Below are 57,195 nucleotides of genomic sequence, written 5' to 3'. Positions count from 1 at the left end.
CCACCGTCTGTGACCAGCCCGGCGACCCCTACTCCGGCTGGGGGCAACAGCTTCCCCAGTACCTCACCGACCGGCTGACCGTCGCCAACTACGCCGACTCCGGGGAAGGTTCACAGTCCTTCCGCGACAACCCGGTGCTCTTCCCCGCCCTGCAGTCCCGGATCAAGCACGGTGACCTCGTCCTGATCCAGCTCGCCCACAACGACAAGCAGACCGACCGCGAGACCTACCGCGCCAACCTCACCGCGATGATCGAGGGGGTACGGGCGAAGGGCGGGAAGCCGGTCCTCGTCACGCCGATCGTCCGCCGCTGGTTCAACGGCGACGGCACCCTCGACAACGGCACCGCGCTCATCGTCAACGGCCTGGGAGTGGACCTGCCCGCCGAGATGCGCGCGCTCGCCACCGAGCACCGCACCCCGCTCGTCGACCTCACCGCCCTGACCAAGGCGCGGGTGGAGGAGCTCGGCCCCGAGGGCTCCAAGGCCCTCTACCTGTACAACGAGCGGCGCGACAACACCCACACGTCCACGCGCGGGGCCACCGAGTACGCCGCACTCGTCCTGGGTGAACTCCGCGACCAGGGGCTCGTTGCCCAGCGCACGATCCGCTGATGAAACCCGGGGTCCGGTGAGGGCCCGTAGACCCCGTGAACGACGAATCACCGGTGAGCCTGGAGGCTCAACCGGTGATTCGTGCTTGCTGGTGTCCGAGGGGGGACTTGAACCCCCACGCCCGATAAAGGGCACTAGCACCTCAAGCTAGCGCGTCTGCCATTCCGCCACCCGGACAAGGTGTCTGTCTCGCGGGCCCGGCCCGTTCCGACGTGGAAAACCATAGCAAACATTCGGGGGTGCTCGATCACGCCAGGGATGGTGTGAAGGGTGGATGACAGGGGGCGGGCGCCCTTGGGTGCACGGCGCGGGCGCGGGAGGATGAGGGGGAGCACCACAGCGACAGTGGAAGGAAGCAGCGTGAGCGAGACCAACACGGCGCGGACCGTCTCCGGCGAGGACGAGGTCGTGGACCTCTGCCGTGACCTGATCCGGATCGACACCAGCAACTACGGGGACCACTCGGGACCGGGGGAGCGGCTCGCCGCCGAGTACGTCGCGGAGAAGCTCGCCGAGGTCGGGCTCGAACCGCAGATCTTCGAATCCCACAAGGGCCGTGCCTCCACCGTGGCCCGGATCGCAGGTGAGGACCGGTCCAGGCCCGCGCTGCTCATCCACGGGCACACCGATGTGGTCCCGGCCAACGCGGCCGACTGGACCCACGACCCGTTCTCGGGCGAGATCGCGGACGGCTGCGTGTGGGGCCGCGGCGCGGTCGACATGAAGGACATGGACGCGATGACCCTCGCGGTCATCCGCGACCGCATGCGCAGCGGCCGCAAGCCGCCGCGCGACATCGTGCTGGCCTTCCTGGCGGACGAGGAGGCGGGCGGCACCTACGGGGCCCGGTACCTCGTCGACAAGCACCCCGGACTGTTCGAGGGCGTCACCGAGGCCATCAGCGAGGTCGGCGGGTTCTCCTTCACCGTCAACGAGAATCTGCGGCTCTACCTCGTGGAGACGGCCCAGAAGGGCATGCACTGGATGAAGCTGACCGTGGACGGCACCGCCGGTCACGGTTCGATGATCCACAAGGACAACGCGATCACGGAGCTCTGCGAGGCCGTCGGACGCCTCGGCCGGCACAAGTTCCCCGTGCGGGTGACCAAGACCCTGCGGCACTTCCTGGACGAGCTCTCGGACGCCCTGGGCACCGAGCTCGACCCCGAGAACATGGACGAGACGCTCGCCAAGCTGGGCGGCATCTCCAAGCTCATCGGCGCCTCGCTCCAGAACACCGCCAACCCGACCCAGCTCGGTGCGGGCTACAAGGTCAACGTCATTCCGGGACAGGCGACCGCCCACGTCGACGGACGGTTCCTGCCGGGGTACGAGGAGGAGTTCCTGGCCGACCTGGACCGGATTCTCGGCCCCAACGTGAAGCGCGAGGACGTGCACGCGGACAAGGCGCTGGAGACCACCTTCGACGGCGCCCTCGTCGACGCGATGCAGACGGCGCTGGTGGCCGAGGACCCGATCGCGCGCGCCGTGCCGTACATGCTCTCGGCGGGCACCGACGCGAAGTCCTTCGACGATCTGGGCATCCGTGGCTTCGGGTTCGCTCCGCTGAAGCTGCCGCCCGAGCTCGACTTCGCGGGCATGTTCCACGGCGTGGACGAGCGTGTGCCGGTCGACGGTCTGAAGTTCGGCGTGCGCGTGCTCGACCGCTTCATCGACAACTCCTGAAGACATGGCCGGGATATTCGCCAGGGTGTGCGTACATGACCAGAAAGAGTGAAAGCGGGCAGGCGCTCGTAGCCCCACCACCCACTCCTCGTTACAAGTGATGCGGTCCGCGGCTGGGACCGCATTGCCAACTAGGAGGAATAATGATCAAGAAGGTTGCCGCCATCGCGGCCGCTACTGGTGGTCTCGTGCTCGCGGGTGCGGGTATGGCCATCGCTGACTCGGGCGCCCAGGGTGCTGCCGTCGGCAGCCCCGGCGTGCTTTCGGGCAACGCCGTTCAGGTCCCCGTCCACGTCCCGGTGAACGCGTGTGGAAACACCGCCTCCGTGATCGGGCTGCTGAACCCCGCCTTCGGTAACCCCTGCGTCAACGCGTGACGTTGATCGTCAACCCGTAAGGGTTTGAGCTCGCTCGGCCCCGGAGTGCGCGCCATGCACTCCGGGGCCGCTGGGCATTCGGCCCTCGCGCGGTCGCGTCCGGGGGTATTTCGGAAGGCAGAAGGCAGGAAACGAACCTATGCGACAGGTCACACGTAAGGGCCTGATCACCATGGCAGCGGCGGGCGGAGTGCTCGCGCTGAGTGGTGGTTACGCGCACGCCGACGCGGGAGCGGCCGGCTCCGCGTCGAATTCCCCGGGGGTGCTGTCAGGGAATTCCATCCAGGTCCCGATCGACGTACCGGTCAATGTGTGCGGTAACTCGGTCAGCGTCGTCGGACTGCTCAACCCGGCAACCGGAAACGACTGCGGCAACGGATCGGCGGACACCGGCCCCGCGCAAGACGCCACCGCCGGCGGGGCCGACGAGGGTATGTCGAGCGCCCCGGGGACCGGTCGGCACCGCGCCCCCGCGGCCACGGCCGGGGGGGAGGCCACGGGCTCGCCGGGCATCGGCTCCGGCAACCACGTCGAGGTCCCGATCGACATTCCGGTGAACGTCTGCGGCAACAGCGTCACCATCGGTGGACTGCTCAACCCGGTCTTCGGCAACGACTGCGGCAACGACGCGGAGGTGAGCCCGCCGACCGAGTACCCGGAGACGCCCGCCACTCCGGGCACGCCGGCCGACCCGGCCCACCCGCCCGTGAACGGGCCCTCCGAGCCGAACGCTCTGGAGCCCCAGCTCCTCCCGGACGAGCAGCTCGCACAGACCGGGGCGGGCGGGCTCGACCTGCTGATCCCGGCGAGCGCGGGCCTGCTGCTCGCCGGCGCGGGCACGGTGCTCTACCGCCGCTCCCGCAGCGCCGCGTAACGGCACGGCGACACCGGCGTACGAGCGTGGGATGGAGCGGGCCGTGCGACTCCGCGCGGCCCGCTCCGCTTCACCAGGTAGCCCGTAGCTGGCGGATGATCCGTCGCCGCAACCGCACTCTGCGGCTGCCGTCCCGGCGCAGCGTCAGTCGGTCCAACTCCCAGTGTCCGTACTCGGCATGGTCGGTGAGCAGTCGGGTCGCTTCCTTGCGGGACACCCCGCGCGGCACGTACACGTCGACAAATTCGTATTCCGGCATCGCATCTATTGTGCGGGCAGAGCCCGTGTACGGATAGCGTCTGCACTATGTCTGATGCTGCGCAGCCCACCGCTGCCGAGGTACGCGCCGCCGCCGAAGCGGTCAAAGCCGCGCTCGACCGTCACCTCGACGCGGTCGAACGCCGTACCGGGGACGACGATCCCGCCGTCTACGAGGCGTTCAACGCACTGGCCGCTGCGGCCGAGGTCTACGACGAGCTGCTCTACGAACGTCATGACGAGGTCACTCCTTTTGAGATCCCTGGTGCGGACGACTCGTTGCCGCCGTACGCCGGACCGGAGGAGCCCCATGCGCTGAGTGTGCTGATCCGGCGGGACTACGCCGTGGTGGAGCCCCCGAGGCTGCTCGCCCAGGCGCAGCGGCTCGCCGACGTCGATCCGGACGAGCGCGGCGGCGAGGCCGCCGCGGTGGTCGGTACGAGTGTGCATGCCGCGCTCGGTGTGATCTTCGGGGAGTACGAGGCGGACGAGATCGCCTCGCGGCACAAGGAGTTCGGTCTGGAGGAGGGTGACTCCACGCTCTGGGTCGCCGCCGCCGACGAGCTTCCGGAGCCGGGGGAGTGGCTGGGCGCCCCCTTCGACCAGGCCGATCCGCAGTTGGTGGTCTGCCGGTTCGACGTCAGTTCGGTCTTCGACGAGGACGAGCTGGACGAGGACCTGGAGGACCTGACGGCCGACAGCTCCTGACCATCGCCCGGCGCAGCGTGAGCGATGCCTGTGGCCCCGGTGCGACGCACCGGGGCCACAGGGCTGTCCGGACCGAGGCCCGGGTCTTGTTGAGCTAGGAGGCGGCGTCCGGGGTCGGCAGGGCCTCCAGGAGGGGCCGCAGCCGGGTCGTGCGCTCCTGGGCGGGGATCTCGGCCACCGCGCGCGGGAGGGCCTGGTCCACACCGTGGACGACCGACAGATGGCGCTCACCGCGGCTGAAGGCGGTGTACACCCACGGCCTGCTCAGCCCTTGTGCGGCGTCGCCGGGCAGGACGACGACGACGGCGGGCCAGCGCATGCCGGCCGCCTGGTGGGCACTGAGCGCCCAGCTGTGCCGTACGGACGACTCGACCCGGTCCTGGGGTACGACGACGGGGGTGCCCGAGCAGTCCAGGTGAAGGCCGTCGGCGTCGGCCGAGACGACCGACCCGGGCACGGCGCGGCCGGGCGCGGGGACATGGACGACGCGGTCGCCCGGGTCGAAGCCGCCGAACCGGCCGGGGCCCGGGTTGAGCCGCTGCTTGAGCGCCGTGTTCAGCGCTCTGGTGCCCGCCGAGCCGCCGTGGCCCACGGTGATCACCTGGGTGTCGGACGAGGGCACGCCGATGGCCCGGGGTACGGAATCGGCGACCAGCTGCACGGTGCGGTGGACCGCCTCGCCCGCGTCGCGCACGGGAACGATCACCACTTCCTTGCCGGGCGCCTCGACCTGGCTCAGCTCACCGATGCCGATGCCGGAGACCAGCTCGCCGATCGGACCGGGATCGGGGGTGCGGGACACCACCTGCGGGCACGCCCGGGAGGCCAGTACATCCGCGAACACCCGGCCCGCGCCGGCGGAACCGAGCACTCCGGGATCGCCGCTCAGCACCAGCCGGGTGCCGTCGGCGAGGGATTCCACCAGGATCGCAGCGGTCTCCACGTCCAGCTGCGGAGCATCGAGCACCACCAGCAGATCGAGCGCCAGCGCCCCCTCCTCGTCCCGGCCGGGGCCCTCCGTGCCGGAGAGCAGCCCGGAGAGCATGACCGCCGCCAGAGGGTCACCCACCGCCGTGGCGAGCCGCTGCCGGCCGTCCACGCTGTGGGTGGCTCCCACGGCCCGGAGTCCCAGGCCGTTCGCCGCCGCGATCAGCGCCGCGGGTTCGGCCCGCGCCGCCTCGCCGCCCGAGTGGACGACCAGGCCGCCGGTGGCGACCGTACGGATGAGCTCGGCAGCCGAGGGGGACGGGGCGGCGGACGCGGCCTGCGACCAGTCGGTCCCCTTCTCGCAGGCGTTCAGCAGCCGTGCCAGGCCGTCGGCGAGGCTCTCCTCGGCCAGGGCGTAACGGTCGAGTCCCAGCAGCACCTGCACCGGCTGCTGCTCGTCACCGGTGTCCTCCCCGGCGCTTTCGCCGGGCTGGTCGTCCTGCTCGTCCTGGTGATCCTGCTCGTCCTGCTCGTCCGGGGCGGCGGACGCGGTGGGGTCCAGGCCTTCCTGGAAGACGAGGACCACGCCCTCGGCGACGGCGTGGTCCACGGCCGCGTCCGGTTCGGTCACCGCACGTTCGGCCAGCGCCGCGCGTACCGCCGACGCGTCCAGCGCGGTGTGGCCCTGGAGCGCTGCCCGCTCCAGCAGCCAGCCGACGAGCGCAGCGGTGCGCCGCTCGTCGTCCGGTCCGCACTCCGCGCCCAGCAGGGCGCGGGCGAATCCGTCGGCCTGCTCGGGGCGGACCCCGGGCACGGCCAGCAGCTGCCAGGGATCGGCGCGCAGGGCGTCCGCGGCCTGTTCACCGAGGGTCTCGGCCGCCGGGCGCGCCAGTGCCTCGGGTGCTCCGCCCTCGGCGAGCACCGCCTGCGCCGCCGCCGTGGCTTCGGGCGACACGCCCTGCGCGGAGCGGGACGGTTCCGGCACCCGGGGCCGTGCGGGCGCGGGGGCGGCCGACTGGACGGCGCGACGGGGCGCGGGGGGCGATGCGGGGGAGTCGTAGAAGGCCGCGCCGGTCTTCTCGCCGCTCTCGACGGCCCGTACGGCCGCCAGGAGATCCGCCGCGGTGCCGCTCAGCTTCGTACCGGCCGGGATGGGGCCTTCCTTCTCGGCCTTGCGCTGCTCGATGCGCTCGCGCAGTTCCCGCTGGGCGGCGAGCTCGGCCTCGGCCTCGGAGAGTGCGGGCGTCACCGCCTCACCGGCTCCCTCGGTAGCGGCAGCGGCCTCATCGGTTTCACCGGCCTCCTCGGTGCCCTCGGTGGGCGGGTCGTCCTCGCCGGAGACATCGGTGGAGGAGACGTCCGTGGAGACATCGGTGGAGACCTCGGCGGCCGAGGTGTCGGCGGCGGCGAGGTCGCCGTCCTCGGTGTCTTCGGCCGAGGGGCCTGGGGTTTCCCCCCGGGGAAGCGCAGTCACAGCGTGCTCCAGTCCTGGTCGGGATAGCGGTGCACGGGCGCCGACACATCGTCGAGCGCCTGGCAGATCTCGTCAGGAAGACTAAGCGCCTCCACTGACAAAGCCTCCGTGAGCTGCTGCGCGTTGCGCGCGCCGATGATCGGGGCCACCACCCCGGGGCGGTCCCGCACCCAGGCCAGCGCCACATGAAGGGCCGTGGTCGAGAGGCCTTCGGCGGCCGTGGCCACCGCGTCCACGATGCGGCTCGCCGGGTCGTCCAGATACGGCTCGACGAACGGAGCCAGGTGCTCCGAGGCACCCCGCGAGCCGGAAGGCGTACCCAGCCGGTACTTCCCCGTCAGTACGCCGCGCCCCAGCGGGGACGAGGGCAGCAGCCCCATCCCCAGGTCGAGCGCGGCCGGCAGCACCTCCCGTTCGACGCCCCGCTGCAACAGCGAGTACTCCATCTGCGTACTCGCCAGCCGGCTGCGCACGCCGGGCGCCGCGAGCTGCCAGGTGGCCGCCTTGGCGAGCTGCCAGCCGCAGAAGTTCGACACTCCCGCGTACCGGACACGACCGGAGGACACCGCAAGGTCCACCGCCTGAAGCGTCTCTTCCAGGGGGGTCACCGGATCGAAGGCGTGGATCTGCCACAGGTCGACGTAGTCCGTGCCGAGCCGGTCGAGCGAGGCGTCGAGCGCGGCGAGCAGATGGCCGCGCGATCCGTCGAAGCGGCGGTACGGATCGGGCACGCTGCCCGCCTTCGTGGCGATGACGAGATCCCGCCGTGGCACCAGGCTGTCGACGAATCGCCCGAGCAGATATTCGGCCTCCCCGCCGCCGTACACATCGGCCGTGTCGACCAGCGTCCCGCCCTCGTCCCAGAAGGCTTTGAGCTGGTCGGCGGCGTCGTGTTCGTCGGTGTCCCGGCCCCAGGTGAGAGTGCCGAGCCCGATCCGTGACACGCGAAGGCCGGTACGGCCGAGATGCCTCTGCTCCATGGGCGCTGAGATTACTGGCCATCACCCCATGGAGTGGAAGCCTGTGGACAACGTGACGGCGGCCGAGCCCTGCCGGATCGGGTGCCCGCGCGCTAGAGTCCGGACCACAGGGACGTTACTGATCAGTATGGGAGCGGTTTATGCGGCTCGGTATCAATCTCGGTTACTGGGGAGCGGGCATGGACGGCGACAACCTCGCCGTCGCCCAGGAGGCCGACCGGCTCGGCTATGACGTCTGCTGGGCGGCCGAGGCGTACGGCTCCGACGCCCCCACCGTGCTGACCTGGGTCGCCGCCCAGACCGAGTCCATCGACGTCGGCTCGGCGATCATGCAGATCCCGGCCAGGCAGCCCGCGATGACCGCGATGACCGCGGCCACCCTGGACTCGCTCTCCGGAGGCCGCTTCCGGCTCGGCCTCGGTGTCTCGGGCCCACAGGTCTCCGAGGGCTGGTACGGCGTCAAGTTCGACAAGCCGCTGGCCCGCACACGGGAGTACGTCGAGATCGTCCGCAGGGCCATGTCGCGCGAGCGCCTCTCGTACGAGGGGGAGCACTGGACGCTCCCGCTCCCCGACGGCCCGGGCAAGCCCATCAAGCTCACCGTGCACCCGAAGCGCGAGCACATCCCGCTCTACATCGCCGCCATCGGCCCGAAGAACCTGGAGCAGACCGGCGAGATCGCGGACGGGGCGCTGCTGATCTTCCCGTCCGCCGACCACCTCGAGGACACGGCCGTGAAGTACCTGCGGGCCGGTCGTGAGAAGGCCGGGAAGACCATGGAGGGCTTCGACGTCTGCCCGACGCTGCCGCTCGCCGTCGGCGACGACATCAAGGGCCTCGCCGACATGTTCCGTCCGTACACCGCGCTGTACGTCGGCGGCATGGGCAGCCGCAAGCAGAACTTCTACAACCAGCTCGCCCAGCGCATGGGGTACGAGAAGGAAGCCGCCGAGATCCAGGACAAGTACCTGGCCGGCGACAAGAGCGGCGCTGCCGCCGCCGTACCGCACCAGCTCATCGACCAGACCACGCTGCTCGGTTCGGTGGAGCGGATCGCCGAGCGGATGCAGGCGTACGCGGCCGCGGGTGTCACCACGCTGACCCTCGCCCCGGCGGGCTTCACGCTCGACGAGCGGATCACGGCCCTGCGCGCCGGCACGGACGCCCTTGAGCGCTCCGGCCTCTCGTAGGAGGCGCGCCGCTGCCCGAACGGTTCAGGGGCAGCACAACGGCCGTGGTGGGGGCTCGGGGGTCTTCCCCGCCACGGCCGTACCCGGAGAACGCGCCGATGGCTCTTCGGTTACGCGCCGGACGCTCCTCGTCCGCACGGCGGCCCTCGTGTTGCCGACTCACCCGTACCGCATTTGACTTTGCCTCTGCGGACATCGGTACGGAGGTGGCAGTGATGCTTTCGGCACAGAGCCTGTTCCAGGAGATCCTCGACGACGACGCGTCGTTCCGGCTGTTCTGTTCCATCGCAGCCAGCGGCGAGTCCCAGGGCGGCTGGGAGAACGGCCGTATCGCGGCGCTCGTGCCCGCGAGTCAACGGGATCTGGCTCCCAAGATCGCCCGGCACGGCGCCGACGAGGACAAGCACGGCCGGATCTTCAACGCGCTCCTGAAGAAGCGCGGACTGCGTCCTGCGGATGTCCCGTCCGACACCGACTACACGATGCTTCTGGAACAGCGGGGCATCGGGCTCGCCCACGAACAGCTCAAGCGCGACGAACCGCTGTCGGAGCAGGACGTCATCACCTACTTGGCACACAGCAGGGTGACCGAGCAGCGCGCCTCCGAGCAGATGCGCCTGCTGCTCAGGCACTTCGCCGACCACCCCGAGCTCGGCCGCGCGGTGAAGATGATCTCGAACGACGAGGACAACCACCTCGCGTACTGCCACGAGGAACTGCTCCGCTTCGCCCGCGCCGGACAGGGCCGCATGATCCAGCGCACCCTGCGGGAGTGCGCCCACAGCGAGATCCGGGTCTACCGGGACGTCAGCCTCGCCGTGATGGCGCACATGGGGGCGCTCCTGCAGTGGTCCCGGGCCAAGTCGGCGCTGCTGGCCGTGGGCATCCACGTCGTGTACGCCTACGAGCGGCTGATCGGATGGCGCCGCATGGTGACCCTGGAACCGCCTGCGCGACGGGACGCGCTGGGCGGCGCCGCCATGGTCGAGCCCGACTTCGCCTGAGACCGCACGCGAGCGTGGTCAGAGCCAGCCGCGACGCTTGAACAGACGGTGCAGTCCGAACACCGCACAGCCCATCAGCGCGACCACCGCCGGATAGGTCCACACCCAGTGCAGCTCCGGCATGTGGTCGAAGTTCATGCCGTAGACGCCCGCCACCATGGTCGGGACAGCGGCCATGGCGGCCCACGCGGAGATCTTCCGCATGTCGTCGTTCTGGCGCACCCCCATCTGCGCCAGATGGGCCGAAAGGATGTCCGACAGCAGCCGGTCCAGTCCCTCCACCTGTTCGTTGACGCGCGTCAGGTGGTCGCTCACGTCCCGGAAGAACGGCTGCGCGTGCTCGTGGACGAACGGCACCCCCGCGCTCGCGAGACGCGTCATCGGAGAGGACAGCGGACCGGTCGCCCGGCGGAATTCGAGCACCTGGCGCTTGAACGTGTAGATGCGGGCGGCGGAGTTGGTGGAGTCACCCGTGCCGCTCGGCGCGAACACCTGGGTCTCCAGCTCCTCCAGGTCGACCTGGAGCTCGGCGCCCACGTCGACGTAGTGGTCCACGATCGCGTCGCTGACCGCGTACAGCACTGCTGTGGGGCCGTGCTTGAGGACCTCGGGCTCGGCCTCCAGCCGGCGGCGTACGGCCGCGAGCGGCGCACTCTCGCCGTGTCTGACCGTCACGACGAACGAATCACCGATGAAGACCATCAGCTCGTCGGTGCTGACCGTGTCGCTCGCCGGCTCGTACACGACCGGCTTGATGACGACGAACAGCGAATCGTCGTACACCTCCAGCTTGGGCCGCTGGTGCGCGCGCAGCGCGTCCTCCACCGCCAGCGGGTGCAGCCCGAACTCGCTGCTGACGCTGGAGAACTCCTTCTCCGTCGGCTCGTGCAGTCCGACCCAGAGGAACGCGTCCCCGGTGGCCCGTGCCTCGTCCAGGGCGTCGGAGAGATCGGCGGGGCCTTCGGTACGGCGCCCGTCCCGGTAGATGGCACTGTCGACAATCACGCGCGCATTCTTCCCTGCCGCCGACCGCTCCGCACCTTTGCCCGGCCCTTTAGGCTGGCTCGTATGCCCACGCTGATCCTCGTACGCCACGGCCGGTCCACCGCCAACACCGCGGGAGTGCTCGCCGGCCGGACCCCCGGTGTCTCCCTGGACGAACGCGGCGCCGAGCAGGCGGCCGCGCTGCCCGGGCGGCTGGCCGCTCTCTCGCTCGTCGCCGCCGTCAGCAGCCCCCTGGAGCGCTGCCGCGAAACGCTCCAGCCGCTGCTCGACGCCCGCCCCGGCCTCCCGTTCCACACCGAGGACCGCATCAGCGAGTGCGACTACGGGGACTGGTCGGGGCGAAAGCTGGCGGAACTGGCCGACGAGCCGCTGATGGCCGTCGTCCAGCAGCACCCCTCGGCCGCCGCGTTCCCCGGTGGCGAGTCCATGCGGGCGATGCAGGCCAGGGCGGTCGACGCCGTACGGGACTGGAACGCCCGCATCGAGGCCGAGCACGGCGACGACGCGACGTACGTGATGTGCTCGCACGGCGACATCATCAAGTCCCTCGTCGCCGACGCGCTCGGCATGCATCTGGACCTCTTCCAGCGGGTCCACGCCGATCCGTGCTCGGTCACCGCGATCCGCTACACCCGGCTGCGGCCCTTCCTTCTCCGGCTGGGCGACACCGGGGACTTCGCCTCCCTCGCCCCGCGCGAACAGGCCGTCGGCGCGGACGCCGCGGGCGGCAACGCGACGGACGCGGCGGTCGGGGGCGGCGCTGGGGCACCGTGATCGCTCCGCGCAGTAGGGTGGACGCGCCGTAGGGGCCGTTCCGGGGGCATCCCTCCGGACTCCGGCCGCCCCCATTTTCCGTCAAATCTCAAGGGAGACAGGACGTGTCCCGTCAGGTGTTCCTCTACGACCCCCCGGACCGTTTCGTGGCCGGTACGGTCGGGCTGCCTGGCCGCCGTACGTTTTTCCTGCAGGCATCCTCCAGGGGGCGCGTCACCAGCGTGGCCCTGGAGAAGACTCAGGTTGCCGCGCTGGCCGAACGGATCGACGAACTGCTCGACGAGGTCGTGAGACGGACCGGCGGCAATTCTCCGGTGCCGGCCGTGGCCCCCATGGATGTCACCGACACCGCACCGCTCGACGCGCCCGTCGAGGAGGAGTTCAGGGTCGGCACGATGGCTCTCGCCTGGGACGGTGAGGAGCAGCGGATGATCGTCGAGGCACAGGCGCTCGTCGAGCTGGACGCCGATTCGGAGGACGACCTCGCGGAGGCCGAGGAAAGGCTCCTGCAGGACGAGGAGAACGGCCCGCCGATGCTGCGCGTGCGGCTGAGCGGCGCTCAGGCCCGGGCGTTCGCCAAGCGCGCCCTGGACGTCGTGAACGCCGGCCGCCCGCCGTGCCCGCTGTGCAGCCTTCCGCTCGATCCGGAAGGACACGTATGCCCGCGCCAGAACGGATACCGTCGCGGAGCATGACCGGGACCGGGCTGCTGGCCCTGCTCGCGCAGGGGGAGCTCACGGTCCTCGGCCAGGTCCGGGGCGCCTCCAACGCGGTGCTCTACTGCTCGGTCGCGTACGAGGGCGAGGAGCGGACCTGCGTGTACAAGCCGGTCGCCGGGGAACAGCCGCTGTGGGACTTCCCCGACGGGACCCTCGCGCAGCGCGAGGTGGCGGCGTACGAGATCTCCGAGGCGACCGGGTGGGGGCTCGTGCCGCCGACGGTGCTGCGGGACGGGCCGTACGGGGAGGGCATGTGCCAGCTCTGGATCGAGGCGGCTCCGGACGGCTCCACCGAAGGCTCCACCGACGGTTCCGCTGACGGGAGCGCGACTTCGCTGCTCGCCCTCGTCGAGGACGAGGAGCCGGGGGACGGCTGGAAGGCCGTGGGCTTCGCGGAGGTCGGGGAGGGGAAGACGGCCCTGCTGGTGCATGCGGACGATCCCCGGCTGCGGCGCCTCGCGGTGCTCGACGCGGTGATCAACAACGGCGACCGGAAGGGCGGCCATCTGCTGCCCGCTCCGGGCGGCCGGCTGTACGGCATCGACCACGGGGTCACGTTCAACGCCGACGACAAGCTGCGCACGCTGCTGTGGGGCTGGGCGGGCGAACCGCTGACGGACGAGGCCGTCGAGGTGCTGGGCCGGCTGGACGCGGAACTGGCTCCGGGGGCGGGGCTCGCCACCCGGTTGGGCGAGCTGATCACCGCGACGGAGCTGGACGCTTTGAGGGGGCGTGTGGGGGGCCTGCTGACGACGGGGCGGCATCCGCAGCCGAGCGGGGAGTGGCCGGCCATTCCGTGGCCGCCGGTCTGACGGGCGGGGCTTTTTCGCATGCGTGGCGGCCGCGGACCCCGGTCCGCGGGGCATGGCCTTCGGCCGCTTGTCCTCAATTGCCGGACGGGCTTGATCTGGCCACCTGAGCCCTTGAGGACCGGGTACGGGGCGGAGCCCCGGGCGCGATTAAGGGAAACCCCTCCCGCCGTCAAGACGGCCTCCTCGGCCACGATTCCCGGTCCGGTTCGTATCCGGAAGCATCGTCCGGTTACGCTCATGACATGTATGCCTGGCCCGCTTCTGAGGTCCCCGCCCTGCCTGGCAAGGGCCGCGACCTTCGGATCCACGACACCGCGACCGGCGGACGGATCACCCTTGACCCCGGTCCCGTCGCCCGCATCTATGTCTGCGGCATCACGCCGTACGACGCGACCCACATGGGTCATGCGGCGACCTACAACGCGTTCGACCTCGTTCAGCGCGTGTGGCTCGACACCAAGCGGCAGGTTCACTATGTCCAGAACGTGACCGACGTGGATGATCCGCTGCTGGAGCGGGCCGTACGCGACGGTCAGGACTGGACCGAGCTCGCCGAGCGCGAGACGGCCCTCTTCCGGGAGGACATGACCGCCCTGCGGATGCTCCCGCCGCAGCACTACATCGGCGCGGTGGAGGCGATACCCGGGATCGTCCCGCTCGTCGAACGGCTCCGGGACGCGGGTGCCGCCTACGAGCTCGACGGCGACGTGTACTTCTCCGTCGAGGCCGACCCGCACTTCGGCCAGGTCTCCCACCTGGACGCCGAAGCCATGCGGCTGCTCTCCGCCGAGCGCGGTGGCGACCCCGAGCGCCCCGGCAAGAAGAACCCCCTCGACCCCATGCTGTGGATGGCCGCCCGCGAGGGCGAGCCCAGCTGGGACGGTGGCACGCTCGGACTCGGCCGCCCCGGCTGGCACATCGAGTGCGTCGCCATCGCCCTTGACCACCTCGGCATGGGCTTCGACGTCCAGGGAGGCGGCTCCGACCTCGTCTTCCCGCACCACGAGATGGGCGCCTCGCACGCCCAGGCGCTGACCGGCGAGCACCCGTTCGCCCAGGCGTACGTGCACGCCGGCATGGTCGCCCTGAACGGCGAGAAGATGTCGAAGTCCAAGGGCAACCTGGTCTTCGTGTCGGCGCTGCGCCGTGACGGCGTGGACCCGGCAGCGATCCGGCTGTCCCTGCTCTCGCACCACTACCGGTCCGACTGGGAGTGGACCGACCAGGTGCTGGCCGACGCCGTCGAGCGGCTGGCCCGGTGGCGCGCCGCCGTTTCCCGCCCCGACGGACGGTCCGCCGACGCCCTGGTCGAAGAGGTCCGCGAGGCCCTCGCCGACGATCTGGACACCCCGGCCGCACTTGCCGCCGTGGACCGCTGGGCGGCTCTGCAGAGCGCGGACGGCGGCACGGACGAGGGCGCACCCGGCCTCGTCTCGCGCACCGTGGACGCGCTGCTCGGCGTGGCGCTGTAGCAGCCGGGCGGTGTGATCACCGCGCGATCCATACCCAAGGACCGGTCTCGGACTTCTTTACGAAGTTCGGGGCCGGTTCCCTTTTGTCCGTAGTCAATTGCTCGAAGTTGCGCTAAAAGCGCTCTATGCAATCATCAACGCGCATCAGAGTGGCGGCAGTCGCCGGCCTGCTCGGACTGCTCGCGGCGCTCACGGGACCGGGCAGCGCCCAGGCCGAGCCGTCCGCACCGGCCGGCACGACCGTCGGTGACGTCACCGGATTCTCCGCCGACGGGCCCGTCTATCACCTGACAGCCGGCAAGGCCGAGGCCCGTGTCAGCTTCGTCTCCGCCAAGACCTTCCGTATCGAACTGGCCCCGGACGGAAAATTCGCCGACCCGACCGGCGACGACATCGTCCTGCCGCAGGGCACCCCGCCCCGGACCAGCTGGACGGACCGGGGCGACCGTTACGAGCTCTCCGCGAGCGGCGGCGTCACCCTGCGGGCGTACAAGTCGCCCCTGCGGTTCGCGCTGTACCGGGCCGACGGCAGCCAGGTCTGGTCCGAGGCCAAGGGGCTGAGCTGGGACGGCGAGAAGACCACCCAGACCCTTTCCCGGGGCGCCGAAGAGCAGTTCTACGGTGCAGGGATGCAGAACGGCCGCGGCAACACCTCGCACCGCGGCAAGACCGTCGAGGTCGGCGTCGACTACAACTGGAACGACGGCGGCCACCCCAACTCGGTCCCGTTCTACCTCTCCTCGGCCGGATACGGCGTCTACCGCAATACCTACGCCCCCAACACCTATGCCTTCAGCGACCCGGTGACGACGAGTGCGCGGGAACAGCGCTTCGACGCCTACTACTTCGCGGGTGACGCCAAGAACGTCATCGGGCAGTACACGAAGCTCACCGGCAAGCCCTTCCTGCCGCCGGTGTACGGCATGGAGATCGGCGACGCCGACTGCTATCTGCACAACGCCAACCGTGGCGAGCGCCGCACCCTGGACGCCCTGAAGGTCGCCGACGGCTACGTCGAGAACGACATGCCGAACGGCTGGATGCTCGTCAACGACGGCTACGGCTGTGGTTACGAGGACCTCGCCGAGACCGCAAAGGGCCTCCAGGACCGCAATATGCAGCTCGGTCTGTGGACCGAGGACGGCATCGACAAGCTCGCCGACCAGGTGAAGGCGGGCCAGCGCGTCGCCAAGCTCGATGTGGCCTGGGTCGGTGAGGGCTACAAGTTCGCCCTCGACGGCTGCAAGGACGCGTACAAGGGCATCGAGGAGAACAGCGACGCCCGCGGCTACACCTGGGCACCGGAGAGCTGGTCGGGCGCCCAGCGCTGCGGGGTCCAGTGGTCCGGCGACCAGTCGGGCAGCTGGGAGTACATCCGCTGGCAGATCCCGACCTACGCGGGCGCCACGATGTCGGGGCTCGCTTACACCACGGGCGACGTCGACGGGATCTTCGGCGGCAGCGCCAAGACGTACACCCGGGACCTCCAGTGGAAGATGTTCCTTGGCACGACGATGACCATGGACGGCTGGGCCGCGAACGACAAGCAGCCCTTCCGGTACGGCGAGCCGTACACCTCCGTCAACCGCGACTACCTGAAGCTGAAGGAGTCGCTGCTGCCCTACCAGTACTCGTACGCGCACGAGGCGACGAAGACCGGCGTCGGCATGGTCCGCCCGCTCGTCCTGGAGTACCCGGACGACCCGAAGGCGGCGTCGGACGCGGCGAAGTACGAGTTCATGTCCGGTGAGCACTTCCTGGTCGCGCCCGTCTACCAGGACGCCACCGAGCGCAGTTCCATCTATCTGCCGAAGGGCACCTGGACCGACTACTGGAGCGGCCGGACCTACCAGGGGCCGACCACCGTCGACCACTACAGCGCTCCGCTCGACACCCTCCCGCTCTTCGTGAAGGCGGGCGCCGCCGTGCCGATGTGGCCCGGCATCCGCTCGTACAAGGACCGCACGGCGGACTCACCGCTGGCCTGGGACGTGTATCCGCAGGGGACTTCGTCGTTCACGATGTACGAGGACGACGGTGTGACCCGGCAGCACCGCGAGGGCAGGTACGCCACGCAGCGGGCCGTCGTCGAAGCGCCGAAGAGCGGCGCGGGTGACGTCACCGTACGCATCGGCGAGAGCAAGGGGAGCTTCGCGGGCAAACAGAGCAGCCGTCCCTACGAGTTCGCCGTGCACACCGGCTCCGCGCCCACTGCCGTCAAGCTCGCCGGCAAGCTGCCGCAGGTGCGGTCGGCGGCGGCCTTCGAGGCCGCGACGCAGGGCTGGTGGTACGACCAGGACGACCGCGGTGGTGTGGTGAAGATCAAGACCGAGCCGCTGAGCACGGCCCGGGAGTTCACGGTCACGCTGGCGAACGCCAGCGCCGTCGGAGGGAAGCGGCCCGGCGCGACGGCCGTCGTCTCAGCGCCGGACGCCCAGGAGATGGGCGCCGGAGTGGTCGGCACCGTCTCCGTCGACGTCGCCGCGGGCTCCGCGGACCTGACGGGCACCACTGTCACCCTGGACGTCCCGGAGGGCTGGCAGGTCACCCCGTCGGCCACCGTGGCCCGGATACCGGCGGGCACCACCCGGCGGGTCGAGGTGGCGGTCACCCCGGCGCGGGACGCCACGGCGGGGGAGGCCCGGATCACCGCGCTCGCCCGCTACGGAGCGGCGGGCGAGTCCCGCACCACCGCGCAGCGGCTGGCCGTCGGTGTGATGCCACCGCCCCCGAGCGGAGCGGCCTGGGCGAGCGACCTGGTCTGGCTGAAGTCGGCCAACGGCTACGGGCCCGCGGAGCGCGACCGCTCCAACGGCGAGTCCGGGGCGAGCGACGGGCGCACGCTGACGCTGGCCGGGAAGACGTACGAGAAGGGGATCGGCACCCACGCCGACTCCGACATCGAGGTCTATCTCGGCGGCCGGTGCACCGCGTTCACCGCGGACGTCGGCGTCGACGACGAGATCAACGGCTACGGCGAGGTGGCGTTCTCCGTGGAGGCCGACGGCAAGGTGCTGTGGACCTCGCCGAAGGTGACCGGCGCCTCGGCGACGGTGCCCGTCGATGTGAGCCTCGACGGCGCGCGGCATGTGCATCTGAAGGTCACGGACACCAATGGTTCCAAGACCGGTGACCACGGCGACTGGGCGGGGGCGCGGTTCAGCTGCGCCTGACCACATGCCCGGACAGGGCGAGGGGCGCCGGGCGGGGTTCGTACCCGCCCGGCGCCCCTAGGGCCTGTCCGGCTGCTGCCTGCGCCCGGTCGGTCAGTCCTCCGAGGTGTCCCCGTCGTCCCCGGACGTGTCCGTGTCCGGGTCCTCCGAGGAATCCCCGGACGCCTTCCCGGCGTCGGCGGCTCCGCTCTCGGCCCCGGGCTCCGGACGCGCCGGCTTGGGCGGTCTGGTGCGGCCGCCCGACGTGTCCCGCAGATAGGGGACGTCGCCGCTCTCCGTCGCGTGCCCGCCGGGCCCCTGGCCCGGACCGCCGTCCCGGCGCCGCAGATAACGCTCGAACTCCCGGGCGATGGCCTCGCCGGTCGCCTCGGGCAGCTCCGCGGTGTCGCGGGCCTCCTCCAGCGTCTGTACGTACTCGGCGACCTCGCTGTCCTCGGCGGCCAGTTGGTCGACGCCGAGCTGCCAGGCGCGGGCGTCCTCGGGCAGTTCGCCCAGCGGAATCCGCAGTCCGAGCAGGTCCTCCAGGCGATTCAGCAGAGCCAGCGTCGCCTTCGGGTTGGGCGGCTGCGACACATAGTGCGGCACCGCCGCCCACAGGCTCACCGCGGGCACGCCCGCGTGTGTGCAGGCCTCCTGGAGGATGCCGACGATGCCCGTCGGGCCCTCGTACCGGGTCTCTTCCAGATCCATCGTCCTGGCCAGATCCGGATCGGACGTCACACCGCTGACCGGCACCGGCCGGGTGTGCGGGGTGTCGCCGAGCAGTGCCCCGAGGATGACGACCATCTCGACGCCCAACTCATGGGCGAATCCCAGGATCTCGTTGCAGAACGAACGCCAGCGCATCGACGGTTCGATGCCGCGGACGAGGACCAGATCGCGGGGCTTGTCCCCGCCGACGCGGACCACGGAGAGGCGGGTGGTGGGCCAGGTGATCTTGCGCACCCCGCCGTCCAGCCACACCGTGGGCCGGTTGACCTGGAAGTCGTAGTAGTCCTCGGCGTCGAGCGCCGCGAACACCTCGCCCTTCCATTCCCGGTCCAGATGTCCGACAGCTGTGGAGGCGGCGTCACCGGCGTCGTTCCAGCCCTCGAACGCGGCCACCATGACCGGGTCGACCAGCTCGGGTACCCCCTCGAGCTCGATCACCCAGACCCCCTTCCGAAGTTCCCTTGTGTACGCACCAACCTTACGGCTTCCGGGATGTCCGGCCGCAGTCCCCGGGCACGGGCGGGTGAACTGTGCGCGTGTACGTGTATCAGCGGTCGAAACAGGGCATCAGCTCCGCGATTCATCCGAGCTGTGCTACCCGAATTCCGCGCGAACCCTGGACGTCTGGTCGAGAGAGGCGCTATACATCGGATGACACGCAAGAGGTCCGATGTTATTCCCCTGGGGGCGCACATGAGTCAGACCGTCACGGCTTTCGAGGTTCACGACATCCGGTTTCCCACCTCGGAACAGTTGGACGGCTCGGACGCCATGAACCCCGATCCCGACTACTCCGCCGCTTATGTCGTCCTGCGCACCGGCCACCCCGGTGCCCGGACCGAGGGCCATGGCTTCTGCTTCACTATCGGGCGCGGCAACGAGATCATGGCGGCCGCCATCGAGGCGCTGCGCCCGTACGTGGTGGGGCGCCCGGCGCCGCGTACCGCTGCCGACCTCGGTGAGCTGTACCGAGAGCTGACGCACGACTCCCAACTTCGCTGGCTCGGGCCGGAGAAGGGCGTGATGCACATGGCGGTCGGAGCGGTCGTCAACGCTGCCTGGGACCTGGCGGCGGCCGGCGCGGGCAAGCCCGTCTGGCAGTTCCTCGCCGGGATGACGCCGGAGGAGCTCGTCTCCCTCGTCGACTTCCGCTACCTCACCGACGCGCTCACGCCCGAGGAGGCTCTCGCCATCCTGCGGGCCGCCGAACCGGGCCGCGCCGAGCGCACGGAACTCCTCCTCGCCCAGGGCTATCCCGCGTACACGACCTCGCCCGGCTGGCTGGGGTACGACGACGACAAGCTGGTACGGCTGTCCAAGGAGGCCGTGGCCGACGGCTTCGGCCAGATCAAGCTGAAGGTCGGCGCCGATCTCGGCGACGACATACGCAGGATGTCGCTCGCCCGTGAGGCGGTCGGCCCCGACATCCGGATCGCGGTCGACGCCAACCAGCGCTGGGACGTGGCCGACGCGGTGGAGTGGATGAACGCCCTCGCGCCGTACGACCCGCACTGGATCGAGGAACCCACCAGCCCCGACGACGTACTCGGTCACGCCGCCGTGCGCGCCGGACAGCCCGTCAAGGTCGCCACCGGCGAACACGTCGCCAACCGGGTCGTGTTCAAGCAACTGCTCCAGGCCGGCGCCGTCGACTTCGTACAGATCGACGCCGCACGCGTCGCGGGTGTCAACGAGAACCTGGCGATCCTGCTGCTCGCCGCGAAGTACGGCGTTCCGGTCTGCCCGCACGCCGGAGGTGTCGGGCTCTGCGAACTGGTGCAGCATCTCTCGATGTTCGACTATGTGGCGGTCTCCGGGACCTGGGAGGACCGTGTGATCGAGTACGTCGACCATCTCCATGAGCACTTCGCCACCCCCACCGTGATCGAGAACGGCAGATACAGGGCGCCGCTCGCGCCGGGGTTCTCCGCACGGATGCTCCCCGAGTCCATGGCCCGACACCGCTATCCCGAGGGCCCCGTCTGGCAGGCCCGCCGCACGTCCGAGGAGAACGCCCGATGACCGGTGCACTGGAATTCGACGGCATGTCCGCCCTGGTGACGGGCGGTGCGTCCGGGATCGGGGCCGCCGTGGCCACCCTGCTCCTGGAACGCGGCGCGACCGTCGCCGTACTCGACCGGGAGACCGCGGGCGCGCCGAAGGGCGTGCTCGCGTTCAAGGCCGATGTGACCGACGACGCGGCCGTAAGAGAAGCGGTCGACCGGGCCGCCGCCGAGATGGGCGGCCTGCACACCCTCGTCTCCAACGCCGGCATCGGCTCCATCGGCACCGTCGAGGACAACACGGACGAGGAGTGGACGAAGGTCCTGGACATCAACGTCCTCGGCATGGTCCGCACCGCCCGTCACGCCCTGCCACACCTGCGCCGTGCCGCGGCGGCCCGCCCCGGAGCCGTCTCGATCACCCACACCTGCTCGATCGCGGCCACGGCGGGCCTGCCGCAGCGCGCGCTCTACAGCGCGAGCAAGGGGGCGGTGCTCTCGCTGACCCTCGCCATGGCCGCCGACCACGTCCGCGAGGGCATCCGGGTCAACTGCGTCAACCCCGGCACCGCGGACACCCCGTGGATCGGCAGACTCCTCGACCGGGCCGAAGACCCGGCCGCCGAACGCGCCGCCCTCAACGCCCGCCAGCCCCTGGGACGGCTGGTATCGGCGGATGAGGTCGCCGCGGCGATCGTCTACCTCGCCGGCCCCGGCGCCGCCTCCGTCACCGGCACCTCACTCGCCGTCGACGGCGGCATGCAGGGCCTGCGACTGCGCCCCGCGACCGACTGAAACGTGACCATCCCCAGCTGAGCCGCAGCACACACCACGCCGGGCCGCCAGAACGACGAGCCGGTACTCCACAAAGGAACGGGACCCCTCATGAGAGTGCGTACGACGAGTGCGGCGGCCTGCGCCGTACTGCTGGCAGTGACCGCCCTCGCGGGCTGCAACCGCGAGTCCAGCGACAGCGGCGACGGCGGTGGCAAGGTCGGCATCGACCTGCCGCGCAGCGACAGCGACTTCTGGAACTCCTACCAGCAGTACGTCGAGAAGGGCGTCAAGGACGGGGAGGTCGAGGCGCTGCCCCTGACCAACTCGCAGAACGACATCGGCAAGCTCGTCGCCAACGTCCAGACCTTCACCGACCAGGGTGCCAAGGCCGTCGTGATGGCTCCGCAGGACACCGGCGCGATAGCCGAGTCGCTGAACACGCTGAACGAGAAGAAGATCCCGGCCATCAGCGTCGACACCCGCCCCGACAAGGGCAACGTCTACATGGTCGTACGGGCCGACAACAAGGCGTACGGCACCAACGCCTGCAAGTACCTCGGTGAGCAGCTGAAGGGCAAGGGCAAGGTCGTCGAATTCCAGGGCGACCTGTCCTCGATCAACGGCCGGGACCGCTCCGTGGCGTTCAAGGAGTGCATGGACAAGGACTTCCCCGACATCGAGGTCTTCGAGCTGGCCACCGACTGGAAGGGCGATGTGGCCTCCGCGAAGCTCCAGTCGACGCTGGCCGCGCACCCCGACATCAACGGCATCTACATGCAGGCCGGTGGTGTGTTCCTCCAGCCCACCCTCGCGCTGCTGGAGCAGAAGAAGCTGCTGAAGCCGGTCGGCGCCCCCGGGCACATCACGATCATCTCCAACGACGGCATCCCGGAGGAGTTCGACGCGATCAGGTCCGGGAAGATCGACGCGACGATCTCCCAGCCCGCCGACCTCTACGCCAAGTATGCGCTGTTCTACGCCAAGGCGGCGCTGGCCGGAAAGACCTTCAAGGAGGGTCCGACCGACCACGACTCCACGATCATCAAGATCCCGGGCGGTCTCGAGGACCAGCTGCCCGCGCCCCTGGTGACCAAGGAGAACGTGGACGACCCGAAGCTTTGGGCCAATCAGCTCGAGAAGAAGAGCTAGTCGTGACTCCTCCCTCTCGTTGCCGAGAGGGCTTCCCTCCCGGCAACGAAGAGCCGAGACGCGGCCAAGCCCTGACCGCCGCCCGAGGGCAGGGCATCGACATCACTACAGCGCTTCGCTGAGAAGGGGCCTGATGGACAAGGCACTACCTGCCGTACAGGCGGCAGGAATCGTCAAACGCTTCGGGCCCACCGTGGCGCTCGACGGCGTGGAGCTCACCGTGCAGCCCGGTGAGTCGCACGCGCTCGTCGGCCGCAACGGCGCCGGCAAGTCCACGCTGGTCAGCGTGCTCACCGGACTCCACAAGGCGGACGCGGGCACGGTCCGGTTCGGCGGAGAGGCCGCGCCCGCTTTCGGGGACACCATGGCCTGGCAGTCCAAGGTCGCCTGCGTCTACCAGAAATCGATGGTCGTCCCCGATCTGACCGTCGCCGAGAACCTCTTCCTCAACCGCTTCGACGAGGATGCCCGCTGGATCAGCTGGGGCAAGCTCCGCAAGCGCGCGGCGCAGCTCCTCGCCGAGTACGGGGTGCAGGTCGACCCCGACACGCGGGCCAGGGATCTCGCCGTCGAACAGCGGCAGTTCGTCGAGATCGCCCGGGCCCTGTCCTTCGGTGCCCGGCTGATCATCCTCGACGAGCCGACCGCGCAGCTCGACGCCCGGGGCATCGGCCGGCTCTTCGGCAAACTGCGCGAACTGCAGAGCCAGGGAGTGGCGTTCCTGTTCATCTCCCACCATCTGCAGGAGGTGTACGAACTCTGCACCGCCGTCACCGTCTACCGCGACGCCCGTCATGTCATGACCGCCCCGGTCGAAGGCATCGGCAAGGCGGAACTGGTGGCGGCGATGACCGGTGAGCAGGGTGCTGGCGCGTCCGCCTGGCACGCCGCCGGGGCCGAGCGGGTACGGGACGAGTCGGCCGCACCCGTTCTGCGTACCGAACAGCTCGCGCTGGAGGGCCAGTTCGAGCCGCTGGACCTCCAGGTGCGGCCCGGTGAGGTCCTCGGCCTCGCCGGATCGGCCGCCAGCGGCAACACCGCGCTCGGCGAGACACTGGCCGGGATGCGCAAGGCGAGCGGAGGCACCATCTCCGTACACGGAAGGACCGTTCGGCCCGGAAGTGTCCCGCACGCCCTGGACGCCGGCATCGGGTACATCCCCGAGGACCGGCACGAACAGGGCCTGGTGCTGGACCGGAGCGTGGCGGAGAACGCCACGCTCACGGTCACCGACCAGCTGGGGCCGTGGGGGACCGTACTGCCCTCCCGGACCCGCCGGTTCGCCCAGTCGATGATCGCCTCGCTCGACATCAAGACGCAGGGACCCGAGCAGCCCGTCTCCGGGCTGTCCGGCGGCAATCAGCAGAAGGTGGTCGTCGCCCGCGCGCTGGCCCGCAGTCCCAGCGCGCTGATCGCGGTCCGGCCCACCGCGGGCGTGGACGTCAAGTCCAAGGACTCGCTGCTCGGAGTGGTACGGCGGGTCGCCGACGAAGGAAACGCCGCAGTGATCATCTCGGACGAACTGGACGATCTGCGGGTCTGCGACCGGGTGCTCGCCCTGTTCCACGGGCGGGTCGTCGCAACATTCGCAAGCGGGTGGACCGACGGGGAACTCGTCGCCGCCATGGAAGGTGTGGGGGAAAGGGAATGACCGGGACCATACGGCCGGCCACGGCCGAGGACGTCATGAGCGGGACGAAGGAAGGGAGCCCGCGCAGCAGGCTCCAGCTGATCCGGTGGAGCGACTTCTCGCTGGTGCCGGTGATCCTGGTCCTGATGGTGATCGGCTTCATCGTGTCGCCGGTCTTCCTCACCTCCAACAACCTGATCAGCGTCGTCCAGCAGTCCTCCGAACTCAGCCTGCTGGTGCTCGCCCAGGCGCTGATCCTCATCTGCGGCCGGATGGACCTGTCCCTGGAGTCGACGATCGGCATCGCGCCGGTCGTCGCCATGTGGCTGGTCCTGCCCACCGACGGCGGCCGGTTCGCGGGCCTCGAAATCTTCCCGGCCTGGTCGGCGATCCCGCTCTGTCTGCTCGTCGGACTGCTCGTCGGCGTGATCAACGGCTTCCTGATGCTGAAGCTGCGGGTCAACGGCTTCATCGCCACCCTCGGCATGCTCACCATGCTGCGCGGCCTCCACATCGGCATCACCGAGGGCAAGTCGATCACCGACGTCCCGGAGTCCTTCCGCTACCTGGGCAAGAGCGAGTGGCTCGGCGCCCCGGCCGCGGTCTGGATCTGCCTGGCGCTGTTCGCGATCGGCGGCGCGGCGCTGGCCTGGCTGCGGCACGGACGCTCGCTGTACGCCATCGGGGGCAACCCGGAGGCGGCACGGGCCGCCGGAATCCGGGTCGACCGGATCACCTGGATCGTGCTGGGCATCGGCGGTGTGCTGGCAGCCTTCGCGGGTATCCTCTACACCGGCCACTACGGGTCGGTCGCGGCCACCCAGGGCAACGGCTGGATCTTCCAGGTGTTCGCCGCAGCGGTCATCGGCGGGATCAGCCTCAAGGGCGGCCGCGGCACGCTGTTCGGCGCGCTGACCGGCGTACTGACGCTCCAGCTGGTGGTCAATGTGATGACCCTCGGCGGTGTCCCGGCGCTCTGGAACCAGTTCCTCAACGGCGCGATCATCATCCTCGCCCTGGTCATCTCGCGCTTCGCGAGCGGGGAGAAGCAGGACTGAGCGGGCACCGTACGGGCCGGGGGGCGGTACGTCGCCCCCCGGCCCGTACGTATGTCACAGGGTCGAGCGCAGCCACTGCTCCACGCTCGCCACATGGACGGTCGCCCAGGCCCGCGCGGCCTCCGCGTCCCTGTCCCGCAGCGCGGAGAGGATCGCCCGGTGCTCGTGGAGGGTGCGGCTGACGGCGTCCTCCTGGGTCAGGCCGCGCCAGACCCTCGCCCTCGTGGTCGGTCCGGAGAGCCCGTCGAGCAGTGAGCAGAGCACCGAATTGCCGGACGACTGCACGATGCCGCGGTGGAACTCCAGGTCGGCGGCGACCAGTTGCTCCACCGAGGGCTTCTCGCCCAGTGCGTCTAGCTGTGAGCCGAGCAGATCCAGCTGCGCGTCGCTGATCTGTCCCGCGGCCATCGCCGTGGCGGCCGGTTCGAGAATCCGGCGCACCGCGAGGAATTCCAGCACGGTGTCGTCGCGGTGGAAGTCCACCACGAAACTCAACGCTTCCAGGAGCAGTTGGGGGTCCAGGCTGGTGACGTACGTGCCGTCGCCCTGCCGTACATCGAGGATGCGGATCAGCGACAGGGCGCGTACCGCCTCCCGGAGGGAGTTGCGGGACAGTCCGAGCTCCGCGGCGAGTTCGCTCTCCTTGGGGAGCCGGTCACCGGGCCTCAGAGCACCCGAGACGATCATTTCCTTGATCTTCTCGATCGCCTCGTCGGTGACAGCCATGACGGTCCTCCTGGATTTCGGACTGGAATCAGACATCCGATGTCTTCGTCCATTATGAGGGTCCGCGCACCCGAACGAGCAGCCCCTGCCGCAGCTTGTGCCACGGACCACAGGGGGAGTCCGACAGATACGAACATGCGGACATGCGAACGGGGGCGGCCTCCCCCCCGGAAGCCGCCCCCGCGCACGCGTCTATCAGTCCCTGTCGGCGAGCAGACCCTCGACCTGGGTCCTGATGCCGTCCGTCGCCAGCCCACGGATCGTCAGCGTCGTGCGGCGACGCAGCACGTCGTCCGCCGTCTCGGCCCACTCGCGGTCCCGGGCGTAGACGACCTGCGCCCAGATCTCCGGGGCGTCCGGGTGGATGCGCTGGGCCAGGTCCGGGTTCTCGTTGGCGAGCCGCGCGATGTCGAAGGACAGCGAGCCGTAATGGGTGGCGAGGTGCCTGGCCGTGTCGGCCGCCATCCGCGGACCGGGCGTACCGCCGTCGATCAGCAGCCGGTGCGCGACCGCCTGCGGGTTGGCGATGCCGGGCAGCGGGAGCTTCTTCGGCAGCCGGGCCATCGGCTCCATGTCGTCCGCGAGCGGGTGACCCGGGAGCGCGGCCAGCTTGTTCATCACCGTACGGCCGATGTGACGGAACGTCGTCCACTTGCCGCCCGCGACCGAGAGCATCCCGCCCCGGCCCTCCGTCACGACGGTCTCGCGCTTGGCCTTGGACGTGCTGCCGGGACCGCCGGGCAGCACCCGCAGACCCGCGAAGGAGTACGTGATCAGATCACGCGACAGCTGCTGGTCGCGGACGGAGAACGCCGCCTCGTCCAGGATCTGCGCCGTGTCCTTCTCGGTCACCGTGACATCCGCCGGATCGCCCTCGTACTCCTCGTCGGTCGTGCCGAGCAGCAGCATGTCCTCCCACGGCAGCGCGAAGGTGATCCGGTACTTGTCGATCGGGGTGGCGAGGGCGGCCTTCCACGGGCGGGTGCGCTTCAGCACCAGGTGCGCGCCCTTGGAGAGCCGTATCGAAGGAGCCGCGTTCGGGTCCTCCATCTTGCGGAGGTGGTCGACCCACGGACCGGTGGCGTTCAGTACGAGGCGGGCGTTCACGCCGAACTCCGTACCGTCCGCGCTGTCCCGCAGATCGGCGCCCGTCACCCGGCCCCGGGTGAACCGCAGTCCGGTGACCGCGGCGTGGTTGAGGACGGTCGCGCCCGCGTCGACCGCCGCGCGTACGGTCATCAGCGCCATCCGGGCGTCGTTCATCTGGTCGTCGCCGTAGACCGCGACGGCCTTCAGATTGTCCGTACGCAGCTCCGGCACATCGCGCTGCGCCTTCGCCGGGCTGATCACATGGCCGACACCGTCACCGAACGCGGACAGCGCGGAGTAGGCGAAGACGCCCGCACCGAGCTTGGCCGCGCCGTGCGGGCCGCCCTTGTAGACCGGCAGGTAGAAGGTGAGCGGATTGGCCAGGTGCGGCGCGACCTGGCGGGAGATGGCGCGCCGCTCGAAGTGGTTCTCCGCCACCAGCTTCACCGCGCCGGTCTGCAGGTAGCGCAGACCGCCGTGGAGGAGCTTGGAGGAGGCGGAGGAGGTGGCGCCGGCGAAGTCGCCGGCGTCCACCAGCGCCACCCGCAGTCCGGACTGCGCGGCGTGCCAGGCGGTGGAGATGCCCAGGATGCCGCCGCCGATCACCAGGAGGTCGTACGTCGCCTTGGACAGCTGCTCCCGGGTCTCGGCGCGGCTCGGAAGGGAGCCGGAGGCCGGATGCGTCCCGAGGGCGGGGACGCTCTGCAGGGTGGTCATATCGCTTACTCCTCGACAGTGTCTTCGTCGTCGAGCCAGCCCATGGAACGTTCGACGGCCTTGAGCCAGCTCTTGTACTCGCGGTCACGGGTGGCCGCGTCCATACGGGGTGTCCACTCGGCGGCCCGGCGCCAGTTGGCGCGCAGCGCGTCGGTGTCCGGCCAGAAGCCGACGGCGAGACCGGCGGCGTAGGCGGCGCCGAGGCAGGTGGTCTCGGCGACCATGGGGCGCACCACGGGCGCGTCCAGGAAGTCGGAGAGGGTCTGCATCAGCAGGTTGTTGGAGGTCATACCGCCGTCGACCTTGAGTGCGGTCAGCTCGACGCCGGAGTCCTTGGTCATGGCGTCGCTGATCTCGCGGGTCTGCCAGGCGGTGGCCTCGAGTACGGCACGGGCGATGTGCGCCTTGGTGACGTAGCGGGTCAGACCGGCGATGACGCCTCGGGCGTCGGGGCGCCAGTAGGGGGCGAAGAGCCCGGAGAAGGCGGGCACGAAGTACGCGCCGCCGTTGTCCTCGACCGACGAGGCCAGGGTCTCGATCTCGGCCGCGGACTTGATCAGACCCATCTGGTCGCGCATCCACTGCACCAGCGAGCCGGTGACGGCGATGGAACCTTCGAGCGCGTAGACCGGCTTCTGGTCGCCGATGCGGTATCCGACGGTCGTGAGCAGCCCGTTGTACGAGTTGACGGGCGTGTGGCCGGTGTTCATCAGCATGAAGGTGCCGGTGCCGTACGTGGACTTGGCCTCGCCCTGGGCGAAACAGGTCTGGCCGAACAGCGCGGCCTGCTGGTCACCGAGCGCGGACGCCACCGGGATGCCGTCCAGGACGCCGCCCTTGGCGTGCCCGTACACCTCGGCCGAGGAGCGGATCTCCGGCAGCACGGCGGCCGGGATGTCCATCGACTGGAGGATCTTGTCGTCCCACTGCATCGAGTGCAGGTTCATCAGGAGGGTGCGCGAGGCGTTCGTGACGTCCGTGACGTGGACGCCGCCATCGGTGCCTCCGGTCAGGTTCCAGATGACCCAGGAGTCCATGGTCCCGAAGAGGATGTCGCCCCGCTCGGCGCGCTCGCGCAGGCCCTCCACGTTGTCGAGGAGCCAGCGGACCTTGGGTCCGGCGAAGTACGAGGCGAGCGGCAGGCCGGTCTCGCGGCGGAAACGGTCCTGGCCGACGTTGCGGCCGAGCTCCTTGCAGAGCGCGTCGGTGCGGGTGTCCTGCCAGACGAGGGCGTTGTGGACGGGCTCACCGGTGTTCTTGTCCCAGAGCAGCGTCGTCTCGCGCTGGTTGGTGATCCCGATCGCCTTGACGTCGGCCGAGGTGATGCCCGCCTTGGAGACGGCGCCGGCGACGACCTCCTGGACGTTCGTCCAGATCTCGGCCGCGTCGTGCTCGACCCAGCCCGGCTTCGGGAAGATCTGCTCGTGCTCCTTCTGGTCGACGGAGACGATCCGGCCGTCCGTGTCGAAGACGATGCAGCGGCTGGAGGTGGTGCCCTGGTCGATGGCCGCGATGAACGGCCCGGTGCCGTGGCTCCCGGTGGTGTGTGTATCGGTCACGGTGCGCTCCCGGAGGTCTCTGTGGTTCTGAGGGGTACGGCTCTGAGCTCTGCGGCTCACGCGAAGGCGACGTTGTAGAGCCCGCCGGCGATCGCGCCGCCGATGAGCGGTCCCACAATCGGTACCCAGGCGTAGCCCCAGTCGGAACCGCCCTTGTTCGGCAGCGGCAGCAGCGCGTGCACGATACGCGGACCGAGGTCGCGAACCGGGTTGATCGCGTAGCCGGTCGGCCCGCCGAGCGAGAGACCGATTCCGACGACGACCAGAGAGGTGATCAGGGCGCCGAGGGTGCCGAGGCCGTTGCCCTCGTTGTTGAGACCCTGGGTCAGGATCGCCAGGACGAGCACGACCGTGGCGATGACCTCCGTGACGACGTTCTGCACGGCGTTCCGGATCTCCGGTCCCGTGGAGAAGATGCCCAGTACGGGGCCGGCCTTCGGGGCGGCCGACTGGTCGACCATGCCCTCGACGGTGGGCTGCGCGCCCACGATCTCGGGGTCGGTGAGGTGGGCGTGGAACTGCCCGTAGTACACCGCCCAGACCAGCACCGCGCCGATCATCGCGCCGAGCAGCTGGGAGGCGAGGTACAGCGGTACGTCGCCCCATTCGGTGCCGCCCTCGATGGCGAGGCCGAGCGTCACCGCCGGGTTGAGATGCGCGCCGGACACGCCGCCGGCCAGATAGGCGGCGGTCAGAACGGCGAAGCCCCACCCGAAGGTGATGGCGAGCCATCCGGCGTTCTGCGCCTTGGAGCGCTTGAGCGTGACGGCGGCACAGACTCCGCCGCCGAGGAGGATGAGAACGGCGGTACCGATGGTCTCGCCGATGAAGATGTCGGAGCTGGACACCAGCGACTCCTTTGTCCTTCGTCCAGGGGGGAAGGCGAACACCGGGTCCCTCCGGTGGTTCGCGCCCGAGGTTGGTATCCGCGCTGTGCGGGTACTCACCTGTGTGGGCCGACCGGTCCTTGGCGCTGCCATACCCTAACGCGTATTGCCGTTAGGCGTTCGACAATGCCGACCGGTGAACGGCAATGTTTCTCCCCGGTGAATGCAACGTCAAGGGTTGTGGCGCATACGACTCGGTGCGGAGCCCGATCGTTACCGACGGGTCGTCCGGCCGACGGGGGAACTCAGAAGCGCCCGGCGCCCAGATCCCGGGAGACGGCACGGGCGCAGTCCCGTACGGCGGCGATCAGCTCGGGGCGCAGTTCGCCGCCCGGACAGACGCGCTCCACCGCGCCGGTGACGGCCACGGCGCCGACCGGCATCCGGCCCCGGTCGTGAATGGGCGCCGCGACGGCGGCCACGCCTTCCCAGGTCTCCTCCACATCGGCGGCCCAGCCCTGCGCCCGGATGAGATCGAGCAGCGTCTCGAAGTCCTCCGCACCGGTCACGGTGCGGGGGGTGAAGGCATGCCGCTCGGCCTCGACGGCCTCGCTGTGCGCCACCGGGTCGTAGGCGGAGAGCACCTTGCCCAGGGCCGTGGAGTGCAGCGGCTGCATGGCGCCCACCTCCAGCACCTGGCGGCTGTCGTCGGGCCGGAAGACGTGGTGGACGATGAGTATGCCGTGCTGGTGCAGGACGCCCAGGTGGACGCTCTCGCCGCTGGAGCGCGCCAGGTCGTCGGTCCATACCAGGGCGCGGGCCCGCAGCTCGTGGACGTCCAGATAGCTGTTGCCCAGGCGCAGCAGCTCCGCGCCGAGCTGGTAGCGGCCGGACGCCGCGTCCTGCTCGACGAAGCCCTCGTGCTGGAGCGTGCGCAGGATGCCGTGAGCGGTGCCCTTGGCCAGTCCCAGTGAGGAAGAGATGTCGGACAGTCCGAGCCGGCGCTCGCCGCCCGCCAGCAGCCGCAGCATCGCTGCCGCCCGCTCCAGCGACTGGATGTTCTTGGCCATCGCGCCGTACTCCTCCATTGTGGTTCGACAATGCTGAACACTATCGGTCGATGTCGACCCATGTCCGGTAGCCCGTAAAGCCTGAGCCCCCCGCGCGGGCCGAGCTGCCCCCGCACAGCATGCAGTCCGCCCCGTGGGACGCCGTGACGGGCCGTGGTGTCTCCCGGCTACGCTGGCGGGGTGCGCCCTCCACAGAAGGCCGCAAAGCCGACAGCCGTCGCATCCCTGGGAGAACATCCATGGCCTCGTTGCCGACCCCTTCCGCTGACAGCCGGAACCGAGCCGAAGCCCTCCGCGAGGCGCTCGCCACGCGTGTGGTGGTAGCAGACGGTGCCATGGGCACGATGCTCCAGGCACAGGACCCCACCCTTGAGGACTTCGAGAACCTCGAAGGCTGCAACGAGATCCTCAACGTCACCCGCCCGGACATTGTCCGCTCCGTGCACGAGGAGTATTTCGCGGTCGGCGTGGACTGCGTCGAGACGAACACCTTCGGTGCGAATCACTCGGCGGCGAACGAGTACGAGATCGCCGACCGGATCGTCGAGCTGTCCGAGGCGGGCGCCCGGATCGCACGCGAGGTCGCGGACGAGTTCACCGCCAGGGACGGCCGCCGACGCTGGGTCCTCGGCTCCGTGGGCCCGGGCACCAAGCTGCCCACGCTCGGCCACATCGCGTACGACGTGCTGCGCGACGGCTACCAGCAGAACGCGGAAGGTCTGCTCGCCGGTGGCGCGGACGCCCTGATCGTGGAGACCACGCAGGACCTGCTGCAGACCAAGTCGAGCCTGATCGGTGCGCGGCGGGCCATGGACGCCCTGGGCATGGACGTACCCCTGATCTGCTCGCTCGCCTTCGAGACGACAGGCGTCATGCTGCTCGGCTCCGAGATCGGTGCCGCGCTGACCGCCCTGGAACCGCTGGGTATCGACCTGATCGGCCTGAACTGCTCGACGGGCCCGGCCGAGATGAGCGAGCACCTGCGCTATCTGGCCCGCCACTCGCGTACGCCGCTGATGTGCATGCCCAATGCCGGCCTGCCCGTGCTGACCAAGGACGGCGCGCACTTCCCGCTGACCCCGCCCGAGATGGCCGACGCGCAGGAGACCTTCGTACGGGACTACGGCCTCTCGCTGGTCGGCGGCTGCTGCGGCTCGACGCCCGAGCACCTGCGCCAGGTCGTCGAGCGCGTCCGTGACATGACGCCGGGCCCGCGCGACCCGCGTCCCGAGCCGGGTGCCTCCTCGCTCTACCAGACCGTGTCCTTCCGCCAGGACACCTCGTACATGGCGATCGGCGAGCGCACCAACGCCAATGGCTCGAAGAAGTTCCGCGAGGCCATGCTGGAGGCCCGCTGGGACGACTGCGTCGAGATGGCCCGCGACCAGATCCGCGAAGGTGCGCACATGCTCGACCTCTGCGTCGACTATGTGGGCCGGGACGGCGTCGCCGACATGGAGCGGCTGGCCGGGCTCTTCGCCACCGCTTCCACGCTCCCCATCGTGCTCGACTCCACCGAGGTCGACGTCATCCGGGCCGGCCTGGAGAAGCTGGGCGGCCGAGCGGTCATCAACTCCGTCAACTACGAGGACGGCGACGGCCCCGAGTCCCGCTTCGCCAAGGTCACCGCACTGGCGCAGGAGCACGGCGCCGCACTGATCGCGCTGACCATCGACGAGGAGGGCCAGGCCCGGACGCCCGAGCACAAGGTCGCCATCGCCGAGCGCCTCATCGAGGACCTCACCGGCAACTGGGGCATCCACGAGTCGGACATCCTCATCGACACCCTGACCTTCACCATCTGTACCGGTCAGGAGGAGTCCCGCAAGGATGGCATCGCCACCATCGAGGCCATCCGCGAACTCAAGCGCCGCCGCCCCGACGTCCAGACCACGCTCGGCCTGTCCAACATCTCCTTCGGCCTCAACCCGGCCGCCCGCGTCGTCCTGAACTCCGTCTTCCTCGACGAGTGCGTCAAGGCCGGACTGGACTCCGCGATCGTGCACGCCTCCAAGATCCTCCCCATCGCACGCCTGGAGGAGGAGCAGGTCAAGGTCGCCCTCGACCTGATCTATGACCGCCGTATCCCCCAGCAAGGGGACGAACCGGCCTACGACCCCCTCCAGAAGCTCATGGAGCTCTTCGAGGGCGTCAACATGAAGTCGATGAAGGCGGGCCGTGCCGAGGAACTCCTCGCGCTCCCGCTCGACGAGCGCCTCCAGCGCCGCATCATCGACGGTGAGAAGAACGGCCTCCAGGCCGACCTCGACGAGGCCCTGCAGACCCGCCCGGCCCTGGACATCGTCAACGAAACCCTCCTGGAGGGCATGAAGGTCGTCGGCGAGCTCTTCGGCTCCGGCCAGATGCAGCTGCCGTTCGTGCTCCAGTCCGCCGAGGTCATGAAGAACGCGGTCGCCCACCTCGAGCCGCACATGGAGAAGTCCGACGCGGAGGGCAAGGGCACCATCGTGCTGGCCACCGTGCGCGGCGACGTCCACGACATCGGCAAGAACCTCGTCGACATCATCCTCACCAACAACGGCTACAACGTCGTCAACCTAGGCATCAAGCAGCCCGTCTCCGCGATCCTGGAGGCCGCCGAGGAGCACCGCGCCGATGTCATCGGCATGTCCGGCCTCCTGGTGAAGTCGACCGTGATCATGAAGGAGAACCTGGAGGAGCTCAACCAGCGCAAGATGTCCGCGGACTTCCCGGTCATCCTGGGCGGGGCCGCGCTCACCAGGGCGTACGTCGAGCAGGACCTCCACGAGATCTACGAGGGCGAGGTCCGCTACGCCCGCGACGCGTTCGAGGGGCTGCGGCTCATGGACGCCCTCATCGGCATCAAGCGCGGCGTCCCCGGCGCGGTGCTCCCGGAGCTGAAGCAGCGCCGCGTCGCCAAGAAGGACACCGCCGTCCTGGAGGTCGACGAGCCGGAGACGGGTGTCCGCTCCGACGTGGCCACCGACAACCCGGTCCCCGAGCCGCCCTTCTGGGGCACCCGGGTCGTCAAGGGCATCCAGCTCAAGGAGTACGCCTCCTGGCTGGACGAGGGCGCGCTCTTCAAGGGCCAGTGGGGCCTCAAGCAGGCCCGCGCCGGTGACGGGCCCACGTACGAGGAACTGGTCGAGACCGAGGGCCGCCCGCACCTGCGCGGCTGGCTCGACAAGCTCCACACCGAGAACATGCTGGAGGCCGCCGTCGTCTACGGCTACTTCCCCTGCGTGTCCAAGGGCGACGACCTGATCCTGCTCCACGAGGACGGCTCGGAGCGCACCCGCTTCACCTTCCCGCGCCAGCGCCGGGGCCGCCGCCTGTGCCTCGCGGACTTCTTCCGGCCGGAGGAGTCCGGTGAGCGGGATGTGATCGGCCTCCAGGTCGTCACCGTCGGCTCGAAGATCGGCGAGGCCACGGCCGAGCTCTTCGCGGCCAACTCCTACCGTGACTATCTGGAGCTGCACGGTCTGTCCGTCCAGCTGGCCGAGGCGCTGGCCGAGTACTGGCACGCCCGGGTCCGCAGCGAGCTGGGCTTCGGCGGGGAGGACCCGGCCGAGGTCGAGGACATGTTCGCGCTGAAGTACCGGGGAGCGCGTTTCTCGCTCGGCTACGGCGCCTGCCCCGACCTGGAGGACCGGGCGAAGATCGCCGAGCTGCTGGAGCCGGAGCGGATCGGGGTCAAGCTCTCCGAGGAGTTCCAGCTGCACCCGGAGCAGTCGACCGACGCGATCGTCATCCACCACCCCGAGGCGAAGTACTTCAACGCGCGGTAAGGCGCCGTTCGACGCGTTGCACCCGGACTGGTCGTAGACTGGTCGGTCCAGTGAGGCCGGTCGCTGTTCCCTTCAGGGAATGGCGGTCGGCCTTCTCGTCCCTTACGGAGGAGTACGGATGACCAGTACGGTCCCCGCGTCCCTGACTCGCACGGCCGAAGGCTCCACGCTGCAGGCCGTCTTTCTCGACATGGACGGCACCCTGGTCGACACCGAGGGATTCTGGTGGGATGCGGAGGTGGAGGTCTTCGCCGGCCTCGGGCACCGGCTCGACGAGGCATGGCGCGATGTGGTCGTGGGCGGTCCGATGACACGCAGTGCCGGCTATCTCATCGACGTGACCGGCGCGGACATCAGGCTGGACGAGCTCACGGTGCTGCTCAACGACTGCTTCGAGGCGCGCATCGACCGCGGTGTGCCACTGATGCCGGGCGCGGCACGGCTGCTCGCCGAGCTCGCGGCGCACGACATGCCCACCGCCCTGGTCTCGGCCTCGCACCGGCGCATCATCGACCGGGTCCTGGACTCGGTCGGTCACCATCACTTCGGCCTCACGGTCGCCGGGGACGAGGTCTCCCGTACCAAGCCACACCCGGAGCCCTATCTCACCGCGGCATCCGGGTTCGGGGCGGACCCGCTGCGCTGCGCCGTCATCGAGGACACCGCGACGGGGGTCGCCGCCGCGGAGGCCGCGGGCTGCCAGGTGGTGGCCGTGCCGTCCGTCGCCCCGATCGCACCGGCCGCGGGAAGGGTTGTCGTGGGGTCTCTCGAAGATGTCGATCTCGCATTTCTCCGGGGCCTGGTCACCGGAATCCTCTGAGTCGTGCACCGAGAGTGTTTTTGTGAATGTACGGAAAAACTCTCGTTCGCAGAACGTGCGCTTTTCATCGCCCGGATGTGTGGGCGAATCAGGTTCATGTCAATATGGGTCGCAGGTCGAAAACCACCCATGTGCGAATCTTGTCGCGCGATGGCCGATTTCGTCACTCCTCAAGTCTGGCGATATGCCCCGATTTACACTCCGGGCTGTCACCATTCGTCACGCGGTGTACGAAACGGCCCCGGCCGGTGAATTCCCCTTGCCGTCAATTCCGGAGGGCGGTGGATTGTGTGATGAGCACCCGTCCGTCAGGCATCGGTGACTATCCCTACTAATCTCGTTTTCTCACATGCCGGAATGAGGGAGAACGTCCAGATGAACCGCAAGACGCTGGTGCTGCCGGCCGTGGTCGGCCTGCTCGCGCCCGTACTCGCCGCCTGCGGCGCGACGGGCGGCGGGGACGAGGGCAAGGACGCCATCGTCGTCGGCACCACGGACCAGTTCATCGCCTCCAAGGACAACCCGGCGCCGCTCGACCCGGCCATCGGCTACGAGGCGGGCGTCTGGAACGTCCTGCGGCAGACGGTGCAGACCCTCATGCACGTCCCGCGCGGCGGCGGTGAGCCCGTGCCCGACGCGGCGAAGAGCTGCGTCTTCACGGACACGGAGAACGAGAGCTACCGCTGCACCTTGCGCAATGGGCTCACCTTCGCCGACGGCACGCCGCTCACGCCCGACGACGTGCGGTACTCCATCCAGCGCGTCCTCGACATCAAGTCGGACAACGGCCCGGCGGGACTGCTCGACAACATCGACATGATCGAGACCAAGGGCGACGACCAGATCGTCTTCCACCTGCGCACCCCGGACGCGACCTTCCCGTACAAGCTCGCCACCCCCGCCGCGGGCATCGTCCCGCAGGGCAAGTACCCGGCGAAGAGCCCCCGTGAGGGCTTCCAGGTCGACGGCTCGGGCCCGTACACCATGAAGCCCGAGGTCAAGAACGGCCAGGTGGCCAAGGTCGTCTTCACCAGGAACCCGAAGTACAAGGGCGACCTGGAGGTCCTGAACGACAAGGTCGAACTGGACCTGTTCCCGGACGCCGCCGCGATGGGCAAGGCGCTCGACGACAAGAAGGTCGACATGATGACCCGCACCATGTCGCCCGAGCAGGCCGGCCAGATGCTCGTGAAGCCGAAGGACGGCATCAAGCTCACCGAGATGCCCGGCCTCGCCATCAGCTACCTCGGCTTCAACACGAACGCCCCCTCGGTGAAGAGCAAGGCCGTCCGCCAGGCCATGGCCCGGATCATCGACCGGGGCGCCATCGCGAGCAAGGTGTACGGCACGACCGCCGAGCCGCTGTACTCGCTGATCCCGTCCACGATCACCGGCCACACCAACTCGTTCTTCAACAAGTACGGCGAGCCCGACACCGCCAAGGCGGCGGCCACCCTGCAGGCCGCGCACATCAATACGCCGGTGAAGTTCACGCTGCACTACACGACGGACCACTACGGCCCCGCGACCGCCACCGAGTTCGAGACGCTGAAGCAGCAGCTCAACGATTCGAAGCTGTTCGACGTGACCGTCAAGGGCACCCCCTGGGCGGAGTACCGCCCGGCGCAGATGAGCGGCGACTACGACGTGTACGGCATGGGCTGGTTCCCGGACTTCCCGGACCCGGACAACTACACGGCACCGTTCCTGGACAAGAACGACTTCCTCAACTCGCCCTACCGCTCGGCCCTGGCGGAGAACACCCTCATCCCGCAGTCCCGCCGCGAGACCGACCGCAGCGCCGCGTCCAAGACCTTCGAACAGCTCCAGGACATCGTCGCGAACGACGTCCCCGTACTCCCGATCTGGCAGGGCAAGCAGTACATCGCTTCCCGCGAGGGCCTCACCGGAGTGGAGTGGGCCGTCAACGCCTCCGCCGACCTCCACCTCTGGGAACTCGGCCGCGGCACCGTCTGACAACAGAAAATCCGGTCCGGGGTGGACACACCCCGGACCGGATTTTCTGTGCGGCTCGGCTCACTGGGCGCCGGGGCGCACCAGGCCGCTCTCGTACGCGTACACGGCGGCCTGCACACGGTCGCGCAGCCCGAGCTTCGTCAGCACATGGCCCACATGGGTCTTGACGGTCGTCTCGCTCACGAACAGGTCGGCGGCGATCTCCGCGTTGGACAGCCCACGGGCCACCAGCTTCAGCACCTCGACCTCACGGTCGGTCAGCGTGTGCAGGGCGTCCGGAACCGGCTCCTCGCCGGACGGCAGATGGTCCGCGTACTTGTCGAGCAGCCGGCGCGTGATGCTGGGCGCCAGCATCGCCTCGCCCGACGCGACCACCCTGATGGCCTGCACCAGCTCATTGGCCGGAGCGTCCTTGAGCAGGAAGCCACTGGCTCCGGCGCGCAGCGCCTCGACCACGTACTCGTCGAGATCGAAGGTGGTCAGCACCAGCACCTTCGCCGGGCCGTCGCGGCCGGGTCCGGTGATCTGCCGGGTCGCCTCGACCCCGTCCATCCGGGGCATCCGGATATCCATCAGCACGACATCGGGCTGCAGCGCCCGCACTTGATCGATGGCCTGGAGACCGTCACCGGCCTCACCGACCACCGCGAGATCCCCCTCCGCTTCCAGGATCATCCGGAAGCCGGTGCGCAGCAGCGGTTGGTCATCGACCAGAAGGACGCGGATCGCCACGAAATCTCCTTAAGGGCCTTCGAGGGCCACCGGTTGGCCGGCCTCGGCCCGGACCGGTCCCATTCTGCCCTGGACGTCCTCCGCCGACTCCGCCGGGCGCACGGACAAGGGGTAGACCGGGGGAGTACCGCCGAATTCCGGACAGACGGCGCGGTGGTCGCACCAGCCGCACAGCTTCGTCGGCCGGGGCCGCCACTCGCCGCTCTCCGTCGCCTCCCGGATCGCCTCCCAGAGCGCCAGCAGCTTGCGCTCCACCCGCTCCAGGTCCGCCTCGACCGGGTCGTACGTCAGGACGTCACCGCTGCCGAGATAGACCAGCTGGAGGCGCCGAGGCACCACCTTCTTCAGCCGCCAGATCACCAGCGCGTAGAACTTCATCTGGAACAGCGCACCCTCCGCGTACTCCGGACGCGGTGCCTTGCCCGTCTTGTAGTCCACGATCCGGACCTCGCCCGTCGGCGCCACGTCGATCCGGTCGATCACCCCGCGCAGCCGCAGCCCGGACTCCAGCTCCGTCTCGACGAACAGCTCGCGCTCGGCCGGCTCCAGACGCGTCGGGTCCTCCAGCGAGAACCACCGCTCCACCAGCTGCTCCGCCTCGACGAGCCACCGCGAAAGGCGCTCACCCTCCGCGTCGCCCGAGAACAGTTCCGTCAGCTCCGGCTTCGACTCCAGCAGCCGGTCCCACTGGCCGGGAACCATCGCCCGCGCCTTGGGAGCCGTACGCTCCACCGCCGGGTCGTCGAACAGACGCTCCAGGACGGCGTGGACCAGCGTGCCCCGGGTAGCTGCCTCGCTGGGCTTCTCGGGAAGCCTGTCGATGACCCGGAACCGGTACAGCAGGGGACACTGCATGAAGTCGCTCGCCCGCGACGGCGACAACGAGGTGGGCGGCTGAGGCGGCCGGGGTACGGAGGTCATGTCGAAGACCCTACGGCCCGCCACTGACAGCGAGCGGAATACCATCGACGACAGACCTCGCACACTGCATGATCGTGGCAAACGCCACCGACCGAAGGGACCCCGTGGACGACAGCGGCGACAGCGGGCGGCCGCAGCCAGGCGCAGGGGGCACGGACCCAGGCGCCGCACCCGACAAGGGCTCACCGCAGCGGCCGGCCGAGCCGGGCGGCGGCATTCTCATGGGCCGTCCCTTCGGCGTGCCGGTCTACGTCGCGCCCAGCTGGTTCATCGTCGCGGCGCTCATCACCTGGGTCTTCGGCGGCCAGTTGGAGCGGGTCCTGCCCGAGCTCGGGAACACCCGCTACCTGGTATCGCTCTTCTTCGCGATCGCCTTCTACGCCTCCGTGCTCGTCCACGAGCTCGCCCACACGGTCGCGGCGCTGCGCTACAAGCTCCCGGTCCGGCGCATCCAGCTCCAGTTCTTCGGCGGGGTCTCCGAGATCGAGAAGGAGTCCGAGACCCCCGGCCGCGAATTCGTCCTCGCCTTCGTCGGCCCGCTGCTCTCGCTCGTCCTCGCCGGCGTCTTCTACGCCGGCATGCAGTTCGTCGATCCCCCCACCGTCCCCGGTGTGCTGCTCGCCGGGCTGATGATCTCCAACCTCCTTGTCGCCGCCTTCAATCTGCTCCCGGGCCTCCCGCTCGACGGCGGACGCATGCTGCGCGCCGTGGTCTGGAAGATCACCGGCAAGCCGATGAGCGGCACCATCGCCGCCGCCTGGGTCGGCCGGGGCCTCGCCGTGGCCGTCCTCATCGGGCTCCCGCTCCTCACCCACACCGGAGCGCTCGGCAACGCCACCGAAGAGATCACCGGCGTGGAGACCGTCACCGACGCCCTGCTCGCCGCCATCCTCGCCGGGATCATCTGGACGGGCGCCGGAAACAGCCTGCGCATGGCCCGCCTCCGCGAACACCTCCCCGACCTGCGCGCCCGCACCCTCACCCGGCGCGCCGTCCCCGTCGAGTCCGCCACACCCCTTTCCGAGGCCCTGCGCCGGGCCAACGAGGCGGGAGCCCGCGCGCTCGTCGTCGTCGACGGACAGGGCAACCCCAAGGGCGTGGTCCGGGAGGCCGCCATCGTCGGCGTCCCCGAGCACCGCCGCCCCTGGGTCGCCGTCAGCGGCCTCGCGCAGGACCTCACCGACGGCATGAAGGTCCCCGCCGAACTGGCCGGCGAAGCCCTCCTCGACCGGCTCAAGGCCACACCGGCCACCGAATACCTCGTCGTCGAGGAAACCGGCGAGATCTACGGAGTCCTGTCCACCGCCGACGTCGAACGCGCTTTCGTCGCCGCGATGGCCCGCCCGGGCGCCTGAGCCCCCGCCGGGCGGTCGGAGCCCCCGGAAACACCGGTACGCTGGCCACATGTCTGAACCGACCGGTGCCGCCCGACGTCGCGGGCCCTTCAAGGTCGGGGACCAGGTACAGCTCACCGATCCCAAGGGACGCCACTACACCTTCACGCTCGAAGCCGGAAAGAATTTCCACACCCACAAGGGTTCTTTCCCGCATGACGAGCTGATCGGTGCTCCCGAGGGCAGTGTTGTCCGCACCACGGGAAACGTCGCCTACCTTGCGCTGCGCCCCCTGCTCCCCGACTACGTCCTGTCCATGCCCCGCGGTGCCGCGGTGGTCTACCCGAAGGACGCGGGGCAGATCCTGGCCTTCGGCGACATCTTCCCCGGCGCCCGCGTCGTGGAGGCCGGCGTCGGCTCGGGCGCGCTCAGCACGTTCCTCCTGCGCGCCATCGGCGAGCAGGGAATGCTGCACTCCTACGAGCGCCGCGAAGACTTCGCCGAGATCGCCCAGCAGAACGTCGAGCGCTACTTCGGCTCCCCGCACCCCGCCTGGCAGCTCACCATCGGTGACCTCCAGGACAATCTCTCGGACACGGACGTCGACCGCGTCGTCCTGGACATGCTCGCCCCCTGGGAGTGCCTGGAAGCCGTCTCCAAGGCACTCGTGCCCGGCGGCATCCTCTGCGCGTACGTCGCCACCACCACCCAGCTCTCGCGGACCGTCGAGTCCATCCGTGAGATCGGCTGCTTCGCCGAACCGCAGCCCTGGGAATCGATGATCCGCAACTGGCACGTCGAGGGCCTGGCCGTCCGTCCCGACCACCGGATGATCGGCCACACCGGATTCCTTGTCACCGCCCGCCGCCTCGCGGACGGCGTCGAGGCCCCGCTGCGCCGCCGCCGCCCCTCCAAGGGCGCCTACGGCGACGACTACGACGGCCCGGGCAGCACCTCCTCCCGCGCCTGACCCCGCACAACGCTCGGGCGCCGCCGCCGAGTTCTCCGGACCGACCCGGGAACTCGGCAGCGGCGCCTTTTCGTTGCCCCGGTAGCCGGCGCCGACCCCACCGTTCCACTGTCGTGTGAGGTGTGGCACGATGCTGGCCACCCCCCGCCCGCCGACGCGCAGCCGGCACCGCCTTCCCAGGCCCCAGGAACCACAGGAGACATACCGCGTGCAGACCTCCGCGCTCCCGGACCTCGCGCACACCGCCACGAAGCCGGTGCACTGGCTCGCCACGGCCACGGCGATGGCAGCCGTCGTCGCCTGTGCGGGCCTGCTCCAGCCCGGCACGGCCACCGCCACGGCATCCGGCCACGCCGCCGCCCAGCCCGGCAGCGCCCCCGTGGCCGCCCCCGACGCGGCAGCCGCGACCTACCCGCTCGACTGCGCCGACGCGCAGAACGTGGTGGCCGACGAAGCTGCCGGAGACCTCGACGGCGACGGCCGCCCCGAGACCGTGGCCGTGGTCCACTGCGCCGCCGGTATGGGCACGCCGCCCAGCGGCGTCTACGTCCTGACACAGGGAAGCGGTGCCGCACCCAGGGTCGTCGCGACCCTGGTGGACCCCGCTGCGGAGAAGACGGTCACCGACGTCGCCGTGCACGACGGAATCCTCTCGGCGACGCTGTTCGCCTACTCCTCCATGGACGTGCCGCGCTGCTGCCCCGACGAGGAGGAGAAGGTCAGCTGGCAGTGGAAGGGCAACGCCTTCGTCAGGTCCGGCCAGGACCTCGCGCGCAGCGCCTGAGCCGTTACGCCGCGTCCGGACCGAAAACTTCGACGTTGTCCGAAACGCGTCGTACATGAATGCAGTCGCCCGGGCACTCCTTGGCCGAATCCACCACGTCCTGGAGGAGCGGCAACGGCACCGGCGTCGTGGCGCCTTTGTCCTGGAGGAGCTCGTCCTCGCCGCTCTTCACATACGCCAGACCGTCGATATCCAGCTCGAACACCTCGGGTGCGTACTGCACACAGATGCCGTCGCCCGTGCAGAGGTCCTGGTCGATCCAGACCTCCAGATCCTGCGTCTCGCTGTCGCCCGGAGCGTCCTGCCGCACGGTCATATGTCCTGCCGTTCCCTGCGTATTTGAACCAAATGAAGCCAGCCCTGGCGGGTGTTGAACGCTTCGACGATACAACCGGCGACTTTCCGATGCTCAAAGTGGGTATTCCCTTGGCGTGAGGGAGAGCGCAAGGGTGAAGATCGGACACGCCTCGGAGTCTTTGTGATCTAGGGGTTTCAATCATCACCCACCCAGGTAGGGTCAGGAAGCGTCCAGCTCCCCTTGGAGGAGGTGAGGACCGTGGCAGCCCACGACGACGACATCAACCGCGGCATCCGGCCCGGGCGGGGGTCAGAAGACCCAGCCGGCCAGGTTGCCTATCTCGAGCAGGAAATCGCCGTCCTGCGACGTAAGCTCGCCGACTCTCCGCGTCATACGAGGATTCTCGAAGAGCGGATCGTCGAGTTGCAGACCAACCTGGCCGGCGTGTCCGCGCAGAACGAGCGGCTCGCCAATACGCTCCGCGAGGCCCGGGACCAGATCGTGGCCCTCAAGGAGGAGGTAGACCGGCTCGCACAGCCGCCGGCCGGCTTCGGCGTCTTCCTGCAGTCCAACGAGGACGGCACCTGCGACATCTTCACCGGGGGCCGCAAGCTCCGGGTGAACGTCAGCCCCAGTGTCGAGCTCGAAGACCTCAGACGAGGTCAGGAAGTCATGCTCAACGAAGCGCTCAACGTGGTCGAGGCCATGGCGTACGAGCGGGCCGGGGACATCGTCACCCTCAAGGAGATCCTCGAGGACGGCGAACGGGCCCTGGTGATCGGGCACACCGACGAGGAACGGGTGGTGCGGCTCGCCGAGCCGCTGCTGGACATCACCATCCGCCCCGGCGACGCCCTGCTGATGGAACCCAGGTCCGGCTACGTCTACGAAGTGGTCCCGAAGAGCGAAGTCGAGGAACTGGTCCTCGAAGAGGTTCCGGACATCGACTACGACAAGATCGGCGGCCTGGGCGACCAGATCGAGCTGATTCGCGACGCGGTCGAGCTTCCGTACCTCCACCCCGATCTCTTCAAGGAGCACGAACTGCGGCCGCCGAAGGGCATCCTGCTCTACGGCCCGCCCGGCTGCGGCAAGACGCTGATCGCCAAGGCCGTGGCCAACTCCCTGGCCAAGAAGGTCGCCGAGGTCACCGGACAGCCCACGGGGAAGAGCTACTTCCTCAATATCAAGGGCCCCGAGCTCCTCAACAAGTACGTCGGCGAGACCGAGCGGCACATCCGCCTGGTCTTCCAGCGTGCCCGGGAGAAGGCGAGCGAGGGGACCCCCGTCATCGTCTTCTTCGACGAGATGGAATCCCTCTTCCGCACCCGTGGTTCCGGTGTCAGCTCGGACGTGGAGAACACCATCGTCCCCCAGCTGCTCGCCGAGATCGACGGTGTGGAGGGCCTGGAGAACGTCATCGTCATCGGCGCCTCCAACCGCGAGGACATGATCGACCCCGCCATCCTGCGGCCCGGCCGACTCGATGTGAAGATCAAGATCGAGCGTCCGGATGCGGAGGCCGCGAAGGACATCTTCGCGAAGTATCTGACGCCTTCGCTGCCGCTCCACGCGGACGATCTGGCCGAGCACACAGGCTCCAAGCCGGCCGCCGCCCACGCCATGATCCAGTCCGTAGTGGAGAGGATGTACACCGAGTCCGAGGAGAACCGCTTCCTCGAGGTCACCTATGCCAACGGTGACAAGGAAGTCCTGTACTTCAAGGACTTCAACTCCGGCGCGATGATTCAGAACATCGTCGACCGGGCAAAGAAGATGGCCATCAAGGCATTCCTCGAACACGGCCAAAAGGGCCTCCGGGTCTCCCACCTCCTCCAGGCTTGCGTGGACGAGTTCAAGGAGAACGAGGACCTTCCCAACACGACGAACCCGGACGACTGGGCCAGGATTTCCGGAAAGAAGGGCGAGCGGATCGTCTTCATCCGCACGCTCGTCACCGGAAAGCAGGGCGCGGACACCGGGCGCTCCATCGACACAGTGGCAAATACCGGGCAGTACCTGTAAAACGCAGACCGGCTGCGGATGCCCGGCCGGGCATCCGCAGCCGGTTGTTTTCCGGCCGCTCCGGCCATATCGGAGCAATGACGTAATTGATCTCCCCACCGGCGCAATGGCGTTCTAGGCTCTGCCGTACCGCCGAGTCGCGCAGTGCGGGGACGGGCACCGCACGCCCACCGGACAAGCAGCGGTACTTGAGCGCCGCTCCCGGAGGGGAGCGCCGCCGGGCAAGGAGGGCCGCATGACCGTACGGCGAGTAATGGGCATCGAGACCGAGTACGGAATTTCCGTCCCCGGTCACCCCAACGCCAATGCCATGCTCACCTCGTCCCAGATCGTCAACGCGTACGCGGCGGCGATGCACCGGGCGCGCCGCGCCCGCTGGGATTTCGAGGAGGAGAATCCGCTGCGCGACGCGCGAGGCTTCGACCTCGCCCGCGAGACCGCCGACTCGAGCCAGCTCACCGACGAGGACATCGGCCTGGCCAATGTCATCCTCACCAACGGTGCGCGGCTCTACGTCGATCACGCGCACCCCGAATACAGCTCACCCGAGATCACCAACCCGCTCGACGCGGTGCTCTGGGACAAGGCCGGCGAACGGATCATGGCGGAGGCTGCCGAACGGGCCGCCGCGATCCCGGGCGCCCAGCCGATCCACCTCTACAAGAACAACACCGACAACAAGGGCGCCTCGTACGGCACGCACGAGAACTACCTGATGAAGCGGGAGACCCCGTTCTCGGACATCGTGCGCCACCTCACGCCCTTCTTCGTCTCCCGGCAGGTCGTCACCGGCGCGGGCCGGGTCGGCATCGGTCAGGACGGCCATGAACACGGCTTCCAGATCAGCCAGCGCGCCGACTATTTCGAGGTCGAGGTGGGCCTGGAGACCACGCTCAAGCGCCCCATCATCAACACCCGCGACGAACCCCACTCCGACGCCGAGAAGTACCGCCGGCTGCATGTGATCATCGGCGACGCGAATCTGTCGGAGATCTCGACCTATCTGAAGCTGGGCACCACGTCACTGATCCTTGCGATGATCGAGGACGGCTTCATCAACGTCGACCTCGCCATCGACCAGCCGGTGCGCACCCTGCACCAGGTCTCGCACGACCCCACGCTGAAGCAGCTGATCACGCTCCGTAGTGGCCGGACACTCACCGCTGTGCAGCTTCAGATGGAGTACTTCGAGCTGGGCCGCAAGTACGTCGAGGAGCGGTACGGCGCGGACGCCGACGAGCAGACCAAGGACGTCCTGATCCGCTGGGAGGACACGCTCAACCGGCTGGAGAACGATCCGATGAGCCTCTCCGGCGAGCTGGACTGGATCGCGAAGAAGGAGCTCATGGAGGGCTACCGGCGTCGCGACGGCCTCGAATGGGACGCCCCGCGCCTGCAACTGGTGGACCTCCAGTACGCCGATGTACGGGCCGAGAAGGGCCTCTACAACCGCCTGGCGGCCCGCGGGAAGATGAAGCGCCTGCTGGACGAGAACGACGTCGAGCGGGCCCGTACGAAGCCTCCCGAGGACACTCGGGCGTATTTCCGGGGCCGGTGCCTGGAGCAGTACGCGGACGACGTGGCCGCGGCCTCCTGGGATTCGGTCATCTTCGACCTGCCCGACCACGACTCCCTGCAAAGGGTGCCCACGATGGAGCCTCTGCGCGGGACACGCGACCACGTCAAGGCGCTCCTGGACCGCTGCCGTACGGCGGAAGAGCTGGTCCGGGTGCTTTCGGGCGGCTGAAAGGGCTGCCGACTGGGAATCATTCCGATGACCTCCGGACGTTGAGACAAGTACCGGTCCAATGTCGGACCCCATGGGTAGGGTCTGATCAAGTGCTTCGAACCGAGCGGGGTGAGCTATATGGCGACCAAGGACACCGGCGGCGGACAGCAGAAGGCGACGCGCTCCAACGAGGAGGTCGAGGAGCAGGCGCAGGACGCGCAGGCTTCCGAGGACCTCGCGGAGCGACAGGAGAAGCTGAGCGACGACGTCGACTCGGTCCTGGACGAGATCGACGACGTACTCGAAGAGAACGCGGAGGACTTCGTTCGCTCTTTCGTTCAGAAGGGTGGACAGTAGTCCACACATGTGAACGGGATGGAAAGTGCGTCCCGGGCTGCGACTCCATGTGGATCACCACCACAGGGCGGGTAGGGTCCGGGACGTACTGCTTCAACTGCAATTCGGCCATCGGCAAGTTGGGGGATGATCCTGACTCCTTGCGCAGGGCCATCGCATACCTGGAGGGAAACGCGTGGAAGCCAACACTCGTAGCACCGGGCGTCTACCAGCTGCCTTCCTGACGCCGGGTTCGTCCTCGTTCATGGACTTCCTGTCCGACCACTCACCCGACATGCTGCCCGGCAAGCGGAGCCTGCCGCCCCTCCAGGGGGCCATCGAGGCACCGCACGGGACGACCATCGTCGCGGCGTCCTTCCCCGGCGGCGTGGTACTCGCCGGTGACCGGCGGGCGACCATGGGGAACATGATCGCGCAGCGCGATATCGAGAAGGTCTTCCCGGCCGACGAGTACTCGGCGGTGGGCATCGCCGGTACGGCGGGTCTGGCCGTGGAGATGGTCAAGCTGTTCCAGCTGGAGCTGGAGCACTTCGAGAAGGTCGAGGGCGCCACGCTCTCCCTGGAGGGCAAGGCCAACCGCCTCTCCACGATGATCCGCAGCAATCTGGCGATGGCCATGCAGGGCCTCGCCGTCGTCCCGCTCTTCGCGGGCTTCGACGTCGACCGCGAGAAGGGCCGGATCTTCTCGTACGACGTCACAGGCGGCCGTTCCGAGGAAGTCGGCTACGCGGCCACCGGCTCCGGTTCGATCTTCGCCCGTGGATCGATGAAGAAGCTCTACCGCGACGACCTGACGGAGCAGCAGACGCTGACCCTGGTGGTGCAGGCGCTCTACGACGCGGCGGACGACGACTCGGCGACCGGGGGACCGGACGTGGCACGCCGGATCTATCCGATCGTCACCGTCATCACCGACGAGGGTTTCCGGAAGCTGACCGACGTGGAATCCGCCGAGATCGCGCGCGCCGTGCTGGAGCGCCGGATGGAAGAGCCCGACGGACCGCGCGCCGCGCTGCTCTGACCGGCCTCCCAGCTTCTTCGATGCACTCGTCACTGACAGAAAGGGACGGATAGCCGGTGTCGACGCCGTTCTATGTCTCACCTCAGCAGGCCATGGCCGACCGGGCGGAATACGCCCGGAAGGGCATCGCCCGTGGTCGCAGCCTGGTTGTGCTGCAGTACGCCGACGGCATTGTGTTCGTCGGCGAGAACCCGTCCCGTGCGCTGCACAAGTTCAGCGAGATCTATGACCGGATCGGCTTCGCGGCCGCCGGTAAGTACAACGAATACGAGAACCTCCGTATCGGCGGTGTGCGATACGCGGATCTCCGTGGATACACCTACGACCGTGACGATGTGACGGCTCGTGGTCTGGCCAATGTCTACGCGCAGACGCTGGGCACCATTTTCTCCAGTGCGGCCGAGAAGCCGTACGAGGTGGAGCTGGTGGTCGCCGAGGTCGGCGCTCTGCCCGAGGGCGATCAGATCTACCGGCTGCCGCACGACGGCTCGATCGTGGACGAGCACGGCTCGGTCGCGGTCGGCGGGAACGCCGAGCAGATCAGCAGCTTCCTGGATCAGCGCCACCGCGACGGCATGACGCTCGCCGAGGCACTCAAGCTGGCCGTCCAGGCGCTGTCACGCGAACCCAACGGCGGCGAGCGGGAGATTCCCGCCGAACGGCTGGAGGTCGCGGTCCTGGACCGCACGAGGCCGCAGCAGCGCAAGTTCAAGCGGATCGTCGGACGGCAACTGGCGCGCCTGCTGGACGCGGACGGTGGCGGGGCTCCGACGGACGCTCCCTCCGACGACGAAAGCGCCGATTCCACCGATACGGCGACCGGGAGTACCGGGAGCACCGAGGCCAAGGGCTCCGGCGGGACCACGGAGCCCCCCGCCGAGGACTAGCCCGCTCCGCTCGACGCTCCGTTACCGTGCCCCGTACCGCCGCGACCGGCGGGCCGGGGCACGGTCATGAAGGGGACTCCACCGCACCCGGCGGGGGAGCGGTGGAGCCGCGCACCACCAGGTGTACGGGCAGACTGCCCGGCTCCGCGGGCCGGCCGTCCAGGACAGCCAGCAACGCCGTCATGCCCCGCTCGCCCACCTGCTCGGCGGGCAGCCGCACCGTGGTGAGCTCCGGCTCCACGGCCGTCGCCAGAGCGAGATCGTCGAAGCCCGTCACGGAGATGTCGTCGGGCACCCTCAGCCCGCGTCTGCGGACCGCCTTGCAGGCGCCTGCGGCCAGGATGTCGTCGTCACAGACGATGGCCGTCGGCCGGGCCCCGGGAGCCGCCAGGGCCTGTTCCACGGCCTCCCGCCCGGCCGCGACGTCGAGCGCGGCGGGGACGGTGCGTACGACCGCGTCGGGTACCCCGCGAAGGGTGTCGTGCAGTGCCCGTGCGCGGATCGCGAAGGTCCAGGAGTCCACGGCCGAGGCGAGGTGGACGAACCGGCGGTGACCGAGGCCGAGCAGATGCTCCGTCACCTGGCGCATGCCGTCCGCGATATCGAGGTTCACCTGCGCCGCCGCACCCGGATCGGCAGGGTCGCTGTCCAGCATCACCAGAGGCAGTCCGGCGCCGCGCAGCGCGCCCAGGGCCTCGGCGGCCATGGACGAGGCGATCACACCGTCGAGCGACGCACGGGCCGAGGCGAAGGGGTCCCTGGCCGGCCCGGTGCCGTCCGGTGACGGATAGAGCACGACCCCGAAGTCGTGTGCGGCGGCGACGCCGGCCGCGCCCGTGTAGACCCGGGCGAAGAATTCGTTGGTGAGCGCGGGGACCACGAGAAGCGCGGTCCGGGTGCTGCCGAGGCGGAGGCTGCGGGCGGCGAGATTCGGCCGATATCCGAGCGCCGCCGCGCTGTCCCGTACGCGCCCGGCTGTGGCCTCCGACACTCGTCCCCGCCACTTGTCGCCGAGCACGAGGGAGACGGTGGCCTGGGAGACACCCGCCGCCCGTGCCACGTCCCGGCTGGTGGGCCGCGTCGGAGCGGGCTGCTGCGCGCTGGTCACTTCGGGCCTCCGTGCTCACTGGTGCCGTGATGCCCAGGCACCGCGAGGTGGACCCGGGACTGCGCACATGGTACGTATGAGCCTCGACGTTATACGTAAAACCTCGACCCGGGTCGCAAGCCCGTCCGAGGGAGAGGGGCAGGAATGGCCGCGGGATATCTGGACGTCCTCCGGGCGCGGCACGCGACGCGGCTGCTGACGGGGACCCTCGTGGGGAGGCTGCCGAACGGCACCGCCCATATCGCGATCGTCCTGTTCACCCGCGCCGAGGGCGGCAGCTACACACTGGCCGGTGCACTCGCCGCCGCCTACGGGCTCGCCACCGCCGTCGGACAGCCCCTCCTCGGCCGCGCGGTGGACCTCCACGGCCAGCCGCGCATCCAGCTCCCCGCCGCGGTTCTCTCCGCGCTCGGCATGGCTCTGTTCGCCCTCGTGGGCCTCGACCCGCTGCCCCTGGCCTGCCTGGCGGTCGTCATCGCCGGAATCTTCACGCCCCCGCTGGAGGGCGGTCTGCGCGCCCTGTGGCCGACCGTCCTCGGGCGTGAGGACCGGGTGCACCGGGCGTACGCCATGGACGCCGTGGCCCAGGAAGTCATGTTCACCGTGGGCCCGCTGCTCGTGACGGTGCTCGTCGCACTCTGGTCGCCCGCCGTGGCCCTCGTCGTCATCAACGCCATAGGAGTCCTCGGAGCCCTGTCCGTCGTCCTGTCGGAGCCCTCCCGCACCTGGCGCTCCGCACCCCGTGAAGCGCACTGGCTCGGTGCGCTGCGCTCGCGCGGACTGCTCGCCCTGCTCGGTTCGTTCTTCTTCGTCGGCATGGCCCTCGGCTCGATCACGGTGGCGGGTGTCGCGTACGCCGACGACCATGGCGACGCATCCGTGTACGGCTGGCTGATGGCGGCCCTCGGTCTCGGTGCGCTGATCGGCGGAGTGGCCTACGGGGCCCGGCAGTGGGCCGGGGCGCCCGAGCGGCGGCTGCGCGTCATCGTCGCCCTGCTGGCGCTGGGCTACCTGCCGTTGATGCTCACCCCCGGTGTGCCCGCCATGACCGGCCTCGCCGCACTCGCCGGTGTGTTCCTCGCGCCGGCGATCGCCTGCTCGTTCATCGTCGTCGACCGGCACGCGCCGCGCGGCACGGTGACGGAGGCGTTCTCCTGGCTCGTGACCACGTTCGGCGTAGGCGCGGCGGCCGGAACGGCCGTGGCGGGCCCGGCCGTCGAGCTCGGCGGGACGGCGTGGAGCTTCGCCGTCGCCGGGGCGGGCGGCGTGGCCGCGCTGGCGGTCCTGCTGGCCACCGGAAGGGTCCTCGCAGTTCCCGTGCGTACGCCCACTGTTGTGACGGGATCGGAAAATGATCGAAACGGTGCCGCCGAACCCGGTTTCAGCTCAGGCCATAAGGCGTAATGTTCAGTCATGGACCGCCGCATTTTCGGGCTGGAGAACGAGTACGGCGTCACGTGCACGTTCAGGGGACAGCGCCGACTGTCACCTGACGAAGTGGCGCGCTACCTCTTCCGCCGTGTTGTGTCATGGGGCCGCAGCAGCAATGTCTTCCTGCGGAACGGCGCCCGCCTCTACCTCGACGTGGGATCGCATCCGGAATATGCAACCCCCGAATGCGACAACGTGACCGAGTTGGTCACACACGACAAGGCCGGCGAGCGCATTCTCGAAGGTCTGCTCGTCGATGCCGAACGCCGCCTGCACGAGGAGGGAATCGCGGGCGACGTCTATCTCTTCAAGAACAACACCGACTCCGCGGGAAACTCCTACGGATGCCACGAGAACTACCTCGTGGCCCGGCACGGAGAATTCTCCCGGCTCGCGGACATCCTCATTCCGTTCCTCGTCACCAGACAGTTGATCTGTGGTGCCGGCAAGGTGCTGCAGACTCCGCGCGGGGCGGTCTACTGCGTCAGCCAGCGTGCCGAGCACATCTGGGAGGGCGTCAGTTCCGCGACGACGCGCTCGCGTCCGATCATCAACACCAGGGACGAACCGCACGCCGACGCCGAGCGGTACCGCCGCCTCCACGTCATCGTCGGCGACTCCAACATGTCCGAGACGACCATGCTGCTCAAGGTCGGCGCGACCGACCTGGTGCTCCGCATGATCGAAGCCGGCACCGTGATGCGCGACCTGACTCTGGAGAACCCGATCCGGGCCATCCGCGAGGTCAGCCACGACATCACCGGACAGCGCAAGGTGCGCCTGGCCAGCGGCCGTGAGGCCTCGGCCATCGAGGTGCAGCGTGAGTACTACGAGAAGGCGGTCGACTTCGTTGAGCGCCGGGGCATCCGCACCGGCACCGTCGACCAGGTACTCGAACTGTGGGGCCGCACCCTCGACGCGATCGAGGCGGAGGACCTCGACCGGATCGGCACCGAGATCGACTGGGTCATGAAGTACAAGCTCATCGAGCGGTACCGGGCCAAGCACAACATGACCATGTCGAATCCGAGGGTCGCTCAGATAGACCTCGCCTACCACGACATCCACCGCCGCCGAGGGCTCTACTACCTGCTGGAGCGCAAGGGGCAGGTCGCCCGCATCTGCAACGACCTGAAGATCTTCGAGGGCAAGTCGGTGCCCCCGCAGACCACCAGGGCGCGGCTGCGCGGGGACTTCATCCGCAGGGCCCAGGAGCAGCGACGGGACTTCACCGTCGACTGGGTCCACCTCAAGCTCAACGACCAGGCACAGCGCACCGTGTTGTGCAAGGACCCCTTCCGGTCGGTGGACGACCGCGTGGAGAAACTGATCGCGGGTATGTGACCGGGCGCAGGACGCCTCGGCATCCCAGGTGACGACAGGGCCCCGTACGTTCCTCGTACGGGGCCCTGTCCACGCCCTAGAGTGTCGGGGACCCACCTAACTGTGCCGTCTGAGATCTGAGGAACTTGTGCGCCGACTTGCCGGCCTTCTGGTCGTCCCCCTCCTGCTGCTGTCGACAGCGGCCTGTGGCGACGAAAAGGGCTCCGACTCCGCCTCGTCCAAGAACGGAGTGCCCGCGATCACCGCAGGCGCGAAGTTCGGCGAGAAGCCCACCCTCGCGAAGGGCGAGGGCGACCCGCCCAAGGAGCTGCAGACCGAGGTCATCAGTGAGGGTGACGGCGCGAAGCTCAAGAACGGCGACGCGATCCAGGTCAACTACCTCGGGCAGTCGTGGGATTCCGCCAAGCCGTTCGACAACAGCTTCGACAAGGGGCAGCCCTTCGACCTGACGCTCGGTGCCGGCATGGTCATCCAGGGCTGGGACAAGGGCCTGGTCGGCCAGAAGGTCGGCAGTCGCGTCGAGCTCGTCATCCCGCCGGAGCTCGGTTACGGCGCGCAGGGCCAGGGCGACATCAAGCCCAACGCCACACTCGTCTTCGTCGTCGACATCCTGAAGGCGACGCAGATCCCGGCCTCCGCCAAGGGCTCCGAGGTCGCGCAGGACAACATCGACCTGCCGAAGGTGGGCACCAAGACCGACGGCAAGGCGCCGACCGTCACGATCCCCAAGAGCGACCCGCCCAAGAAGCTGGTCTCCAACTACATCCTGGAGTCCGACGGCGAGGTCATCAAGGAGAGCGACAGCGTCGTCGTGAACTACGTGGGTCTGCTGTGGAAGGGCTCCAAGCCGTTCGACAGCACCTACCAGACGGGCAAGACCGCGACCTTCCCGCTGGCCCAGATCACGCTCAAGGGCCTCAAGGACGGTCTGGTCGACAAGAAGGTCGGCAGCCGTGTGCTGCTCGTCATCCCGCCGGACCAGGGGTTCGGTGACAAGGCGCAGCAGACCGTCCCCGCCAAGTCGACGCTGGTGTTCGCAGTCGACATCCTGGCAAAGATGTAAGACTGTCCCGGTTGCCCAGTTCATCATTTAGAGGAGCAATTCAGTGAGCATCGAGAAGCCCGAGATCGAATTCCCGGGTGGCGAGCCGCCGGTCGACCTGGAGATCAAGGACATCTGGGAGGGCGAGGGCGAGGTCGCCAAGGCCGGCCAGACCGTCTCCGTCCACTACGTGGGCGTGGCCTACTCCACCGGCGAGGAGTTCGACGCTTCGTGGAACCGCGGGACCCCGCTCAAGTTCCAGCTCGGTGCCGGTCAGGTCATCGCGGGCTGGGACCAGGGCGTGCAGGGCATGAAGGTCGGCGGCCGTCGCCAGCTGACCATTCCCGCGCACCTCGCGTACGGTGACCGCGGCGCCGGCGCCGGTGTCATCGCCCCCGGCGAGACGCTGATCTTCGTCTGCGACCTGATGGGCGTCTGATCCACAGTCGCGCATGAAGAGGGCCCGTGCCGTCAGGCACGGGCCCTCGCTTTTGTCCGGACACCCCTGGGCGGTACGGTCGAGGGTCGGAGAGCACGTAGAGAAAGGGCGTCGATGGCGATTGCCAAGGCCGAGCGATTGATGAACCTGGCGCTGTGCCTGCTGGGTACCCGGCGCCCGCTCAGCAAGCGCGAGCTCCGCGAGTCCATCGAGGCGTACCTGGAAGCGGGTACCGATGACTCCTTCAACCGGATGTTCGAGCGCGACAAGGACGATCTGCGCGAACTCGGTCTGGTCATCGAGACCGTGGAGAATCTGGACGCCGAGACCGGCTACCTCGCCCGCCGTGACAGCAACCGGCTGCCTCCCATCACCCTGGACGCCGAGGAGGCCGCCGCCCTCGGGCTGGCGGCCAAGGTATGGCAGCAGGCCCGCCTCGCCGGAGCGGCCAGCGGCGCCCTGCAGAAGCTGCGGGCCGCGGGCATGCCGGAGGCCGAGGACGCCTACGAGGTGCACAGCGCCCTCGAACCCCGTATCCCGGTTCATGAGGCCGCGTTCGAGCCGCTGATGCTCGCGTGCCGGGACCGTCGGCCGGTCACCTTCGACTACCGCAAGGGCAACGCCGCCCGCCACGAGCAGCGCCAGGTCGAGCCCTGGACCCTGGAGTGCTGGCGCGGCCACTGGTATCTGGCCGGCTGGGACCGCGACCGCGGCGCCGAGCGGGTCTTCCGGCTCTCCCGGATCACCGGCCGGGTCCGCTCGCGCGCAGGAGCGTTCACCGCCCAGGTGCCGGACGTGGTGACCGTGCGCGAGACCGTGGAGAGCTGGGCGGGCGAGACAGCCACCAGGACCGCGCGGATCAGGCTGCGGTCCGGGTCCGGCTATCCGCTGCGTTCCCGGGCGATATCGGTCCGGGAACTCGGGAACGGCTGGGACGAGTTGGAGATTCCGTACGGACACGGGCTGGATGCCTGGCTCGTCGAATTCGGTCCGGACGTCGTCGTGACGGAACCCGCCGATCTGCGGGCCGATGTGGTGGACCGGCTGCGCGCCGTGGCCAAGGACTGAGGGGACCCGTAGCTCATGGCCACGAACGCGATCGACCAGACCCGCCGGATGCTCTCCCTGGTGACCTATCTGCGTGAGCGCCCCGGCGCCCACGTCCAGGACGTCGCCAGGGCCTTCGGGATCACCGAGGACGAGCTGATCTCCGACCTGGATGTGCTCCCCATGTGCGGGACGAGTTTCCGGGGCGGGGACCTCCTCGACATCGACACCGACGGCGACCGGATCTGGTGGCACAACCCGGACGACGTCGCCGCGCCCCTGCGCCTCGCCTCGGACGAGGCCACCGCCCTGCTCGTCGCGGCCCGCGCCGTGGCGACCCTGCCCGGGCTGCGCGAGAGCGACCGGCTCGCGCTGGTCCGCGCGACCGCCAAGCTGGAGACCGCCGCCGGTGAGGTGGGGGCCGCCAGCTCGCGGCTCTCGGTCACCTTCGAGGCCGAGGGCGGCGTCTTCGCCGATGTGGACCGGGCGATCTCCGAGCGGCGGCGGCTCTGGCTGCGCTACTACTCCCCGGCGCGCGACGAGCTCACCGAGCGCGAGGTGGACCCGATCCGGCTGTTCGCCGTCGGCCACACCTATATGGAGGGGTGGTGCAGGCTCTCCGAGGCCCGGCGTACGTTCCGGCTGGACCGGGTCGCCGAGATCCGCCTCCTGGACGCCCCGGCCGCCCCGCCGGAGCTGGAGCTGCGGGACCTCTCGGAAGGGCTGGTGCAGCCGGCGGCCGAGGACCCGGAGGTCGTGATCGAGGTGGGTCCCGGTGGCCGTTGGGTCGCCGAGTACTACCCGCACGACAGCGCGGACGAGCTTTCCGACGGTGGTCTGCGGATCGTTCTTCGGACCCCCGACCCTGCCTCGCTGCGCAGGCTCGCCCTGCGACTCGGCGGGGAAGGGCGGATCGTCTCCCCGCCGGAGCTCGCGCAGAGTGCGCGCGAGGCGGCCCGGGACGCGCTCACCGCGTACGACGACGTGGCCTGAGCGGCGAGCGGAGAGCGGAGGAGAAATGGACCAGATGTCCGTGATGTCCGATGTTTCGACCATGCCGGTCACCACACCGGTCACCACGCCGGTCACGGTGCCGGTCCCCGCCGCCGTCCGGTTCAAGGCCGCCTGCCCCGACTGCCGCGAGCGCTTCGAACTCGCGGCGGGTGCCCTGCGTCTCGCGATCGGCGCCAGCAGCCGCACCACCTTCTACTCCTTCACCTGCCCCGAGTGCGGCACCGCCGTCCGCAAGCCCGCCGGGGAGCGCATCATCGAACTCCTCACCGGTGGAGGGGTGCGGACGCTGCGCCTCCACACCGCCCTGTAGAACACGACGACATCGAGGCACCGCCGCATGTTCTGGCCCATGCTCGCCATCGCCCTGGGATTCCTGGGGATCGCCGTACTCGGCGTACTCGCCGTCAAGGTCTTCATCGAGGCTCAGCGACTGGGCCGCCAGGTCTCCGCCACCACGCAGCGGATCAATCGGGCGGCAGAGGATCTCGAACATGCGGCGACCGGCCTGGCCGCCACCGGTGAGGCCCTGCGATAGAAGGGGCGCGGCCTCCAGTTTCGTAGGTTCGGAGGGTACGCTGCTGAGGTCGGCCCAGGCGGGAGGTGCGGGTCGCAAGCGGGAGTATGCACGGGCATTGCCTCACGTTTACCCCTGCGGGATACGATCGCTGCCAGCGCACAGATCGGACCTATGTCCGATCGAACGGGTAGCGAGCCCACCCTCCAGTCGCCTCAGTGAGAAGGAAGTCGCACATGATCGGCAATCTGAAGCCCCTCGAGATCGT

Annotated in this window: 51 protein-coding genes, 1 tRNA gene and 1 pseudogene (2 of these 53 only partly in view); 38 read left to right on the top strand and 15 right to left on the bottom strand. The window is 69.3% G+C overall.

The genetic code is table 11. The features are described 5' to 3' along the window. A protein-coding gene (locus ACFT7S_RS09450) for a rhamnogalacturonan acetylesterase (RefSeq protein ID WP_382729111.1) crosses the window boundary here: on the top strand, nt 1-614 show its 3' portion. It extends 436 nt beyond the left edge of the window; 614 of the gene's 1,050 nt are visible here — the last part of the coding sequence; its start codon lies beyond the left edge, outside the window; it ends in the stop codon at nt 612-614. Nucleotides 615-703: 89 nt separating this feature from the next. On the opposite strand, the gene ACFT7S_RS09445 is transcribed toward ACFT7S_RS09450, so the two are convergent. Beyond that, nucleotides 704-791: transfer RNA gene (locus tag ACFT7S_RS09445), tRNA-Leu, on the bottom strand. 144 nt (nt 792-935) lie between these two features. On the opposite strand from ACFT7S_RS09445, the gene ACFT7S_RS09440 reads away from it, so the two are divergent. The 3 genes from ACFT7S_RS09440 (at nt 936) to ACFT7S_RS09430 (ending at nt 3,551) form a co-directional block, all read left to right on the top strand. Then, nucleotides 936-2,300: a M20/M25/M40 family metallo-hydrolase gene (locus ACFT7S_RS09440; protein WP_382729109.1), complete on the top strand. Its 1,365-nt coding sequence runs from the start codon at nt 936-938 to the stop codon at nt 2,298-2,300. 143 nt (nt 2,301-2,443) lie between these two features. Further along, a complete protein-coding gene (chpH, locus tag ACFT7S_RS09435; RefSeq protein ID WP_382729107.1) occupies nt 2,444-2,677 on the top strand; it encodes a chaplin ChpH in 234 nt (77 codons plus the stop codon). Nucleotides 2,678-2,816: 139 nt separating this feature from the next. Next, entirely contained in the window at nt 2,817-3,551 is a 735-nt protein-coding gene (locus ACFT7S_RS09430) for a chaplin (protein ID WP_382729105.1), read from the top strand. Nucleotides 3,552-3,621: 70 nt separating this feature from the next. On the opposite strand, the gene ACFT7S_RS09425 is transcribed toward ACFT7S_RS09430, so the two are convergent. After that, complete coding sequence (locus tag ACFT7S_RS09425) at nt 3,622-3,810, bottom strand: DUF5703 family protein (protein WP_056786418.1); 189 nt, start codon at nt 3,808-3,810, stop codon at nt 3,622-3,624. Nucleotides 3,811-3,857: 47 nt separating this feature from the next. On the opposite strand from ACFT7S_RS09425, the gene ACFT7S_RS09420 reads away from it, so the two are divergent. Next, complete coding sequence (locus ACFT7S_RS09420; protein ID WP_382729103.1) at nt 3,858-4,517, top strand: hypothetical protein; 660 nt, start codon at nt 3,858-3,860, stop codon at nt 4,515-4,517. A gap of 94 nt (nt 4,518-4,611) precedes the next feature. On the opposite strand, the gene ACFT7S_RS09415 is transcribed toward ACFT7S_RS09420, so the two are convergent. Together ACFT7S_RS09415 and ACFT7S_RS09410 are read right to left on the bottom strand one after the other, a co-directional pair. Beyond that, nucleotides 4,612-6,918 (bottom strand): helix-hairpin-helix domain-containing protein, encoded by a 2,307-nt coding sequence (locus tag ACFT7S_RS09415; RefSeq protein ID WP_382729101.1) that lies wholly within the window; start codon nt 6,916-6,918, stop codon nt 4,612-4,614. Beyond that, complete coding sequence (locus ACFT7S_RS09410) at nt 6,915-7,898, bottom strand: aldo/keto reductase (protein WP_382729099.1); 984 nt, start codon at nt 7,896-7,898, stop codon at nt 6,915-6,917. The genes ACFT7S_RS09415 and ACFT7S_RS09410 overlap by 4 nt, the downstream gene beginning before the upstream one ends. Before the next feature lie 140 nt (nt 7,899-8,038). Here ACFT7S_RS09410 and ACFT7S_RS09405 point away from each other — a divergent pair, with 140 nt between their 5' ends. Both ACFT7S_RS09405 and ACFT7S_RS09400 read left to right on the top strand, forming a co-directional pair. Beyond that, complete coding sequence (locus tag ACFT7S_RS09405) at nt 8,039-9,088, top strand: LLM class F420-dependent oxidoreductase (protein WP_382729097.1); 1,050 nt, start codon at nt 8,039-8,041, stop codon at nt 9,086-9,088. Nucleotides 9,089-9,303: 215 nt separating this feature from the next. Then, nucleotides 9,304-10,092, top strand: coding sequence for a ferritin-like domain-containing protein (locus ACFT7S_RS09400; RefSeq protein WP_382729095.1), 789 nt, complete (start codon nt 9,304-9,306; stop codon nt 10,090-10,092). A gap of 18 nt (nt 10,093-10,110) precedes the next feature. Here ACFT7S_RS09400 and corA read toward each other — a convergent pair whose 3' ends face one another. Beyond that, nucleotides 10,111-11,097: a magnesium/cobalt transporter CorA gene (corA, locus tag ACFT7S_RS09395; protein ID WP_382729094.1), complete on the bottom strand. Its 987-nt coding sequence runs from the start codon at nt 11,095-11,097 to the stop codon at nt 10,111-10,113. A 63-nt stretch (nt 11,098-11,160) separates the two neighbouring features. Between corA and ACFT7S_RS09390 the strand changes: the two genes are divergently transcribed. The 5 genes from ACFT7S_RS09390 (at nt 11,161) to ACFT7S_RS09370 (ending at nt 18,047) form a co-directional block, all read left to right on the top strand. After that, the gene (locus ACFT7S_RS09390) at nt 11,161-11,871 is read left to right on the top strand and encodes a histidine phosphatase family protein (RefSeq protein ID WP_382729092.1); all 711 of its coding nucleotides are present in this window, start codon (nt 11,161-11,163) and stop codon (nt 11,869-11,871) included. Nucleotides 11,872-11,975: 104 nt separating this feature from the next. Further along, nucleotides 11,976-12,566 (top strand): DUF3090 domain-containing protein, encoded by a 591-nt coding sequence (locus ACFT7S_RS09385; RefSeq protein ID WP_033304581.1) that lies wholly within the window; start codon nt 11,976-11,978, stop codon nt 12,564-12,566. After that, nucleotides 12,530-13,402 carry an SCO1664 family protein gene (locus ACFT7S_RS09380; protein ID WP_382729090.1) on the top strand — a complete coding sequence of 291 codons (873 nt, stop codon included), beginning with the start codon at nt 12,530-12,532 and terminating at the stop codon, nt 13,400-13,402. The genes ACFT7S_RS09385 and ACFT7S_RS09380 overlap by 37 nt, the downstream gene beginning before the upstream one ends. A 242-nt stretch (nt 13,403-13,644) precedes the next feature. Further along, the gene (mshC, locus tag ACFT7S_RS09375; RefSeq protein WP_382729088.1) at nt 13,645-14,874 is read left to right on the top strand and encodes a cysteine--1-D-myo-inosityl 2-amino-2-deoxy-alpha-D-glucopyranoside ligase; all 1,230 of its coding nucleotides are present in this window, start codon (nt 13,645-13,647) and stop codon (nt 14,872-14,874) included. Nucleotides 14,875-14,999: 125 nt separating this feature from the next. Further along, nucleotides 15,000-18,047 carry an NPCBM/NEW2 domain-containing protein gene (locus ACFT7S_RS09370; RefSeq protein WP_382729086.1) on the top strand — a complete coding sequence of 1,016 codons (3,048 nt, stop codon included), beginning with the start codon at nt 15,000-15,002 and terminating at the stop codon, nt 18,045-18,047. 93 nt (nt 18,048-18,140) lie between these two features. On the opposite strand, the gene ACFT7S_RS09365 is transcribed toward ACFT7S_RS09370, so the two are convergent. After that, entirely contained in the window at nt 18,141-19,196 is a 1,056-nt protein-coding gene (locus ACFT7S_RS09365; RefSeq protein WP_382729085.1) for a PAC2 family protein, read from the bottom strand. Between the two features lie 255 nt (nt 19,197-19,451). Here ACFT7S_RS09365 and ACFT7S_RS09360 point away from each other — a divergent pair, with 255 nt between their 5' ends. The 5 genes from ACFT7S_RS09360 (at nt 19,452) to ACFT7S_RS09340 (ending at nt 25,375) form a co-directional block, all read left to right on the top strand. Beyond that, nucleotides 19,452-20,780, top strand: coding sequence for an enolase C-terminal domain-like protein (locus ACFT7S_RS09360; protein WP_382729083.1), 1,329 nt, complete (start codon nt 19,452-19,454; stop codon nt 20,778-20,780). Beyond that, nucleotides 20,777-21,556, top strand: coding sequence for an SDR family NAD(P)-dependent oxidoreductase (locus tag ACFT7S_RS09355; protein WP_382729081.1), 780 nt, complete (start codon nt 20,777-20,779; stop codon nt 21,554-21,556). Before ACFT7S_RS09360 ends, ACFT7S_RS09355 begins: the two co-directional genes overlap by 4 nt. Before the next feature lie 90 nt (nt 21,557-21,646). After that, complete coding sequence (locus tag ACFT7S_RS09350; protein ID WP_382729079.1) at nt 21,647-22,687, top strand: sugar ABC transporter substrate-binding protein; 1,041 nt, start codon at nt 21,647-21,649, stop codon at nt 22,685-22,687. Nucleotides 22,688-22,820: 133 nt separating this feature from the next. Further along, nucleotides 22,821-24,338, top strand: a complete 1,518-nt coding sequence (locus ACFT7S_RS09345; RefSeq protein ID WP_382729077.1) for a sugar ABC transporter ATP-binding protein — start codon at nt 22,821-22,823, stop codon at nt 24,336-24,338. After that, nucleotides 24,335-25,375, top strand: a complete 1,041-nt coding sequence (locus ACFT7S_RS09340; RefSeq protein ID WP_382729075.1) for an ABC transporter permease — start codon at nt 24,335-24,337, stop codon at nt 25,373-25,375. The genes ACFT7S_RS09345 and ACFT7S_RS09340 overlap by 4 nt, the downstream gene beginning before the upstream one ends. Nucleotides 25,376-25,429: 54 nt before the next feature. On the opposite strand, the gene ACFT7S_RS09335 is transcribed toward ACFT7S_RS09340, so the two are convergent. The 5 genes from ACFT7S_RS09335 to ACFT7S_RS09315 form a co-directional block, all read right to left on the bottom strand. Continuing rightward, nucleotides 25,430-26,101, bottom strand: a complete 672-nt coding sequence (locus ACFT7S_RS09335) for a FadR/GntR family transcriptional regulator (protein WP_382729073.1) — start codon at nt 26,099-26,101, stop codon at nt 25,430-25,432. A 195-nt stretch (nt 26,102-26,296) separates the two neighbouring features. Beyond that, the gene (locus ACFT7S_RS09330) at nt 26,297-27,907 is read right to left on the bottom strand and encodes an FAD-dependent oxidoreductase (RefSeq protein ID WP_382729071.1); all 1,611 of its coding nucleotides are present in this window, start codon (nt 27,905-27,907) and stop codon (nt 26,297-26,299) included. A 5-nt stretch (nt 27,908-27,912) separates the two neighbouring features. After that, entirely contained in the window at nt 27,913-29,466 is a 1,554-nt protein-coding gene (glpK, locus tag ACFT7S_RS09325) for a glycerol kinase GlpK (RefSeq protein ID WP_382729069.1), read from the bottom strand. A gap of 56 nt (nt 29,467-29,522) precedes the next feature. Beyond that, the gene (locus ACFT7S_RS09320; protein ID WP_382729067.1) at nt 29,523-30,314 is read right to left on the bottom strand and encodes an MIP/aquaporin family protein; all 792 of its coding nucleotides are present in this window, start codon (nt 30,312-30,314) and stop codon (nt 29,523-29,525) included. A gap of 284 nt (nt 30,315-30,598) precedes the next feature. Continuing rightward, entirely contained in the window at nt 30,599-31,363 is a 765-nt protein-coding gene (locus ACFT7S_RS09315) for an IclR family transcriptional regulator (RefSeq protein WP_382729065.1), read from the bottom strand. Between the two features lie 239 nt (nt 31,364-31,602). Here ACFT7S_RS09315 and metH point away from each other — a divergent pair, with 239 nt between their 5' ends. The 3 genes from metH (at nt 31,603) to ACFT7S_RS09300 (ending at nt 37,930) form a co-directional block, all read left to right on the top strand. Then, the gene (metH, locus tag ACFT7S_RS09310) at nt 31,603-35,133 is read left to right on the top strand and encodes a methionine synthase (protein WP_382729063.1); all 3,531 of its coding nucleotides are present in this window, start codon (nt 31,603-31,605) and stop codon (nt 35,131-35,133) included. 118 nt (nt 35,134-35,251) lie between these two features. Continuing rightward, a complete protein-coding gene (locus ACFT7S_RS09305; protein ID WP_382729061.1) occupies nt 35,252-35,953 on the top strand; it encodes an HAD-IA family hydrolase in 702 nt (233 codons plus the stop codon). A gap of 375 nt (nt 35,954-36,328) precedes the next feature. Beyond that, nucleotides 36,329-37,930, top strand: coding sequence for an ABC transporter substrate-binding protein (locus tag ACFT7S_RS09300; RefSeq protein WP_382729059.1), 1,602 nt, complete (start codon nt 36,329-36,331; stop codon nt 37,928-37,930). Between the two features lie 60 nt (nt 37,931-37,990). Here the strand turns inward: ACFT7S_RS09300 and ACFT7S_RS09295 are convergent, their stop codons facing one another. Further along, entirely contained in the window at nt 37,991-38,662 is a 672-nt protein-coding gene (locus tag ACFT7S_RS09295) for a response regulator (protein ID WP_382729057.1), read from the bottom strand. Between the two features lie 9 nt (nt 38,663-38,671). After that, nucleotides 38,672-39,517, bottom strand: coding sequence for a RecB family exonuclease (locus ACFT7S_RS09290; RefSeq protein ID WP_382729235.1), 846 nt, complete (start codon nt 39,515-39,517; stop codon nt 38,672-38,674). Between the two features lie 170 nt (nt 39,518-39,687). Here ACFT7S_RS09290 and ACFT7S_RS09285 point away from each other — a divergent pair, with 170 nt between their 5' ends. The 3 genes from ACFT7S_RS09285 to ACFT7S_RS09275 all read left to right on the top strand — a co-directional run bounded on the left by ACFT7S_RS09285 (nt 39,688) and on the right by ACFT7S_RS09275 (nt 42,671). Then, nucleotides 39,688-40,938 (top strand): site-2 protease family protein, encoded by a 1,251-nt coding sequence (locus tag ACFT7S_RS09285; RefSeq protein WP_382729233.1) that lies wholly within the window; start codon nt 39,688-39,690, stop codon nt 40,936-40,938. Between the two features lie 49 nt (nt 40,939-40,987). Next, nucleotides 40,988-41,887 carry a tRNA (adenine-N1)-methyltransferase gene (locus tag ACFT7S_RS09280; protein ID WP_185301771.1) on the top strand — a complete coding sequence of 300 codons (900 nt, stop codon included), beginning with the start codon at nt 40,988-40,990 and terminating at the stop codon, nt 41,885-41,887. A gap of 208 nt (nt 41,888-42,095) precedes the next feature. Next, nucleotides 42,096-42,671 (top strand): hypothetical protein, encoded by a 576-nt coding sequence (locus tag ACFT7S_RS09275; RefSeq protein ID WP_382729056.1) that lies wholly within the window; start codon nt 42,096-42,098, stop codon nt 42,669-42,671. Nucleotides 42,672-42,675: 4 nt separating this feature from the next. On the opposite strand, the gene ACFT7S_RS09270 is transcribed toward ACFT7S_RS09275, so the two are convergent. Next, nucleotides 42,676-42,987: a ferredoxin gene (locus ACFT7S_RS09270; RefSeq protein ID WP_382729054.1), complete on the bottom strand. Its 312-nt coding sequence runs from the start codon at nt 42,985-42,987 to the stop codon at nt 42,676-42,678. 240 nt (nt 42,988-43,227) lie between these two features. On the opposite strand from ACFT7S_RS09270, the gene arc reads away from it, so the two are divergent. From arc to prcA, 6 genes and pseudogenes are all read left to right on the top strand, one after another. Beyond that, on the top strand, nt 43,228-44,994 hold the full coding sequence (arc, locus tag ACFT7S_RS09265; RefSeq protein WP_382729053.1) for a proteasome ATPase: 1,767 nt from the start codon (nt 43,228-43,230) through the stop codon (nt 44,992-44,994). A 235-nt stretch (nt 44,995-45,229) separates the two neighbouring features. Next, nucleotides 45,230-46,741 carry a depupylase/deamidase Dop gene (dop, locus tag ACFT7S_RS09260; RefSeq protein WP_382729051.1) on the top strand — a complete coding sequence of 504 codons (1,512 nt, stop codon included), beginning with the start codon at nt 45,230-45,232 and terminating at the stop codon, nt 46,739-46,741. Nucleotides 46,742-46,861: 120 nt separating this feature from the next. Then, nucleotides 46,862-47,080, top strand: a complete 219-nt coding sequence (locus ACFT7S_RS09255) for a ubiquitin-like protein Pup (RefSeq protein ID WP_382729049.1) — start codon at nt 46,862-46,864, stop codon at nt 47,078-47,080. Nucleotides 47,081-47,126: 46 nt separating this feature from the next. Next, nucleotides 47,127-47,304 (top strand): annotated as a pseudogene (locus ACFT7S_RS09250) (endonuclease domain-containing protein); the annotation flags it as partial. Next, nucleotides 47,256-48,101, top strand: a complete 846-nt coding sequence (prcB, locus tag ACFT7S_RS09245) for a proteasome subunit beta (RefSeq protein ID WP_382729047.1) — start codon at nt 47,256-47,258, stop codon at nt 48,099-48,101. The pseudogene ACFT7S_RS09250 and the gene prcB, both read left to right, overlap by 49 nt. A gap of 56 nt (nt 48,102-48,157) precedes the next feature. Then, nucleotides 48,158-48,988: a proteasome subunit alpha gene (gene prcA / locus ACFT7S_RS09240; RefSeq protein ID WP_382729045.1), complete on the top strand. Its 831-nt coding sequence runs from the start codon at nt 48,158-48,160 to the stop codon at nt 48,986-48,988. A gap of 64 nt (nt 48,989-49,052) precedes the next feature. On the opposite strand, the gene ACFT7S_RS09235 is transcribed toward prcA, so the two are convergent. After that, nucleotides 49,053-50,096 carry a LacI family DNA-binding transcriptional regulator gene (locus tag ACFT7S_RS09235; RefSeq protein WP_382729043.1) on the bottom strand — a complete coding sequence of 348 codons (1,044 nt, stop codon included), beginning with the start codon at nt 50,094-50,096 and terminating at the stop codon, nt 49,053-49,055. A gap of 144 nt (nt 50,097-50,240) precedes the next feature. Between ACFT7S_RS09235 and ACFT7S_RS09230 the strand changes: the two genes are divergently transcribed. The 9 genes from ACFT7S_RS09230 to tatA form a co-directional block, all read left to right on the top strand. Further along, on the top strand, nt 50,241-51,500 hold the full coding sequence (locus ACFT7S_RS09230) for an MFS transporter (protein WP_382729041.1): 1,260 nt from the start codon (nt 50,241-50,243) through the stop codon (nt 51,498-51,500). Between the two features lie 9 nt (nt 51,501-51,509). Next, nucleotides 51,510-52,871, top strand: coding sequence for a Pup--protein ligase (gene pafA, locus ACFT7S_RS09225; RefSeq protein WP_185301781.1), 1,362 nt, complete (start codon nt 51,510-51,512; stop codon nt 52,869-52,871). Between the two features lie 127 nt (nt 52,872-52,998). After that, the gene (locus ACFT7S_RS09220) at nt 52,999-53,934 is read left to right on the top strand and encodes an FKBP-type peptidyl-prolyl cis-trans isomerase (protein ID WP_382729039.1); all 936 of its coding nucleotides are present in this window, start codon (nt 52,999-53,001) and stop codon (nt 53,932-53,934) included. 43 nt (nt 53,935-53,977) lie between these two features. Continuing rightward, entirely contained in the window at nt 53,978-54,352 is a 375-nt protein-coding gene (locus ACFT7S_RS09215; protein ID WP_382729037.1) for an FKBP-type peptidyl-prolyl cis-trans isomerase, read from the top strand. A 114-nt stretch (nt 54,353-54,466) separates the two neighbouring features. Further along, complete coding sequence (locus ACFT7S_RS09210; protein WP_382729036.1) at nt 54,467-55,420, top strand: helix-turn-helix transcriptional regulator; 954 nt, start codon at nt 54,467-54,469, stop codon at nt 55,418-55,420. 15 nt (nt 55,421-55,435) lie between these two features. Next, entirely contained in the window at nt 55,436-56,392 is a 957-nt protein-coding gene (locus ACFT7S_RS09205) for a helix-turn-helix transcriptional regulator (RefSeq protein ID WP_382729034.1), read from the top strand. Between the two features lie 43 nt (nt 56,393-56,435). Then, on the top strand, nt 56,436-56,723 hold the full coding sequence (locus tag ACFT7S_RS09200; RefSeq protein ID WP_382729231.1) for a hypothetical protein: 288 nt from the start codon (nt 56,436-56,438) through the stop codon (nt 56,721-56,723). Between the two features lie 27 nt (nt 56,724-56,750). Next, the gene (locus tag ACFT7S_RS09195; RefSeq protein WP_382729032.1) at nt 56,751-56,948 is read left to right on the top strand and encodes a hypothetical protein; all 198 of its coding nucleotides are present in this window, start codon (nt 56,751-56,753) and stop codon (nt 56,946-56,948) included. Between the two features lie 215 nt (nt 56,949-57,163). After that, nucleotides 57,164-57,195 carry the beginning of a Sec-independent protein translocase subunit TatA gene (gene tatA / locus ACFT7S_RS09190; RefSeq protein ID WP_382729030.1) on the top strand. 262 nt of this gene lie beyond the right edge of the window, so the window shows 32 of its 294 coding nt (coding positions 1-32); it begins with the start codon at nt 57,164-57,166; its stop codon lies off the right edge, out of view.

It is taken from the genome of Streptomyces sp. NPDC057136 (assembly GCF_042670885.1).
GTDB lineage: Bacteria > Actinomycetota > Actinomycetes > Streptomycetales > Streptomycetaceae > Streptomyces.
This window is presented reverse-complemented; position numbering and strand designations above follow the sequence as displayed.

What these genes read in the sequence shown, in the direction of transcription:
- ACFT7S_RS09305 (WP_382729061.1), top strand. Translation starts at nt 35,252, where the DNA reads ATGACCAGTACGGTCCCCGCGTCCCTGACTCGCACGGCCGAAGGCTCC.
- mshC (WP_382729088.1), top strand. Translation starts at nt 13,645, where the DNA reads ATGTATGCCTGGCCCGCTTCTGAGGTCCCCGCCCTGCCTGGCAAGGGC.
- ACFT7S_RS09330 (WP_382729071.1), bottom strand. Translation starts at nt 27,907, where the DNA reads ATGACCACCCTGCAGAGCGTCCCCGCCCTCGGGACGCATCCGGCCTCC.
- ACFT7S_RS09210 (WP_382729036.1), top strand. Translation starts at nt 54,467, where the DNA reads ATGGCGATTGCCAAGGCCGAGCGATTGATGAACCTGGCGCTGTGCCTG.
- ACFT7S_RS09335 (WP_382729073.1), bottom strand. Translation starts at nt 26,101, where the DNA reads ATGGCTGTCACCGACGAGGCGATCGAGAAGATCAAGGAAATGATCGTC.
- ACFT7S_RS09315 (WP_382729065.1), bottom strand. Translation starts at nt 31,363, where the DNA reads ATGGCCAAGAACATCCAGTCGCTGGAGCGGGCGGCAGCGATGCTGCGG.
- ACFT7S_RS09355 (WP_382729081.1), top strand. Translation starts at nt 20,777, where the DNA reads ATGACCGGTGCACTGGAATTCGACGGCATGTCCGCCCTGGTGACGGGC.
- ACFT7S_RS09370 (WP_382729086.1), top strand. Translation starts at nt 15,000, where the DNA reads ATGCAATCATCAACGCGCATCAGAGTGGCGGCAGTCGCCGGCCTGCTC.
- ACFT7S_RS09290 (WP_382729235.1), bottom strand. Translation starts at nt 39,517, where the DNA reads ATGCAGTGTCCCCTGCTGTACCGGTTCCGGGTCATCGACAGGCTTCCC.
- ACFT7S_RS09200 (WP_382729231.1), top strand. Translation starts at nt 56,436, where the DNA reads ATGTCCGATGTTTCGACCATGCCGGTCACCACACCGGTCACCACGCCG.
- pafA (WP_185301781.1), top strand. Translation starts at nt 51,510, where the DNA reads ATGGACCGCCGCATTTTCGGGCTGGAGAACGAGTACGGCGTCACGTGC.
- ACFT7S_RS09405 (WP_382729097.1), top strand. Translation starts at nt 8,039, where the DNA reads ATGCGGCTCGGTATCAATCTCGGTTACTGGGGAGCGGGCATGGACGGC.
- ACFT7S_RS09270 (WP_382729054.1), bottom strand. Translation starts at nt 42,987, where the DNA reads ATGACCGTGCGGCAGGACGCTCCGGGCGACAGCGAGACGCAGGATCTG.
- ACFT7S_RS09345 (WP_382729077.1), top strand. Translation starts at nt 22,821, where the DNA reads ATGGACAAGGCACTACCTGCCGTACAGGCGGCAGGAATCGTCAAACGC.
- ACFT7S_RS09280 (WP_185301771.1), top strand. Translation starts at nt 40,988, where the DNA reads ATGTCTGAACCGACCGGTGCCGCCCGACGTCGCGGGCCCTTCAAGGTC.
- metH (WP_382729063.1), top strand. Translation starts at nt 31,603, where the DNA reads ATGGCCTCGTTGCCGACCCCTTCCGCTGACAGCCGGAACCGAGCCGAA.
- ACFT7S_RS09300 (WP_382729059.1), top strand. Translation starts at nt 36,329, where the DNA reads ATGAACCGCAAGACGCTGGTGCTGCCGGCCGTGGTCGGCCTGCTCGCG.
- ACFT7S_RS09380 (WP_382729090.1), top strand. Translation starts at nt 12,530, where the DNA reads ATGCCCGCGCCAGAACGGATACCGTCGCGGAGCATGACCGGGACCGGG.
- ACFT7S_RS09440 (WP_382729109.1), top strand. Translation starts at nt 936, where the DNA reads ATGAGGGGGAGCACCACAGCGACAGTGGAAGGAAGCAGCGTGAGCGAG.
- chpH (WP_382729107.1), top strand. Translation starts at nt 2,444, where the DNA reads ATGATCAAGAAGGTTGCCGCCATCGCGGCCGCTACTGGTGGTCTCGTG.
- ACFT7S_RS09420 (WP_382729103.1), top strand. Translation starts at nt 3,858, where the DNA reads ATGTCTGATGCTGCGCAGCCCACCGCTGCCGAGGTACGCGCCGCCGCC.
- ACFT7S_RS09410 (WP_382729099.1), bottom strand. Translation starts at nt 7,898, where the DNA reads ATGGAGCAGAGGCATCTCGGCCGTACCGGCCTTCGCGTGTCACGGATC.
- ACFT7S_RS09425 (WP_056786418.1), bottom strand. Translation starts at nt 3,810, where the DNA reads ATGCCGGAATACGAATTTGTCGACGTGTACGTGCCGCGCGGGGTGTCC.
- ACFT7S_RS09400 (WP_382729095.1), top strand. Translation starts at nt 9,304, where the DNA reads ATGCTTTCGGCACAGAGCCTGTTCCAGGAGATCCTCGACGACGACGCG.
- ACFT7S_RS09390 (WP_382729092.1), top strand. Translation starts at nt 11,161, where the DNA reads ATGCCCACGCTGATCCTCGTACGCCACGGCCGGTCCACCGCCAACACC.
- ACFT7S_RS09360 (WP_382729083.1), top strand. Translation starts at nt 19,452, where the DNA reads ATGAGTCAGACCGTCACGGCTTTCGAGGTTCACGACATCCGGTTTCCC.
- ACFT7S_RS09230 (WP_382729041.1), top strand. Translation starts at nt 50,241, where the DNA reads ATGGCCGCGGGATATCTGGACGTCCTCCGGGCGCGGCACGCGACGCGG.
- dop (WP_382729051.1), top strand. Translation starts at nt 45,230, where the DNA reads ATGACCGTACGGCGAGTAATGGGCATCGAGACCGAGTACGGAATTTCC.
- ACFT7S_RS09430 (WP_382729105.1), top strand. Translation starts at nt 2,817, where the DNA reads ATGCGACAGGTCACACGTAAGGGCCTGATCACCATGGCAGCGGCGGGC.
- ACFT7S_RS09205 (WP_382729034.1), top strand. Translation starts at nt 55,436, where the DNA reads ATGGCCACGAACGCGATCGACCAGACCCGCCGGATGCTCTCCCTGGTG.
- ACFT7S_RS09350 (WP_382729079.1), top strand. Translation starts at nt 21,647, where the DNA reads ATGAGAGTGCGTACGACGAGTGCGGCGGCCTGCGCCGTACTGCTGGCA.
- ACFT7S_RS09255 (WP_382729049.1), top strand. Translation starts at nt 46,862, where the DNA reads ATGGCGACCAAGGACACCGGCGGCGGACAGCAGAAGGCGACGCGCTCC.
- ACFT7S_RS09340 (WP_382729075.1), top strand. Translation starts at nt 24,335, where the DNA reads ATGACCGGGACCATACGGCCGGCCACGGCCGAGGACGTCATGAGCGGG.
- ACFT7S_RS09195 (WP_382729032.1), top strand. Translation starts at nt 56,751, where the DNA reads ATGTTCTGGCCCATGCTCGCCATCGCCCTGGGATTCCTGGGGATCGCC.